This is a genomic window from Agromyces sp. NPDC058104 (assembly GCF_042884835.1).
In the GTDB taxonomy this organism is placed as follows: domain Bacteria; phylum Actinomycetota; class Actinomycetes; order Actinomycetales; family Microbacteriaceae; genus Agromyces.
Window position 1 is genome coordinate 334,189 of record NZ_JBHVTD010000002.1, and the last position, 57,312, is coordinate 391,500.

General features: G+C 71.6%; 51 protein-coding genes (2 of these 51 cut by a window edge). 35 read left to right on the forward strand and 16 right to left on the reverse strand.

What is annotated here, in order from left to right; all coding sequences use genetic code 11:
- From ACFVTH_RS09520 to ACFVTH_RS09540, 5 genes are all read right to left on the reverse strand, one after another.
- Window positions 1-203, reverse strand: the start of a protein-coding gene (locus ACFVTH_RS09520) for a GbsR/MarR family transcriptional regulator (protein WP_387089691.1). Its footprint begins 334 nt before the window's first position; the window shows 203 of its 537 coding nt (coding positions 1-203); it begins with the start codon at window positions 201-203; its stop codon lies beyond the left edge, outside the window.
- A gap of 27 nt (window positions 204-230) precedes the next feature.
- Window positions 231-1,853, reverse strand: coding sequence for an ABC transporter permease (locus ACFVTH_RS09525; RefSeq protein ID WP_387089693.1), 1,623 nt, complete (start codon window positions 1,851-1,853; stop codon window positions 231-233).
- Complete coding sequence (locus ACFVTH_RS09530; protein ID WP_387089695.1) at window positions 1,850-2,803, reverse strand: ATP-binding cassette domain-containing protein; 954 nt, start codon at window positions 2,801-2,803, stop codon at window positions 1,850-1,852. The genes ACFVTH_RS09525 and ACFVTH_RS09530 overlap by 4 nt, the downstream gene beginning before the upstream one ends.
- A gap of 97 nt (window positions 2,804-2,900) precedes the next feature.
- The gene (locus ACFVTH_RS09535; protein WP_387089698.1) at window positions 2,901-3,569 is read right to left on the reverse strand and encodes a potassium channel family protein; all 669 of its coding nucleotides are present in this window, start codon (window positions 3,567-3,569) and stop codon (window positions 2,901-2,903) included.
- Complete coding sequence (locus ACFVTH_RS09540) at window positions 3,562-5,004, reverse strand: TrkH family potassium uptake protein (RefSeq protein WP_387089700.1); 1,443 nt, start codon at window positions 5,002-5,004, stop codon at window positions 3,562-3,564. The genes ACFVTH_RS09535 and ACFVTH_RS09540 overlap by 8 nt, the downstream gene beginning before the upstream one ends.
- A gap of 73 nt (window positions 5,005-5,077) precedes the next feature.
- On the opposite strand from ACFVTH_RS09540, the gene ACFVTH_RS09545 reads away from it, so the two are divergent.
- The gene (locus ACFVTH_RS09545) at window positions 5,078-5,494 is read left to right on the forward strand and encodes an ArsR/SmtB family transcription factor (protein WP_387089703.1); all 417 of its coding nucleotides are present in this window, start codon (window positions 5,078-5,080) and stop codon (window positions 5,492-5,494) included.
- 5 nt (window positions 5,495-5,499) lie between these two features.
- Here the strand turns inward: ACFVTH_RS09545 and ACFVTH_RS09550 are convergent, their stop codons facing one another.
- Window positions 5,500-5,982: a DUF1772 domain-containing protein gene (locus ACFVTH_RS09550; RefSeq protein ID WP_387089706.1), complete on the reverse strand. Its 483-nt coding sequence runs from the start codon at window positions 5,980-5,982 to the stop codon at window positions 5,500-5,502.
- A 180-nt stretch (window positions 5,983-6,162) separates the two neighbouring features.
- Complete coding sequence (locus ACFVTH_RS09555; RefSeq protein ID WP_387089709.1) at window positions 6,163-6,672, reverse strand: GNAT family N-acetyltransferase; 510 nt, start codon at window positions 6,670-6,672, stop codon at window positions 6,163-6,165.
- Window positions 6,673-6,830: 158 nt separating this feature from the next.
- On the opposite strand from ACFVTH_RS09555, the gene ACFVTH_RS09560 reads away from it, so the two are divergent.
- From ACFVTH_RS09560 to ACFVTH_RS09585, 6 genes are all read left to right on the forward strand, one after another.
- Window positions 6,831-6,929, forward strand: coding sequence for a 30S ribosomal protein bS22 (locus ACFVTH_RS09560; RefSeq protein ID WP_003792170.1), 99 nt, complete (start codon window positions 6,831-6,833; stop codon window positions 6,927-6,929).
- 117 nt (window positions 6,930-7,046) lie between these two features.
- A complete protein-coding gene (locus ACFVTH_RS09565) occupies window positions 7,047-7,316 on the forward strand; it encodes a glutaredoxin family protein (RefSeq protein WP_387089712.1) in 270 nt (89 codons plus the stop codon).
- 67 nt (window positions 7,317-7,383) lie between these two features.
- Window positions 7,384-8,916 carry an FAD-dependent oxidoreductase gene (locus ACFVTH_RS09570; RefSeq protein ID WP_387089715.1) on the forward strand — a complete coding sequence of 511 codons (1,533 nt, stop codon included), beginning with the start codon at window positions 7,384-7,386 and terminating at the stop codon, window positions 8,914-8,916.
- Window positions 8,917-9,032: 116 nt separating this feature from the next.
- A complete protein-coding gene (locus ACFVTH_RS09575) occupies window positions 9,033-11,375 on the forward strand; it encodes an arylsulfatase (protein WP_387089718.1) in 2,343 nt (780 codons plus the stop codon).
- Between the two features lie 75 nt (window positions 11,376-11,450).
- Complete coding sequence (locus ACFVTH_RS09580; protein WP_387089721.1) at window positions 11,451-12,374, forward strand: HAD family hydrolase; 924 nt, start codon at window positions 11,451-11,453, stop codon at window positions 12,372-12,374.
- Between the two features lie 4 nt (window positions 12,375-12,378).
- Window positions 12,379-14,025 carry a SulP family inorganic anion transporter gene (locus ACFVTH_RS09585; RefSeq protein ID WP_387089724.1) on the forward strand — a complete coding sequence of 549 codons (1,647 nt, stop codon included), beginning with the start codon at window positions 12,379-12,381 and terminating at the stop codon, window positions 14,023-14,025.
- A 118-nt stretch (window positions 14,026-14,143) separates the two neighbouring features.
- On the opposite strand, the gene ACFVTH_RS09590 is transcribed toward ACFVTH_RS09585, so the two are convergent.
- From ACFVTH_RS09590 to aspS, 3 genes are read right to left on the reverse strand one after another with little or no spacing between them, the layout of a single operon-like run.
- Entirely contained in the window at window positions 14,144-15,070 is a 927-nt protein-coding gene (locus ACFVTH_RS09590; protein ID WP_387089727.1) for a formylglycine-generating enzyme family protein, read from the reverse strand.
- Window positions 15,071-15,079: 9 nt separating this feature from the next.
- Window positions 15,080-16,792, reverse strand: coding sequence for a SulP family inorganic anion transporter (locus ACFVTH_RS09595; protein WP_387089730.1), 1,713 nt, complete (start codon window positions 16,790-16,792; stop codon window positions 15,080-15,082).
- A gap of 54 nt (window positions 16,793-16,846) precedes the next feature.
- Window positions 16,847-18,196, reverse strand: a complete 1,350-nt coding sequence (gene aspS / locus ACFVTH_RS09600) for an aspartate--tRNA(Asn) ligase (protein ID WP_387089733.1) — start codon at window positions 18,194-18,196, stop codon at window positions 16,847-16,849.
- Between the two features lie 91 nt (window positions 18,197-18,287).
- On the opposite strand from aspS, the gene ACFVTH_RS09605 reads away from it, so the two are divergent.
- From ACFVTH_RS09605 to pulA, 8 genes are all read left to right on the forward strand, one after another.
- Window positions 18,288-18,953 carry a histidine phosphatase family protein gene (locus tag ACFVTH_RS09605; RefSeq protein WP_387089736.1) on the forward strand — a complete coding sequence of 222 codons (666 nt, stop codon included), beginning with the start codon at window positions 18,288-18,290 and terminating at the stop codon, window positions 18,951-18,953.
- Complete coding sequence (locus tag ACFVTH_RS09610; protein WP_387089739.1) at window positions 18,950-19,543, forward strand: TlpA family protein disulfide reductase; 594 nt, start codon at window positions 18,950-18,952, stop codon at window positions 19,541-19,543. Before ACFVTH_RS09605 ends, ACFVTH_RS09610 begins: the two co-directional genes overlap by 4 nt.
- Before the next feature lies 1 nt (window position 19,544).
- A complete protein-coding gene (locus tag ACFVTH_RS09615) occupies window positions 19,545-20,300 on the forward strand; it encodes a cytochrome c biogenesis CcdA family protein (protein ID WP_386938827.1) in 756 nt (251 codons plus the stop codon).
- A complete protein-coding gene (locus tag ACFVTH_RS09620) occupies window positions 20,284-21,978 on the forward strand; it encodes a cytochrome c biogenesis protein ResB (protein ID WP_387089743.1) in 1,695 nt (564 codons plus the stop codon). Before ACFVTH_RS09615 ends, ACFVTH_RS09620 begins: the two co-directional genes overlap by 17 nt.
- 80 nt (window positions 21,979-22,058) lie before the next feature.
- Complete coding sequence (ccsB, locus tag ACFVTH_RS09625) at window positions 22,059-23,090, forward strand: c-type cytochrome biogenesis protein CcsB (protein ID WP_387091836.1); 1,032 nt, start codon at window positions 22,059-22,061, stop codon at window positions 23,088-23,090.
- 329 nt (window positions 23,091-23,419) lie between these two features.
- Window positions 23,420-26,002: an ATP-binding protein gene (locus ACFVTH_RS09630; RefSeq protein ID WP_387089746.1), complete on the forward strand. Its 2,583-nt coding sequence runs from the start codon at window positions 23,420-23,422 to the stop codon at window positions 26,000-26,002.
- Window positions 26,003-26,119: 117 nt separating this feature from the next.
- Complete coding sequence (locus tag ACFVTH_RS09635; RefSeq protein WP_387089749.1) at window positions 26,120-26,353, forward strand: hypothetical protein; 234 nt, start codon at window positions 26,120-26,122, stop codon at window positions 26,351-26,353.
- A 177-nt stretch (window positions 26,354-26,530) separates the two neighbouring features.
- A complete protein-coding gene (pulA, locus tag ACFVTH_RS09640; protein ID WP_387089752.1) occupies window positions 26,531-32,623 on the forward strand; it encodes a pullulanase-type alpha-1,6-glucosidase in 6,093 nt (2,030 codons plus the stop codon).
- Between the two features lie 185 nt (window positions 32,624-32,808).
- Here pulA and ACFVTH_RS09645 read toward each other — a convergent pair whose 3' ends face one another.
- Window positions 32,809-33,234 carry a hypothetical protein gene (locus ACFVTH_RS09645; RefSeq protein ID WP_387089755.1) on the reverse strand — a complete coding sequence of 142 codons (426 nt, stop codon included), beginning with the start codon at window positions 33,232-33,234 and terminating at the stop codon, window positions 32,809-32,811.
- A 170-nt stretch (window positions 33,235-33,404) separates the two neighbouring features.
- On the reverse strand, window positions 33,405-34,619 hold the full coding sequence (locus tag ACFVTH_RS09650; protein WP_387089758.1) for an MFS transporter: 1,215 nt from the start codon (window positions 34,617-34,619) through the stop codon (window positions 33,405-33,407).
- Between the two features lie 57 nt (window positions 34,620-34,676).
- Here ACFVTH_RS09650 and ACFVTH_RS09655 point away from each other — a divergent pair, with 57 nt between their 5' ends.
- A complete protein-coding gene (locus tag ACFVTH_RS09655) occupies window positions 34,677-35,039 on the forward strand; it encodes a MerR family transcriptional regulator (protein WP_387089761.1) in 363 nt (120 codons plus the stop codon).
- Between the two features lie 44 nt (window positions 35,040-35,083).
- Complete coding sequence (locus ACFVTH_RS09660) at window positions 35,084-35,359, forward strand: hypothetical protein (RefSeq protein WP_387089764.1); 276 nt, start codon at window positions 35,084-35,086, stop codon at window positions 35,357-35,359.
- A 30-nt stretch (window positions 35,360-35,389) separates the two neighbouring features.
- On the opposite strand, the gene ACFVTH_RS09665 is transcribed toward ACFVTH_RS09660, so the two are convergent.
- On the reverse strand, window positions 35,390-36,397 hold the full coding sequence (locus tag ACFVTH_RS09665) for an o-succinylbenzoate synthase (protein WP_387089767.1): 1,008 nt from the start codon (window positions 36,395-36,397) through the stop codon (window positions 35,390-35,392).
- Window positions 36,398-36,456: 59 nt separating this feature from the next.
- Between ACFVTH_RS09665 and ACFVTH_RS09670 the strand changes: the two genes are divergently transcribed.
- Genes ACFVTH_RS09670 through ACFVTH_RS09680 form a run of 3 tightly spaced genes read left to right on the forward strand, consistent with a single transcriptional unit; the run spans window position 36,457 to window position 38,812 of the window.
- Window positions 36,457-36,657: a hypothetical protein gene (locus ACFVTH_RS09670; RefSeq protein ID WP_387089770.1), complete on the forward strand. Its 201-nt coding sequence runs from the start codon at window positions 36,457-36,459 to the stop codon at window positions 36,655-36,657.
- A gap of 9 nt (window positions 36,658-36,666) precedes the next feature.
- Window positions 36,667-37,584 carry a 1,4-dihydroxy-2-naphthoyl-CoA synthase gene (locus ACFVTH_RS09675; protein WP_386938805.1) on the forward strand — a complete coding sequence of 306 codons (918 nt, stop codon included), beginning with the start codon at window positions 36,667-36,669 and terminating at the stop codon, window positions 37,582-37,584.
- 43 nt (window positions 37,585-37,627) lie between these two features.
- Window positions 37,628-38,812: an AMP-binding protein gene (locus ACFVTH_RS09680; RefSeq protein ID WP_387089774.1), complete on the forward strand. Its 1,185-nt coding sequence runs from the start codon at window positions 37,628-37,630 to the stop codon at window positions 38,810-38,812.
- Here ACFVTH_RS09680 and ACFVTH_RS09685 read toward each other — a convergent pair.
- Window positions 38,809-39,267, reverse strand: a complete 459-nt coding sequence (locus tag ACFVTH_RS09685; protein WP_387089777.1) for a hypothetical protein — start codon at window positions 39,265-39,267, stop codon at window positions 38,809-38,811. The genes ACFVTH_RS09680 and ACFVTH_RS09685 overlap by 4 nt on opposite strands.
- A gap of 264 nt (window positions 39,268-39,531) precedes the next feature.
- Here ACFVTH_RS09685 and ACFVTH_RS09690 point away from each other — a divergent pair, with 264 nt between their 5' ends.
- Window positions 39,532-40,515 (forward strand): 1,4-dihydroxy-2-naphthoate polyprenyltransferase, encoded by a 984-nt coding sequence (locus ACFVTH_RS09690; RefSeq protein WP_387091840.1) that lies wholly within the window; start codon window positions 39,532-39,534, stop codon window positions 40,513-40,515.
- Window positions 40,516-40,568: 53 nt separating this feature from the next.
- On the opposite strand, the gene ACFVTH_RS09695 is transcribed toward ACFVTH_RS09690, so the two are convergent.
- Complete coding sequence (locus ACFVTH_RS09695; protein ID WP_387089780.1) at window positions 40,569-40,865, reverse strand: DUF4229 domain-containing protein; 297 nt, start codon at window positions 40,863-40,865, stop codon at window positions 40,569-40,571.
- A gap of 72 nt (window positions 40,866-40,937) precedes the next feature.
- On the opposite strand from ACFVTH_RS09695, the gene ACFVTH_RS09700 reads away from it, so the two are divergent.
- The 7 genes from ACFVTH_RS09700 (at window position 40,938) to ACFVTH_RS09730 (ending at window position 49,274) form a co-directional block, all read left to right on the forward strand.
- Window positions 40,938-41,375, forward strand: coding sequence for a PLD nuclease N-terminal domain-containing protein (locus tag ACFVTH_RS09700; RefSeq protein WP_387089783.1), 438 nt, complete (start codon window positions 40,938-40,940; stop codon window positions 41,373-41,375).
- Between the two features lie 4 nt (window positions 41,376-41,379).
- Window positions 41,380-43,422: a 2-succinyl-5-enolpyruvyl-6-hydroxy-3-cyclohexene-1-carboxylic-acid synthase gene (gene menD / locus ACFVTH_RS09705; RefSeq protein ID WP_387089786.1), complete on the forward strand. Its 2,043-nt coding sequence runs from the start codon at window positions 41,380-41,382 to the stop codon at window positions 43,420-43,422.
- A gap of 272 nt (window positions 43,423-43,694) precedes the next feature.
- Window positions 43,695-44,552 carry a polyphosphate kinase 2 family protein gene (locus tag ACFVTH_RS09710; protein ID WP_387089789.1) on the forward strand — a complete coding sequence of 286 codons (858 nt, stop codon included), beginning with the start codon at window positions 43,695-43,697 and terminating at the stop codon, window positions 44,550-44,552.
- A 44-nt stretch (window positions 44,553-44,596) separates the two neighbouring features.
- Complete coding sequence (locus ACFVTH_RS09715) at window positions 44,597-45,841, forward strand: isochorismate synthase MenF (protein ID WP_387089791.1); 1,245 nt, start codon at window positions 44,597-44,599, stop codon at window positions 45,839-45,841.
- Window positions 45,842-45,901: 60 nt separating this feature from the next.
- The gene (locus ACFVTH_RS09720) at window positions 45,902-46,624 is read left to right on the forward strand and encodes a class I SAM-dependent methyltransferase (protein ID WP_387089794.1); all 723 of its coding nucleotides are present in this window, start codon (window positions 45,902-45,904) and stop codon (window positions 46,622-46,624) included.
- Window positions 46,625-46,711: 87 nt separating this feature from the next.
- The gene (locus tag ACFVTH_RS09725; protein ID WP_387089798.1) at window positions 46,712-47,839 is read left to right on the forward strand and encodes a polyprenyl synthetase family protein; all 1,128 of its coding nucleotides are present in this window, start codon (window positions 46,712-46,714) and stop codon (window positions 47,837-47,839) included.
- 52 nt (window positions 47,840-47,891) lie between these two features.
- Entirely contained in the window at window positions 47,892-49,274 is a 1,383-nt protein-coding gene (locus ACFVTH_RS09730; RefSeq protein WP_387089801.1) for an FAD-dependent oxidoreductase, read from the forward strand.
- 72 nt (window positions 49,275-49,346) lie between these two features.
- Here the strand turns inward: ACFVTH_RS09730 and ACFVTH_RS09735 are convergent, their stop codons facing one another.
- A complete protein-coding gene (locus ACFVTH_RS09735) occupies window positions 49,347-51,758 on the reverse strand; it encodes a hypothetical protein (protein ID WP_387089804.1) in 2,412 nt (803 codons plus the stop codon).
- A 182-nt stretch (window positions 51,759-51,940) separates the two neighbouring features.
- Between ACFVTH_RS09735 and ACFVTH_RS09740 the strand changes: the two genes are divergently transcribed.
- The 7 genes from ACFVTH_RS09740 to ACFVTH_RS09770 form a co-directional block, all read left to right on the forward strand.
- Window positions 51,941-52,600 (forward strand): prepilin peptidase, encoded by a 660-nt coding sequence (locus ACFVTH_RS09740; RefSeq protein WP_387089806.1) that lies wholly within the window; start codon window positions 51,941-51,943, stop codon window positions 52,598-52,600.
- Window positions 52,601-52,961: 361 nt separating this feature from the next.
- Window positions 52,962-53,180, forward strand: a complete 219-nt coding sequence (locus ACFVTH_RS09745; protein WP_387089809.1) for a Flp family type IVb pilin — start codon at window positions 52,962-52,964, stop codon at window positions 53,178-53,180.
- Window positions 53,181-53,277: 97 nt separating this feature from the next.
- Window positions 53,278-53,688 (forward strand): TadE/TadG family type IV pilus assembly protein, encoded by a 411-nt coding sequence (locus ACFVTH_RS09750; protein ID WP_387089812.1) that lies wholly within the window; start codon window positions 53,278-53,280, stop codon window positions 53,686-53,688.
- Window positions 53,685-54,722, forward strand: a complete 1,038-nt coding sequence (locus ACFVTH_RS09755) for a pilus assembly protein TadG-related protein (RefSeq protein WP_387089815.1) — start codon at window positions 53,685-53,687, stop codon at window positions 54,720-54,722. Before ACFVTH_RS09750 ends, ACFVTH_RS09755 begins: the two co-directional genes overlap by 4 nt.
- 30 nt (window positions 54,723-54,752) lie before the next feature.
- Entirely contained in the window at window positions 54,753-55,511 is a 759-nt protein-coding gene (locus ACFVTH_RS09760; protein ID WP_387089818.1) for a Flp pilus assembly protein CpaB, read from the forward strand.
- Window positions 55,508-56,869, forward strand: a complete 1,362-nt coding sequence (locus tag ACFVTH_RS09765; protein WP_387089821.1) for a CpaE family protein — start codon at window positions 55,508-55,510, stop codon at window positions 56,867-56,869. Before ACFVTH_RS09760 ends, ACFVTH_RS09765 begins: the two co-directional genes overlap by 4 nt.
- Window positions 56,856-57,312, forward strand: partial view of an ATPase, T2SS/T4P/T4SS family gene (locus ACFVTH_RS09770; RefSeq protein WP_387089824.1) — the 5' end (the start) only. Its footprint extends 1,064 nt past the window's final position; 457 of the gene's 1,521 nt are visible here — the first part of the coding sequence; the start codon lies at window positions 56,856-56,858; the stop codon falls past the right edge of the window. Before ACFVTH_RS09765 ends, ACFVTH_RS09770 begins: the two co-directional genes overlap by 14 nt.

Below are 57,312 nucleotides of genomic sequence, written 5' to 3' on the forward strand. Positions count from 1 at the left end.
GAGCGGAGGTAGCGCACCGCACCCGAGATCGCGGCGGCGCTCACGCCGAGCGACTCGCCGAGGTCGGCGGCGGTGAGCCCGCCGTCGTCGGCGACGAGGAGCGCCATCAGCACGCGGGCCGGCATCTTCGGGAAGCCTGCGGCGGTGAGCACGGCCGCCGATTGCTCGACCGCCGTGCTCAGTGCCTGCTCGTCGCGTGCCATCCGTCGATCCTCTCAGAGTCGCCCGGTTCAGCCGCCCGTGGCGAGCTCGCGTCGGCGCATCGCCACGAGGGCGAGTGCCGCGGCGGTGAGTCCGATCGCGATCATCCAGAACCCGCCCGACGAGTCGACGTCGCCGCCCGTCGGCACGGGGGAGTGCGTGAACGGCGAGAGGTCGAGCATCCAGTCGGGTGCGCCGAGCAGCGGCCCGAAGATGCCGAGGATCGCGGCGACGCCGACCACCGTCCAGCCGAGCGGGATCGTCCACCGCGGCAGGTAGGCGAACACGAGGAGCGTCAGCCCGAGGAAGACGAGCGAGACGGGCAGCTGGGCGAGCGCGGCCTGGGAGATGAGCGGCACGAGCTCGTCGGCCTGCTCCGACGTGGCGGCGCCCGCGAGACCCGCGAGCAGGGCCGCGCCCAGCACGACCGCGATCACGATGATGCCGACGAACCAGTACTCGAGCAGCCACCGCGTGCGCGGAACGGGAGTCGCCAGCACGACCTCGGCGGTGCCGTGCGCCTCCTCCTGTCGCGCCCGGATGCCCACCTGCACGGCGCAGCACGCGGCGAGCACGCCGATGATGCCGTAGAACGTCGCGATGAACGCCTGCTCGAGCGTGGCCCCGCCGCCGAGCGCGGCCTGCAGCGTCTCCGCGACCTGGGGGGTGTCGCCGCCGATCTGATCGACGAGGTCCGAGAGCGAGCTCGCGAGGAGTCCGGCGACAGCGCCGCCGACGGCCCAGGCGATCAGCGTCGACACGTTGAGCCGCCAGGCGAGTCCGAACGAACTCGACAGCACCGCGCCGGCCCCGGCGCGCCCCTTGCGGCCGGGCAGCAGGCTCGCCCCCTGGTCGCGCACCGACTGCAGGGCGAACACGATCGCGACGATCACCGCCGAGACGGCGAGGGAGAGCCAGAGCGGCGAGAGTTCGGGATCGCCGAACGGGCTCATCGCCTGCCCCCAGCCGATCGGCGAGAGCCAGCTCACCCAGGACGGAGTGACATGCAGCAGGTCGGACGAGGGCGTGCCCGTGGCATCCCCGATGCCTCGGAGGAGGTAGGCGCCGATGACCACCGCGACCCCTGCGCCGTTCGCACCCCGCGAGGTGCGGAACAGCTGCGCCGTGAACAGCCCGATCGCGACGAAGGCGACCCCGCTCGCGGCGATGGCGACGCCCGTCAACCACGACCCGGTCGGGTCGAGCCCGCCGGCGAGGAAGCCGAGCGCGACGAGCGTGCCGAGCCCGAGGTTGGCGAGCACGCCGTGCACGAGCGTCGCGACCGTCGGTGCGACGCGCCCGGCCGGCGTGGCCGCCACGAGCTCGGCGCGGCCCTGCTCCTCCTCGGCGCGCGTGTGCCGGGTCACGAGGAAGGTGCTCATGAGCCCGCCCATGAGCGCCAGCCAGGCGAACAGGGCGAAGAAGGTGACGGCGCCGAGGTCCGTGCCGTCGGGTGTTCCGCGGAACACGAGGATGGTGCGGGTCGCGGTCGCGAGCTGCAGCAGTTGGGCGCGGTCGGCCTCGTCGCCGTAGGTGTCGGCCACCGCCGCGGTCGACGAGAAGGCGAGCAGGCCGGTGCCGACGAGCCACAGGACGAGCTGCCAGCGGTCGCGGCGCAGCCGCTGCCGGAGCAGCGTGCCGAGCGTGCTCATGCCGGCGCCCCCTCCGAGACCTCCGCGCGCGTGCCGAGCTCGTCGCCGTAGTGGCGGAGGAACAGCTCCTCGAGCGAGGGCGGCGACACGGTCAGCCCGTGCACGTCGAGGCGAGCGAGGTCGGGCAGCACGGATGCCACGCGGTCGCTGTCGACCGTGAAGCTGACCCGTCCGTGGTCGATGAGGAGGTCGTGCGCGTCGGGGATGCCGTCGACCTCGGCGGCGAGTGCGATCGGGTCGACGCCGTCGGCGGAGAACGCGATCTCGGTGCGGGTGAGGTGGCGGAGCTCTGCGAGGGTCCCCGACTCGACGGTCTTCCCGGCGCGGATGATGCTCACCCGGTCGCAGAGCTCCTCGACCTCGGAGAGGATGTGGCTCGAGAGGAGCACGGTGGCGCCGTCGGCGGCGACGCGGGCGATCTCGCGATTGAACACCTGTTCCATGAGCGGGTCGAGGCCGCTCGTCGGCTCGTCGAGGATGTAGAGCTCTGCGGGCGTCGCGAAGGCCGCGATGAGGGCGACCTTCTGCCGGTTGCCCTTCGAGTACGCCCGGCCCTTCTTGCGCGGATCGAAGTCGAACGCCTCGAGCAGGCGCTGCTTGCGTGCGGCGTAGGCGGCCTTGTCGGAGGTGCCGCCGCGCAGGCGCGCGAGCAGGTCGATCGCCTCGCCGCCGGTCAGGTTCGGCCAGAGGCTGACGTCGCCGGGCACGTACGCGACGCGGCGGTGGAGCTCGCCGGCGCGCTTCCACGGGTCCTGCCCGAAGAGGGTCGCCGAGCCGCCCGAGGCGCGGGCGAGGCCGAGCACGATGCGGATGGTGGTGGACTTGCCCGCGCCGTTCGGGCCGAGGAAGCCGTGCACCTCGCCGGCGCCGACCTCGAGGTCGAGGCCGTCGAGCGCGACGGTGCGGCCGAATCGCTTCTCGAGGCCGCTGGCGCTGATCACTGTCGTCATGAGCGCGATGCTACGCCGGATTCACAAATTTGTGAATCTTCCTAACGGAATCCTTACAGGGCCGGACGAACGCCGGCCCCGAAGGACTCCCGCAGGCCTACTCGAGCGCCGCGAACTTCTCGATGTCTCCCTCGGTGCCCGACACGATGATGAGGTCGTGGTTCGAGACCACCGTGTTCTCGGTCGCGTACGTGAACGGCTTGCCGGGACTCTTCACGCCCACGACCGTCACGCGGTGCTTCGAGCGCACGCCCGACTCGGTGAGGTTCTTGCCGCGGATCGGCTTCGGCGGGTACATCTTCACGAGCGCGAAGTCGTCGTCGAACTCGATGAAGTCGAGCATGCGCCCCGACACCAGGTGCGCGGTGCGCTCGCCCGCCTCCCGCTCGGGGTAGATGACGTGGTTCGCGCCGATGCGCTGCAGGATCTTGCCGTGCGACGCCGAGATCGCCTTCGCCCAGATCTGCGGGATCCTGAGGTCGACGAGGTTCGCGGTGATGAGCACGGATGCCTCGATCGACGACCCGACGGCGCAGACCGCGATCGAGAAGTCCTGGGCGCCGATCTGCTTGAGCGCGTCCATGTTCTTGGCGTCGGCGACCACCGCATGGGTCACCCGCTCCGACCACTTCTGCACGAGGGCCTCGTCGGTGTCGACCGCGAGCACCTCGCGGCCGAGGCGGTCGAGCTGTCCCGCGGTGGCGGCGCCGAACCGGCCGAGGCCGATCACGAGCACCGGGGCGTCGTGCCTGATCTTGTCAACCAACGATGGGCCTCTCTTCCGGTCGTTTGAACAGCTGGCGGCGCTGGCTCGCGGCGAGCGCCGCAGCGAGGGTGACGGTGCCGACTCGGCCCATGAACATGGTGGCCGCCATGACGTAGACGCCCTCGGGCGGCAGCTCGGCGGTGAGCCCGGTCGACAGCCCGCACGTGGCGAACGCCGAGATCACGTCGAACAGCACGTTCTCGAACGGCGCCTTCGTGATCTGCAGGATGGCGATCGAGGCGCCGGCGACGATCGTCGCGCCCCAGAGCACGACGCTCACCGACAGGCGCAGCATGTCGCGCGGGATGCGGCGGCCGAACGCCTCCATCGAGGGCGCGCCCCGCGCTTCGGCGAAGGCGGCCAGGAACAGCACGGCGAGCGTCGTCACCTTGATGCCTCCGGCGGTCGACGCGGAGCCGCCGCCGATGAACATGAGCATGCTGCTGACGAGCTGGCTCGAACCGTAGAGGTCGTGCATGTCGATCGTCGCGAAGCCGCCCGAACGCGTCATCGCCGACATGAAGAAGGACTGGAAGATCGTGGGCCCGGCGTCGAGGTGCCCGTAGGTCTTCGGGTTGGCGTGCTCGAGCAGCAGGAACATGGCGGCGCCCGCGACGAAGAGGATCACCGTCGTCGTGAGCGTCAACTTGACGTGCACGCTCCACTTGCGCGGCTGCTTCCAGGCGCGCGCGAGCGCGAAGATCACCGGGAAGCCGAGGCTGCCGAGGAACACGCCGACCATCAGCAGCGACTGCATCCAGTAGTCGTGCTCGAAGGGCAGGAGCCCGCCCGGGTTCGGCGAGAAGCCGGTGTTGGTGAAGGCCATCGCCGAGTAGTAGAGGCTGTACCAGATCGAGTGCCCGACGTCGTATCCCGCAGCGAGCATGCTCGGCATCAGGCCGACCGCGATCGCGGCCTCGATGACCAACGCGCTGATCGCGACGGTGAACAGCAGCCCGCCGACCTCGCCGAGGCGGACCGCCTGCCGCTCGGCCACCGGGCCGACGTGGATGCGCGACGGGTTCGTGTCGCTCGCCGCCATGAGCTTCGCACGCAGTCCGAGCCGGCGCGAGATCACGAAGCCGAGGGTCGTCGCGAGCGTGAGCACGCCGACGCCGCCGATGTTCACGCCGAGGTAGACGAGGCCGTGCCCGAAGGGCGACCAGTACGTCGCCATGTCGACGGTCGCGAGGCCGGTGACGCAGATGACCGAGACGGCCGTGAACAGCGCGTCGTGGAGCGGGGTGACCCGGCCGTCGGCGCTGGCGATCGGCAGGGAGAAGAGCAGCGTGAACACCATGATGAGGGCGGCGAACACGAGGATCGCGAACCGCGACGGCGAGCTCTTGACGAGTGCGTCCACGGCGTCACGGAGCCGCCCGAGCCAGGACCGCCGATCGACTCGACCGAGGCGGGCCACCCGCTGTGCGCGCATCGACCCCCCTCATGTGCCGTCACCGAACGCGTGAGTCATGGTACTCCCCGCTGCGAGTGGCTACCCTTGGGGCATGGCTGACATCTTCGATGTGGTGGCGGACGCGACCAGACGCGACATCCTCGCCGTGCTGCTCGAACGCGAGTCGGCGGTGCCCCAGTCGGGCGGCGAGATCAGCGTCTCCGAGATCGTCGCGGCCCTGGGCACCAGTCAGCCCACCGTCTCCAAGCACCTGAAGGTGCTGCGCGAGTCGGGTCTCGTGACCGTCCGCGAAGAGGGCCAGCACCGGTACTACCGGCTCGACCGCGCGCCGCTCGAGACGCTCGAAGACTGGCTGATCCCCTTCATGTCGTCGGATGCCGCGGCCGACGCCGCGATGCTCGCCGGTGCCGAGGCGCACGAGGCCTCGTTGAACGACGACCAGCGCGCCTTCGCCTCCGCGATCGGCAAGGTCTTCGCCGACGTCACTCAGGTCGTCAAGCGCAAGTAGCCCGCTCAGCCGAGCAGGGCGACGACGAGGGCCGCGCACGAGGCGGCCGACGCGAGCCAGCGGACGTGGTTCCACGCCGTCCAGCCCGGGCGGAACTCGCGCCACGCCGTGCCGAGCGCACCTGCATCGGCCTCGGGAGCGGACGCCAGCCGGTTGTTCCGGGGCACGTTCGCACCGCCGGTGACGCCGACCACGCCGACGAGGTAGACCACGGCCGAGCCGACGATCCACCACGCGCCGGCCGGGTACGCGCCGAAGAACGACATGGTCGCGACGGCGATCAGCAGCAGCGCAGTGCCGAAGATCGCGAGCATGAGCGGCGCGCGCACCGCGGTCACGTTGATCTCGCGCATCGCCCGCGCGGCGTCGGCCGGGGCGAGGCGGTCGAGCCCCTGCATCACGAACCCCGAGAAGGCGAAGAAGACCCCCGAGACGAGACCGGTCGCGACGATGCCGAGGACGAGGAGGACGATGCCGAGCGTGCTCATTGCGCCAGTCTGGCGGAACACCGGGGCGCGTGGGGTGGACGTCGCACCTCATTCATCGATCCGTCGATCTTCGCCCATGCTTCCAACGTGAAGGGCGAAGATCGACGGATCGAGCCCGGATGGCCGGGGGTGCGGCGCCGGGGGTGCGGGCCGCGGCGCGGGGCGGAGCGGCTCGCCCGGTCAGCGCAGGGGCTTGATCATCTCGAGCTCGAGGCCTCCCGGGGCGAGATCGTAGGGGCGGTTGCGCCCGGTGAACGTGAAGCCGAGCTTCTCGTAGAACCTGATCGCCCGCGCGTTCGTCTCGTGGACCTCGAGGCGCAGCGTGTCGCCGTGCCCGAGCGCCCAGTTCTCGACCGCCTCGAGCAGCCTCCGCGAGACGCCTGCGGCATCGCCGCGGTACTCGGGTGCGACGTAGACGCCCACGAGCATCGGCCCGGTCGTGGCATCCGGGATGTAGCCGGCCATCGTGCCCACCCACCGATCCCCGTCGACCGCGACCTTCACGGCCTGGTCGGCGCGCTCGCCGCGGGCGCCGCGCAGGCGCCATCCCTCCTCGTCGACGTCGAGCGCGTGCTCGAGCGTCTCGCCGTACGCGATCGGGAAGTCGCGCAGCATCTCGAGGCGCAGTGCGCGCACCGCCTGCCAGTCGCCGGCGGTCGTCGAGCGGATCACGAATTCGGGGCTGTGCATCCCTCGACGCTAGCGGGTGGCCGGGTCGCGTGACGCCGGGCACCCGGGCCGTCGGATGCGCGAACGAGAACGCTCTGCGAATCCGCTAGACTACTCCGAGGCATTCTGCCTTTCGGCTGCGGCACGCGCGGCCGGCACGATCTTTCTGTGAGGTTCTGATGGGTTCCGTCATCAAGAAGCGTCGCAAGCGCATGGCGAAGAAGAAGCACCGCAAGCTTCTTCGCAAGACGCGCCACCAGCGTCGCAACAAGAAGTAGTCGCTCGCGACTGCAGCTGAGCGTCGGGCCCCACCGGGGTTCGGCGCTTTTCGCTGTCCTCGGGTCTCGTGACGCTCCTGCGTCGCTCCTCGACCACCGGCTGCGTACGATCGGAGCATGGCCCGAGACATCCAGCTCACCCTCATCGGCAAGCCCGGCTGCCACCTCTGCGACGACGCGAGAGAGGTCGTGCAGGCGGTCGTCGCCGAGTTCGAGCAGGATGCCGCGCGGCGGATCTCGCTCGACGAGCAGTCGATCGTCGACGACGAGGCGCTGCGTGCGCGCTACGCCGAGGAGATCCCGGTGCTCCTCATCGACGGTGAGGTGCACACGTACTGGCGGGTCGATCCGGTGCGGCTGAAGACCGCGCTCTGCGCGAAGGGCTGACCGCGAGGCCGGTCGCCCGGCTGTCAACCCGCTTGCCGGGCGGGACCCTCCCGCCTTGACTCGGGGCATGATCTCGATCTGGAGCGTCGAATCGCACGCGCCGGTCGCCGTCGGCTCCGACCGCCTGCCCGGCGGCCGCTTCGACGCGATCATCATCGGCGCCGGCATCACCGGACTCGTCACGGGCGTGATCCTCGCGCGCGAGGGCTGCTCGGTCGCGCTCGTCGAGGCGCGCAGGGTCGCCGCGCTCGCCTCGGGCGGCAACACCGGCAAGGCGACCGTGCTGCACGGCGCGAGACTCAGCACCATCAGGCGGGCGCACTCGGCGAACGTGACGCGCGCCTACGTCGAGGCCAACCTCGACGGGCAGCGATGGATCGCCGACTTCGCCCGCGAGCACCAGGTGCCGTTCGCCGTCGAGCCCGCGGTGAGCTACGCGCAGGATGCGTGGGGCCTGCGACGGATCGACGCCGAGTTCGCCGCCGCCCGCGAGGCGGGCCTGCCGGTCGAGCGGGTCGAGGCCCTGCCGGTGCCGTTCCCGTTCGCGGGCGGGGTGTCGCTCGCCGGCCAGCTCGCGCTCGACCCGGTGGTGCTCGCCGACGCGCTCGCCGAGGAGTTCGCCCGGCTCGGCGGAACGCTCATCACCGGAGTGCGCGCGCGGGGCGTGCGAGCCGGCCGTCCGGCGACGGTCTCGACCGACCACGGCCCGATCCGGGGCGACGCGGTCGTCGTCGCCACCGCGGCGCCGATGCTCCGCCGCGGCCTCTACTTCGCGAAGACGCGGCACTCGCGGTCGTACCTCGCGGCGTTCCGGGTCCCCGAGGCTCCTCCCGTGGCGGGACTCTTCCTCTCGGTCGACGCGCCGACGCGCTCGATCAGGACGACGCCCGACGTCGCGACCGGCGGCCCGCCGCTCCTCCTCGTGGGCGGCGGCGGCCACCCCGTCGGCAGGGTCGCGTCGACGCGCGTCGAGGCCCAGCGCATCGTCGCCTGGACGAACGAGTACTTCGACGCCGCCTCGCCCGTGGCGGCCTGGTCGGCGCAGGACTACGAGTCGCTCAACCTCGTGCCCTTCGTCGGCCGGATGCCACGTGGCCGCCGCCGCATCTGGATCGCGACCGGATACGCCAAGTGGGGTCTCACGAACGGTGCGGCCGCGGGGCTCCGCATCAGCGCCGAGATCCTCGGCGAGTCGTGGCGCGAGCACCGCCCGTGGGTGCGGGTGCTCGGCACGCGGACCACCGCACCGTCGGACCTCGCCCGTGGCATCGTCGAGAACGCGGCGGTCGGCCGCGAGCTCGTGTCCGGGTGGGCGGATGCGCTGGGCCGCGCCGCGCCGACGGCGCGCCCCGCCGAGGGCGAGGGCGTCGTGGTGCACCGCGGCGGGGTTCCGTACGGCGTCTCGACGGTCGGCGGGCGCACGACGGCCGTCTGCGCGGTGTGCCCGCACACCGGGGGAGTGGTGCGCTGGAACGACGCCGAGTCGAGCTGGGACTGCCCGTTGCACGGCTCGCGGTTCGAGGCATCCGGCCGCTTGATCGAAGGGCCGGCGACGCGCGACCTGCGCGCGGGCTCGCGCCGCGACGTCGCCGACCGGTGAGCGCTCCTCATCATGTGGAGTTCGCCGTGAATCGGTAGCGCCCGCCGCCGGCCCGTGGCTAGGGTGACGAACGGGGGGCACGGGTCTGCCCTCGCTCGTTGGAAGGGGACAACGCCGTGGCGCGTGAATTCAAGGGCAGGATCGAACTCGACGTTCGCGACTCGCAGGGGGACTGGGACGCGTTCCTCCCCGAGAAGGCGCCGGAGGGAGCGCCGAACGTGCTCGTCGTGCTCTACGACGACACCGGCATGGCCGCCTGGTCGCCGTACGGCGGCGGCATCGAGATGCCGACGATGGAACGGCTCGCGGAGAACGGCCTCACCTACTCGCAATGGCACACGACGGCGCTGTGCTCGCCGACACGCTCGACGTTCCTCACGGGGCGCAATCACCACCTCAACGGCTTCGCGACGATCTCGGAGTCGTCGACGGGCTTCCCGGGGTACAACTCCCACATCCCGCCGTCGAACGTGACGATGGCGCACCTGCTGCGGGATGCCGGATGGTCGACGTTCTGGGTCGGCAAGAACCACAACGTGCCGATCGACGAGTGGACCGCGGGTGCCTCGAAGAAGAACTGGCCGCTCGCGCAGGGCTACGACCGGTTCTACGGCTTCATCGGCGGCGAGACGAACAACTGGTACCCGTCGCTCGCGGAGGACAACCGGTACATCGACCAGCCGTACCTCCCCGAGGACGGCTACCACCTGTCGAAGGACCTCGCCGACCAGGCGCTCAAGATGATCCGCGACGTCAAGCAGACGGAGCCCGACAAGCCCTGGTACCTGTGGTTCTGCCCCGGCGCGAACCACGCGCCGCACCACGCGCCCGAGGAGTACATCGCCAAGTACAAGGGCAAGTTCGACGACGGTTACGAGGCGTACCGCGAGTGGGTGCTGCCCCGCATGATCGAACGCGGCATCCTGCCCGCCGGCACCGCGCTCACCGAGCTCAACCCGATGCCCGACGGCACCTTCTCGCAGAGCGACGAGGTGCTGCCGTGGGCGTCGCTGAGCGACGAGCAGAAGGCGATGTTCAGCCGCATGGCCGAGGTGTACGCCGGGTTCAGCGAGTACACCGACGCGCAGGTCGGCCGCATCATCGACTACCTCGAGGAGTCGGGCCAGCTCGACAACACCATCGTCATCTACTGCGCCGACAACGGTGCCTCGGGCGAGGGCTCGCCGAACGGCTCGGTCAACGAGGGCAAGATCTTCGGCGGCTACCCCGACTCCCTCGAAGAGAACCTCAAGCTCGTCGACAAGCTCGGCTCGCCCGACACGTACAACCACTACCCGACGGGGTGGGCGTCGGCGTTCTCGACGCCGTACAAGATGTTCAAGCGCTACACGTACCAGGGCGGCGTGGCCGACCCGCTGGTGATCTCGTGGCCGAAGGGCATCGCCGCGCGCGGCGAGGTGCGCCACCAGTACCACCACTCGACCGACATCGTGCCGACGATCCTCGAGGCCTGCGGGGTCCCGTTCCCCGACACGTACAACGGCGTCGAGCAGACCCCCCTCTCGGGCGTCTCGATGGTGCCGTCGTTCGACGCCGCGCCCGATGCGCCGACGAACAAGCAGACGCAGTACTACGAGATGTTCGGGCAGCGCGGCATCTGGCACGAGGGCTGGAAGGCCGTCACCGTGCACGGCCCGGTCAGCGGCACGGGCGACTTCCCCGGCGACGTGTGGGAGCTCTACCACACCGAGGAGGACCGCTCCGAGTCGAAGAACCTCGCCGCCGAGCACCCCGAGAAGCTCGAGCAGCTCAAGGCGCTCTGGATGGAGGAGGCGAAGAAGAACAACGTCCTCCCGCTGAACGACCTGCAGATCATCGGCAACCCGAAGGACTTCGAGACCTTCGTGCACATGGAGTTCCACCAGCCGGCGCCGGCGTCGGGGCAGTTCGTCTACTATCCGGGCACGAGCGAGATCCCCGAGCGCAGCGCGGCGAACGTGCACGGCGTCTCGTACAAGATCGCCGCCGAGATCGACTTCACCCCCGAGACCGAGGGCGTGGTCTTCGCGCACGGCTCGCGCTTCGGCGGGCACGCGCTCGTCGTGAAGGACGGGCAGGTCCACTACGTGTACAACTTCCTCGGCATCCCGCCCGAGGATCGCGTCTCGGCGCCGGCCCCGACCTCGGGCAGGCACATCATCGGCGTCGAGTTCGTCAAGGAGGGCATGGGCGAGTACCGCGAGGCCACCGGCCCCGTGAAGCTCTCCATCGACGAGCAGCAGGTCGGTGAGCAGCCGATCCGCACCGTGCTCGGCCACTTCTCGCTCTGCGGCGAGGGGCTCACCATCGGCCGCGACAGCGCCGACCCCGTTTCGTCGCTGTACGGCTACGGCTTCGACTTCACGGGCGGCGAGATCGCGCGCGTCGTGTTCGACATCGCCGACGACGCGTACCTCGACCTCGAGGCGCACCTCGCGGCGGCGTACGCACGCGACTGATCGCCCCGCTGCCACAATGGCGGAACGGGGGTGCGGATGCCTCGCGCCCCCGTTCCGCGTTTCGAGAGGATCGCCATGCCGAACGAACTGCCCTCGTGGGCCGACACCTCCACGCGTCGTGCGATCGAAGTCTTCGTCGAGAAGGTCTCGACCGGTCCCGACGCGGTGCCCGAGGCCGAGCGCATCGCGGTCTTCGACAACGACGGCACCCTGTGGAGCGAGAAGCCCATGCCGACGCAGCTGCACTACCTCGTCGAGCAGTGGAAGGTGCAAGCCGAGGCCGACCCGACGCTCGCCGAGCACCAGCCCTACCGGGCGGTCGTGAGCGGCGACCTCGCCTGGCTCGGCGGCGCGGTCGAGAAGCACTACCAGGGCGACGACACCGACCTGAAGACGCTCATCGGCGCGATCGTGGGCGCGACCGCGGGCACGAGCATCGAGGACTACGCCGCCTCGGTCGAGGCGTTCTTCGCGACGGCGACGCATCCGACCCTCGGCACCCCCTACTCGCACACCGTCTACACGCCCATGGTCGAGCTGCTGCGCTACCTCGAGGCCCACGGCTTCACCGTGTACATCGTGTCCGGCGGCGAGCGCGACTTCATGCGGCCGATGACGCAGCAGAACTACGGGATCCCGCCCGAGCGGGTCGTCGGCTCGGCCTTCGGCCTGTCGTACGACCCCGAGACGCACGACGTGCGCTACGCCGCAGGACTCGACGTCTTCGACGACGGCCCCGAGAAGCCCGTTCGCATCTGGAGCCGCATCGGCCGCCGCCCGATCTTCGCCGGCGGCAACTCGAACGGCGACCAGGCGATGCTCGACTTCGCACGCAAGGGCGGCGGGTTCGCGCTCGTCGTGCACCACGACGACGACACCGGTCGCGGCGACACCCCGTACGACAAGGGCGCCGAGAAGGTGCTGGCCGAGGCATCCGTGAACGGGTACACGGTCGTGAGCGTGAAGCGCGACTGGACCCGCGTCTTCCCGGAGGCCTGACCCGGTGGCCAGGGTCGTGACGCCGGCCGCTCGCCGGTTGCGCCTCTTCCCGACGCTCGCGGGCTATCAACGCGGATGGCTCGGGGCCGACCTCATCGCCGGGCTCTCCGCCGGGGCGGTCGTGATCCCGCAGGCGATGGCGTACGCGACCATCGCGAACCTGCCCGTGCAGCTCGGCCTCTACACCTGCATGGTGCCCATGCTCGTCTACGCGATGCTCGGCGGCTCGCGCGCGATGAGCGTGTCGACGACGTCGACGATCGCGACGCTCACGGCGACGACGCTCGTCTCCGCCGGCGTCGCCGCGGGTTCGGACGACCCGGTGCCCGACCTCATCGCGCTGACCTTCATGGTCGGGGTGATCCTGCTCATCGCGCGGGCGGCGAGGCTCGGCTCGCTCGTCGAGAACATCTCGCAGGCGACGATCGTCGGCATCCAGATCGGCGTCGGGGCGACCGTCGCGGTCGGGCAGTTGCCGAAGCTGCTCGGCGAGACCTCGAACGCCTCGGGCGAGGGGTTCTTCAGCTCGCTCGTCGCCGCCGTCGAGGCACTGCCGTCGGCGCACGCCACGACGGTGCTGCTGTCGGTCGCGTCGATCACGGCGATGCTCCTCATGAAGGCGTTCCTGAAGAAGGTGCCCGCGCCGCTCGTCGTCGTCGCCGCGGGCATCCTGCTCGTGGCGTTCACCGGTATCGAGGAGCAGGGCGTCGAGCTCATCGCGCCCGTGCCGCAGGGGTTCCCGCCGTTCGAGCTGCCGACGTTCGCGAACATCGTGCCCATGCTGCCCGGCGCGTGCGCGATCGCGATCATGGCGTTCCTCGAGTCGGCGGCGGTCGCCCGGGGCATCCGCAAGCCCGGCGAGCCGCGAGTCGACAGCAATCAGGAGCTCTTCGGGACCGGCGCCGCGAACACCGTCGGCTCGTTCTTCCAGGTGCTGCCCGCGGCGGGCGGCTTCTCGCAGAGCGCGGTGAACCAGGGCGCCGGCGCGCGCACGCAGCTCTCGTCGATCGTCACGGTCGCGCTCGCCGTGCTCGTCGCGCTGTTCCTCGGCCCGGTGCTGAGCCTGCTTCCGCAGGCGACGCTCGCCTCGCTCGTCTTCGTCGCCGTGGTCGGGCTCATCGACATCGGCGCGCTCGCGAGATTCTGGCGCATCAGCCACAACGACTTCTGGATCGCGGTCGCCACCGCGATCGTCGGCCTCACCGCGGGGCTGCTGCTCGCGGTCGCCGTCGGCATCATCGCGACCATGGTCGTGATCCTGCGCGAGCTCAACCGGGTGCGCCTCGATGTCGGGCAGCCTCGCGACGACGGGGCGGACGGGGCGGTGCTGCCGCTGCGCCTGCTCGGGCCGATGTACACCGCCAACGTGCTCGCCTACGAGAACGCCGTGCTCGACGCAGTGCGCGCCAACGCGGGCACGACCGCGGTGGCGCTCGAGCTGAGCCGGCTCGACGTCGTGTCGGTGACGATCCTCGATGCGCTCGCCGAGCTCGACCGCGAGCTCGCCGACCAGGGCGTCGAGCTGCGCCTCGCGGCGGTGCCCGAGGCGGGTGCGGCGATGTCGCGGCGCGGGCGCTGGTTCAGGGGGCTCGAGGAGGCGGGCCGGGTCTACCCGACCCTCGAGGACGCGGTCGACGCGACGGTCGACTGATCACCCGCGCACTTTTCAGGACGAGCGGGGCGATGCACCGCGTATTCGGGGTATCGGAGCGCTCGTCCTGAATTGCGCTCGCGTCCGTCGCCAGGCCTGCGCTGGTGCTGGGCTGGGCTCAGCCGACGCTGCGCGCGCAGCGGAAGCCGATGTGCGTCGTGGCGGTGTCGTCGGCCTGCGGCGAGCGCGCCGACGGGCGGTAGCGCAGGCAGTACTCGGGCGAGCAGAGGTGCGAGCCGCCCTTGAGCACGCGCCGCGGAATACGCGAGCCGGGCTCGGCGGACGCCGCGGCGAGGAGGTTCGGCCGGGCGCCCGCGTCGACCGCGTCGGCCTCGGAGCCGGGCACGAGGTGGCGGGGGGTGTAGTAGTCGGTCGTCCACTCCCACACGTTGCCGGTGACGTCGAAGAGTCCGTAGCTGTTCGCCGGGAAGCTCATCACGGGCGAGGTGCCCGCGAAGCCGACCGAGGTCTCGTACGGGAAGTGCCCCAGCCAGCGGTTCACCATGACCTGCCCGTCGGGCGTCTCCTCGTCGCCCCAGGCGAAGCGCGCCCCCTCGAGGCCGCCGCGTGCGGCGTACTCGAGCTCGGCCTCGGTGGGCAGGCGGCGGCCGGCCCATCCGGCGTAGGCGGAGGCATCCTCGAAGCTGACCTGCACCACCGGGTGGGCGGGACGGTCGACGAGGGCGTCGGGGCCACCGGCGCCGAAGGGATGCCGCCAGCTCGCGCCGGCGCCCCAGCGCCACCACTGGCGCCAGTCGCGCAGGTCGACGGGCCCGGCGGTCGGGGTGAAGACGAGGCCGCCCGGCACGAGTTCGGCAGGGTCGGCACCCGGGAAGTCGGCGGGGTCGAGGGGGCGCTCGGCGACCGTCACGTAGCCCGTCGCCTCGACGAAGGCGGCGAACTGCGCGTTCGTCACGGGGTGCCGTTCGAGCTCGAACGCCCCGACGGTGCGCTCGTGCACGGGCGTCTCGTCGGCGTAGAACTCGTCGGAGCCCATGCGGAACGTGCCGCCCTCGATACGGATGAGCGGAGTGACGTCGACCATGTCTCGAGCCTACGGCGTCGGGTCGGCCGGGCCGGGCGACGGCGGGCCGGGCCTCGTGCCGAGCGCCGCGAGCGCTTCGCGGTTGCTCTGGTGGACGGGCTCGCCGTGCAGCAGCCCGAGACGCTCCATGCGGTCGCGCGTCTCGTGACGAAGCCGGCTGTACCTCACGTCGATGCCGTGCTCGACCAGCCACGAACGCAGCCGCTCGAACGCCTCGGCGCCCGTGATGTCGACGTCGCTCACGGCCTCCATGTCGAAGACGACGTGCTGCACGGGCTCCTCCGCCGATGCGACCGCGCGCTGCACCGCGTCCTGGAAGACCGTGCCGTTCGCGAAGAAGAGCGGGGCCGCGAGCCGCACGACGATCACGCCGGGTGCCGTCGTGCGGCCCGGCGGCAGGCCCTCGGCCGACGAGGCGCCGTACTCGTCGAGCGACAGCACGTCGATGTCGGGGGTCGCCGCACGTCGGGCGAGGTTCACGAGCGCGAGTACGAACGCGATCGTGATGCCGGCGATCGACCCGAACGCCACGGTGACGCCGAAGCAGACCGCGGCGATGAGGAACTCGGCACGGTCGCGCCGCCAGAGGCTCGCGAAGTCGGGGATGCCGAGCAGCGACAGCACGGCGACGGCGAGCACCGCGCCGATCGCCGGGCCCGGCACGTCCTCGAGCAGGGCGGTGCCGAAGATGAGCAGCAGCGTGGCGCCGACGGCGGCGACGATCGCCGGGAACTGCGTGCGCGATCCCGCCTGGTCGAGCGCGGCCGTGCGCGCCGTCGACGAGCCCATCGCGAAGCTGCCGGAGGTGCCCGACGCGACGTTCGCCAGGCCGAAGGCGAACAGGTCGCGGTTCGCGTCGATGCGGTAGCCGCGCAGGTCGGCGTAGGCCCGCGACACGAGCAGGCCCTCGCCCGCCCCGACGAGGAAGAGCGCGACCGCCGACGGCGCCACGGCCGCCCAGTCGGCCCAGTCGATGACCGGCCACGCGAGCGGCGGCAGGCCGCCCTCGACGTGCCCGAGGGTCGCGACGCCCTGCTCGGCGAGCCCGCCCCACGTCGTCGCGAGCGTTGCGAGCACGAGCACGACGAGCGCCCACGGCACGGTCGGGGCGAACCGCCGTCCGAGCAGCAGCACCACGAGGCATCCGGCCGCGATCACCGCCGACCACGCGTTCGTCGACGGCAGCCCCGTGACGAGGGCGACGAGCTTCTCGAAGAACTCGCCGCCGGCCGGCAACGGGATCCCGAGCATCTTCGCGACCTGGCCGACGAGGATGTCGAGCGCGAGGCCCGCGAGCAGGCCGACGAGGATCGGCTTCGAGAGGAAGTCGGCGAGGAACCCGAGCCGGAACACCGCGGCGAGCAGGAACAGCCCGCCGCAGAGCACCGTCTGGGCGAGCACGAGCGAGAGATAGTCGGCGCTGCCGGCGATCGCGAGGCCGCCGATCGACGAGGCGATCAGGGCCGCCGCCGCGGCGTCGGGCGAGGCGACCAGCTGGCGCGACGAGACGGTGAGCGCCCACACGACGAGCGGCAGCACGAGGGCGTAGAGCCCGACCGCGGGCGAGAGTCCGACGATCTGCGCGTAGCCGATGTTGAGCGGCACGGCGATCGCGAGCAGGGTCACCCCGGCGCCCGCCTCGCGCAGCAGGTTGTGCCGCGTCAGCCCCGCGAAGGGGCGGGGGAACCAGTGGCCGAGCGTGGTGGTGAGTCGTCGAGCCATGCGGCACCCCCTTCGCGTGGCTTCACGCTATCGGGGATGCCGCCGCCCGGCCGCTTACGGCGTCAGGCGCGTCGGACCGCGGAAGAGGTAGGTCGTCTCGCGGATCGAGTGCTCCTCGAGCATGAGCATCAGCACGCGCGCGAGGCCCATGCCGAAGCCGCCGTGCGGGGGAACGCCGTAGCGGAAGAAGTCGAGGTAGAACTCGAGCTCCTCGGGGTCCATGCCCTTGTCGCGGGCCTGCTCGATCAGCACGTCGATGCGGTGCTCGCGCTGCGCGCCCGTCGAGATCTCGACGCCGTTGTAGATGAGGTCGTACGAGTTCGTGAGGCTCGGGTCGCCCTCGTGGCGCATGTGGTAGAACGGCCGGATGCTCGACGCGTAGTCGGTGAGGAACACGAAGTCGTGGCCGTAGGTCTCCTTGACGTACGCCGAGATCTGGCGCTCGCCCTCGGGGTCCATGTCGGCGTCGGCGCGGGGGATGACGTAGCCGTGGTCGGCGACGATCTGCTTCGCCTCGGCGAGCGGGATGCGCGGGAACGGCCGGCTCGGCACCTGCAGCTCGATGCCGAAGAGCTCCTGGATCTCGGCGCCGTGCTTGTCGACGACGGCCTGGAAGCCGGCGACGAGCAGCTCCTCGTGGAGGTCCATGACGTCCTCGTGCGAGTCGATCCAGCTGATCTCGGTGTCGACCGAGGTGAACTCGGTCGCGTGGCGCGAGGTGAACGAGGGGTCGGCGCGGAACGCCGGGCCGACCTCGAAGATGCCGCCGAAGCCGGCGGCCTGGGCCATCTGCTTGAAGAACTGGGGGCTCTGCGCGAGGTACGCCTTGCCCTCGAAGTAGTCGACCTCGAAGAGCTCGGCGCGCGACTCGGAGGCCGACGCCATGAGTTTCGGGGTCTGGATCTCGATGAGCCCCTTCTCGACCCAGACGCCGCGCAGCGCGTGCAGGAACGTCGTCTGGATGCGGAAGATGAGGTTCTGCTTCGGGTGGCGCAGGTCGAGGAAGCGCCAGTCCATGCGCTTGTCCAGGCTCGAGTCGGCCGCGATGGGCGTCTCGGGGTTCGCCGCGGTGACGACGTCGAGCGTCGCGAGCTTGACCTCGATGCCGCCGAGCTTGACCCGCTCGTCGTGCTTCAGCTCACCCGTGACGGTGATGAACGAGCCGTGGGCGAGGGCCGAGATCGCCTCGGTCGTCGCCAGGCGGGCGGATGCCTCGGCGTCGCCCTGCTGGCCCTCGTCGAGCTCGCGCGTGGCGGGGTTCACGAGCTGCACGGCCCCGGTCTCATCGCGCAGGATGACGAACTGCACCTTCTTCTGATCGCGAACCGTCTCGACCCATCCGGACACGGTGACGGGGCCGTCGGGGAGCGCGGCGAGGTTCTTGACGAGGGTGCGGTTGTTCACGATCGTCCATCCTACCTGCGGGGGTTACGGGCGACTTTCCGCGCCGGATACTCGGCGGATTCAAAGGATCCGGCTCTCTAGACTGGAACCCGTGCCGGCCGAGCAGATCCATCTCGTGCGCCATGGCGAGGTGTTCAACCCCCAGGGCGTGCTCTACGGGCGTCTCCCGGGCTACGGGCTCAGCGATCTCGGCCGCCTGATGGCGAAGGCCGCGGCCGACGAGCTCGCTGTGCGCGGCCGCCCGGTCTCGGCGCTCATCACCTCGCCGCTGCAGCGCACGCAGCAGTCGGGCGAGCCCATCGCGAAGGCCTTCGGCCTCGAGCCGGCGCTCGACGAGCGCGTGATCGAGCCCGAGAACCGCTTCGAGGGCAAGCGCATGCGCGGTCCGGGCGGAGCGCTCCGCGACATCCGCAACTGGGGCCTGCTCGTGAACCCGTGGGAGCCGAGCTGGGGCGAGCCCTTCGGCTCGATCGCCGCCCGCATGATGGCCGCCATCCAGGACGCGTGGAACGCGGCCGACGGTGGCGATGTCGTCATCGTCAGCCACCAGCTCCCGATCTGGATGGTCCACCGCCACCTCGCAGGCGAGCGGCTCTCGCACGACCCGCGGCGACGTCGCTGCGCGCTGTCGAGCATCACGACCCTCGAGATGCAGGGCGTCGCCGGCAGCGCAGCCGGCCACCGCTTCGTCGAGGTCGGCTACACGGATCCCGCGGCGGGGCTCGCCGCACAGGCGACCGACGTAGGAGCGGTGTGAAGAAGAAGGCACTCGTCGCGGCGCTCGCCGTGGCCTCGATGCTCACCCTCGCGGGGTGCGCGAACGACCCGCTCGCCGACCAGTTCCGCGAGGGCAGCGGCAAGAACTACATCGCGGGCGACGGCACGATCTCGGTCTACCCCGCGGGCGAGCGGGGCGAGCCGATCGAGTTCGCGGGCGAGACCGTCGAGGGCGGCGACTACGACTCCGCGGATGCCTCGGGGCAGGTGCAGGTCGTCAACTTCTGGTACGCGGGCTGCGCCCCGTGCCGCGTCGAGGCGCCCATCCTCGAGGACGTGTATTCCGAGGTCGACCCCGACGAGGTGAGCTTCGTCGGCGTCAACGTGCGCGACCAGGCCGGCACCGCGGCATCCTTCGAGAGCGACTACGGCGTCACCTACCCCTCGATCCTCGACGTGAACGAGGGCGAGGTGCAGCTCGCCTTCGCCGGGCGCGTGCCGCCCGCGGCCGTGCCGACGACCATCGTGCTCGACCAGGAGGGGCGCGTCGCGGCCCGCGTGCTCGGCCAGCTCGAAGAGGCCTCGATCCTGTCGTCGATCATCGACGACCTTCTCGCCGAGCAGGCGTAGCGTGGGCGGCGTCGGCGAGGTCGTGCTCAGCGGGCAGCTGCTCGCGGCGGTGCCGATCGCACTCGCGGCGGGCCTCATCTCGTTCCTCTCGCCGTGCGTGCTGCCGCTCGTGCCCGGGTACCTCGGCTTCCTCGGCGGGTTCACGGATGCCTCGGCCGACGCCGCGGAGGAGCGCCGCAACCGTCGCCGGCTGCTCCTCGGGGTGCTGCTCTTCGTCGCCGGGTTCACGGTCGTGTTCGTCGCCTTCAACCTCGTCGCCGGGGTGGCAGGCGCGTGGCTCATGCAGTACACCGACGTCATCATCCGCGTCGCGGGCGTACTACTCATCGTCATGGGGCTCGTCTTCGTGGGCCAGTTCAGCTTCATGCAGCGCACGTTCAAGCCGAGCTGGCGGCCCGCGACCGGCCTCGCAGGGGCGCCGCTGCTCGGCGTCGTGTTCGGCATCGGCTGGACCCCGTGCATCGGCCCGACCCTCGCGGTCGTGCTCACGCTCAGCGCCGACTCGGCCTCGGCGTGGCGGGGCGTGCTGCTCGGCCTCGTCTACTGCATCGGCCTCGGCATCCCCTTCCTCCTCGTCGCGGCCGGCTTCGGCTGGGTGACGGGTTCCCTCGCCTTCCTCCGCAAGCACATCCGCGTCGTGAATCTGGTGGGCGGCGCGCTGCTCATCGTCATCGGCGTGCTGATGGTGTCGGGGATCTGGTCCATCTGGATGTACGAACTGCAGGCGGTGATCACGGGCTTTGACCTCCCGATCTGACCCCGGTGCGCCCTCGCGCCCGGCCGACCACATCGACTCGGCCGAGCCCGCCGAGACCTCCGTCAACCAGCCCAAGCTGGGATTCGTCGGCTGGCTGCGCTTCGCGTGGCGGCAGCTGACGAGCATGCGCACCGCGCTGCTGCTGCTCCTGCTGCTCGCGATCGCGGCCGTGCCCGGCTCGCTCGTGCCGCAGCGCTCGAGCGACCCCAACGGCGTCACCCAGTACTTCGAGGACAACCCGACGCTGGCGCCGATTCTCGACGGCTTCCAGATGTTCGACGTCTACACCTCGGCGTGGTTCTCGGCGGTGTACCTGCTGCTGTTCGTGTCGCTCATCGGCTGCATCATCCCGCGCACGAAGCACCACTTCGAGGCGCTGCGCGCCCGGCCGCCGCGCACCCCTGCCCGTCTCGCGCGGCTCGCGGGCTACACCGAGCGCACTGCGCCCGAGGGCATCGACGCCGAGACGGCGATCGACGCCGCAGCGACCCAGCTGCGCCAGGCGGGGTACCGCGTCGAGCGGTACGAGCAGCGCGGCGTGCTCTCGGTCTCGGCCGAGCGCGGCTACCTGCGCGAGACCGGCAACCTCGTGTTCCACACGGCGCTGCTCGGCGTGCTCGTCGCGGTCGGCTTCGGCGGCGGATTCGGATTCTCGGGCCAGCGGGTGATCGTCGAGGGCCAGAGCTTCGTCAACACGCTCGCCGCCTTCGACTCGTTCAACCCGGGGCGCTTCTTCGACGACACCCGGCTGCAGCCGTACTCGCTCTCGCTCGAGGAGCTCGACGCGGTCTACGAGACCGAGAATCGCAAGGCCTTCGGCCAGCCCATCGACTTCACGGCGCACGTGACCGTCGAGGGCAAGGGCGAGGAGCCGGTCGAGCGCACGGTCAAGGTGAACGAGCCGCTCTACACCCACGGCACCGATGTCTACCTGCTCGGCAACGGCTACGCCCCGACGATCACGGTCCGCAACGCCGACGGTGACATCGTCTTCACCGACTCGGTGCCGTTCCTCCCGCAGGACGCGAACCTCACCTCGATCGGCGTGGTGAAGGTGCCCGACGGCATGGACGAGCAGCTCGGCATGGTCGGCTTCTTCTACCCGACGCAGGAGACGCTCGACACGGGCGCCTACGCCTCGACCTACCCCGACCTCGTCTACCCTGTGCTGACGCTCAACGTGTACCAGGGCGACCTCGGCATCAACGAGGGCAAGCCCACCTCGGTGTACACGCTCGACCCGTCGACGATGGAGCAGCTCACGGGCGGCGACACCGGCGTCGACTCGATCGAGCTCATGCCGGGCGAGACGACCGAGCTGCCGAACGGGCTCGGCACGGTCACGTTCGAGAACGCCGACCCCGACGCCGCCGAGGGCGACTACTCGAACAGCGTTCCGCGCTTCGCGAGCTTCGACATCCACCACGACCCGACGCAGATCTGGGTGCTGGTCTTCGCGGCGCTCATCCTCGGCGGACTGCTCGTCTCGCTCTTCGTGCCGCGCCGCCGCCTGTGGGTGAAGGCGATCGCGAAGCCCGACGGCCGAGTCGTGCTCGAGTACGCCGGCCTGGCCCGCGGCGAGGACCCGACGCTCGAGGACGCCGTGGCCGCGTTCGCCGACAAGCACGCCGGACCGGCGCCCGCCGCCGGCGACGCCGATGCCGGCGACGCGAAGTAACCCCCAGACCAACCCCGCATTCGACGTAAGGTAGAACGGTGCAGCTCGACGAGATCTCCATCCTCTGCGTGTACTCGGCCATGGTCGTGTACGCGATCGCGTTCATCGCGTTCTCGATCGACCTCGCCAGGCGCTCGGCAGCGGCCACGGCCGCGGCGGATGCCTCGACCGAGCTGACGGCGGAGACGCCCGAGCCGGTCGGGGTGCTCCAGGCCGCGGCAGCGGCGAAGGCGAGTGCGGCGGCCGGCGCCGCCGAGGGCGGTGCGGACGCGGGCCCCGCGCGCCCGGCGAAGATCAAGCTCGGCGCCGCGGGCGGCCCGGGCGCCGGGGCATCCCTCGCCTACGGGCGTTCGCCCGCGCTGCGCGTGGGCGTCGCGATGACGGTGCTCGCCTGGCTGCTGCATCTCTCGGGCACGGTGCTGCGCGGCCTCGCCGCGGGCCGCGTGCCGTGGGCCAACATGTACGAGTTCGCCCTCACCGGCACGCTCATCATCACGACGGTGTTCCTCGTCGTGCTCCTCGTCGCGAAGCAGGACCTGCGGTTCCTCGGCACCTTCGTCACGGGCCTCGTGCTCGTGCTCCTCGGCATCGCGACGATCAACTTCTACGTGAGCCCCGTTCCGCTGCCGCCAGCGCTCCAGTCGATCTGGCTCGTGATCCACGTCTTCGTCGCGAGCGCCTCGGTCGGCTTCTTCGCGCTCGGCTTCGCGCTCTCGGTCGTGCAGCTCATGCAGGCCCGCCGCGAGGCGATGATCGCCTCGGCGAAGGCCGTGAAGGCGAGCTTCCTCGCGACCCTGCCCGACGCGGTCTCGCTCGAGAACCTCGCCTACCGGGTCAACATCATCGGCTTCATCATGTGGACCTTCACGCTGATGGCGGGCGCGATCTGGGCCGAGAAGGCCTGGGGCCGCTACTGGGGCTGGGACACCAAGGAGGTGTGGACCTTCATCATCTGGGTGGTCTACGCCGGGTACATCCACGCGCGTGCGACGCGCGGCTGGCGCGGCTCGCGCTCGGCCTGGCTCGCGATCATCGGCTTCTCGACGGTGCTCTTCAACTTCACCGTGGTGAACCTCTTCTTCAAGGGCCTGCACGCCTACTCGGGTCTCTGAGCCGGGGTTCGACGCGCTCGGCTGCGCAGGATCTGCTCCCGGGGGGAGTCACTCTCGCGGACTACGTCACTGAGTCGCTCCTGGCATCGCTGATGCCGGGGGCGACTCAGTGACGTAGTCGGGTGTGGCGGGGTCGGGTGCCGGTGATGCCGGGAGCGACTCAGTGACGTAGCGACGCGGACTCGACCCTCCCCGGCGGAGCACGGAGCACGGAGCACGGGGCACGGGGCACGGAGCACGGGGCAGTTGCGTGAGCGGCCGAGTGTGCGCTCGTGCGGCCCGTGCGCGCGAGGGTTGCGGCACCGGCGTGCGGCGGGCACGATCGCTGCATGGGCGGGGATCTGCTCGAGCGGGATCGCGAGCTCGACGAGTTGCGCGTCGCGGCGAACGACGCGTCGATGGGCCGCGGGCGCGTGGTGCTGCTGCACGGCGAGGCGGGCATCGGCAAGAGCACGCTCGTGAACGCGCTGCGGGCGGACCCGCCTGCCGGAGTTCGGGTGCTGCTCGGATCGTGCGACGCGATGTCGACGCCGCGCCCCCTGGGGCCGCTCCGGGACCTCGAGTCGTCGGTCGGCCCCCGGCTCGGCGAGGCCCTGCGTGCCGGAGAGCGCGAGGAGATCTTCGCGGCGCTCCGCGACGAGCTCTCGGACGGGACGGGGACGGTGCTCGTCGTCGAGGACGCGCACTGGGCCGACGAGGCCACGCTCGACGCGCTGCGGTTCCTCGCACGCCGCATCGACGAGCTGCCGGCGGCCCTCGTCGTCACCTACCGCGACGAGTTCGAGCGGGACCATCCGCTCGGGCGACTGCTCGGCGACCTCGGCCACGGCGACCGGGTCGGACGGCTCGCCCCCGACCGCCTCAGCTCCGACGCCGTCGGCGCGCTCATCGCCGGCAGCGGCCTCGACGCCGAGCGGGTGTTCGCGACGACCGGAGGCAACCCGTACTTCGTGCGCGAGGTCATCGCCTCGGCCGACGAGTCGGGCGTGCCGCAGACCGTCGTCGACGCCGTCACGGGCCGCCTGCGGCGGCTCGACGCGCAGACGCAGGAGCACGTCGAGCAGCTGGCGGTCGTGCCCTCGGCTGTCGACGCGAAGCTGCTCGCACGGCTCGTCCCGGGCTCGGCGGGCGCGCTGCGCGCGGCGGAGGAGGGCGGCCTGCTCGACGTGCGCCCCGAGGGCGTGCGGTTCCGCCACGAGCTGACCCGGCGGGCGGTCGTGGACGGTCTGCCGGCTTCGCGCCGCATCGAGCTCGAGCGCGCGGTGCTCGCCGCACTGCTCGAGTCGGGCGCAGCCGACCCCGCGCGACTCGTGCACCACGCCGGTGCCGCGGGCGACGTCGACTCGATCGTCGAGTGGGCGCCGCGCGCCGCGCGAGATGCCGCGGCATCCGGCGCGCATCGGCAGGCGGCCGCGCACTACGCGGCGGCGCTCGCCCACCCCGACCGGTATGCGGCGGCCGAACTGGTCGAGCTGACCGAGGAGTTCGCCATCGAGTCGTACACGATCGGGGCGGCGAGTGCGGCGGTCGACGCCCAGCGACGCACCGTCGCCATGCGTCGCGAGCTGGGCGACGCCCGCCGGCTCGGCGCGAGCCTGCGCTGGCTCTCGCGTTTCGACTGGTTCGACGGCCACCGCGCCGACGCCGAAGCCGCGGCCCGCGAGGCATCGGCGGTGCTCGCGGATGCGGGCGATCCGAGCCTCCATGCGATGGCGCTGAGCAACGAGGCGCAGCTCGCGCTGCTCGCCCACGACACCCGGAGGGCGCTCGACCTCGCCGCCGGGGCGATCGCCATCTCGCGCGAGACCGGCGATCGCCGCGTGCTCTCGCACGCGCTCAACAACCACGGCACCGGTCTGCTGTTCATCGGCCGCGAGGAGGGCGTCGACGAGCTGCTCGAAGCCGCCGAGGCCGGACTGTCGATCGACGACATCGAAGACGCCGCTCGTGCGTTCGTGAACCTCGTCTGGGCGCTCCTCGACCAGTACCGGCTCGCGGAAGCCGAGCGGCACCTCTCGCGCGCGCTCGAGCTGACCGAGCGTTCGGAGTTCATCGGCTTCGCGACCTACCAGCGCATGGAGCAGGCCCGGCTCGACCTGGCCCGGGCCCGCTGGGACGACGCGCTCGCGCTCGTCGAGTCGCCGCCCGGCATGCCGCACGCCCGCTGCGTCGCGCTCACCGTCGCGGGCACGGTCGCGGCGCGGCGGGGCGACGACGGGGCCGACGAGATCCTCGACGACGCCCACCGCCTCGCCGTCGAGCTCGGCGAACTGCAGCGCCGGGGACCGGTGGCGGCCGCCCGGGCCGAGGCGGCGCTGCTGCGCGGCGACCTCGAGGCCGCGCGCGCCATCGCGCGAGTCGAGTTCGACGAGGCCGATCGCCGCGAGGCGCGGGCGCTGCGCGCCGAACTGGCGTACCTGCTGCGGCGCGCAGGCGGCGAGGTCGAGGTGGCGGGCGACGACCCGCATCCGTTCTCGATGCAGGCCCGCGGCGACTGGCGCGGCGCGGCCGAGGCGTGGCGCGAGGCCGGCGCGCCCTACCACGAGGCATCCGCGCTCGCCGAGAGCCCCGACCCGGCCGACCTGGTGGAGGCGCTCGCGATCCTCGACCGCATCGGGGCCGCACCGCTGGCCCGCCGGGTCAGGGCCGAGCTCCGCGACCGCGGCGTCCGCAGCGTTCCCCGCGGGCCGTCGAGCGTCACCCGTCGCAATCCCGAGGGCCTCACCGACCGGCAGCTCGACGTGCTGCGGCTGCTCGCCGAGGGGCTCACGAACGCCGAGATCGCCGAGCGGCTCGTCGTCTCGGTGCGCACGGTCGACAGCCACGTCGCCGCCGTGCTCGCGAAGCTCGGGGTCGCCTCGCGGCAGGACGCCGTGCGCATCGCCGACGAGCGCGAGCTGCTGGCCGACTGATCTCGGTAGTGCGGGCCGCCGATCTCGGTAGCGGCCGCCGATTCGCCGGAGGGCGCCCCGCGGTGGGATGGAATCACGGCCCGCGGAGGCGGGAACCGTCACCGACAGGGGACCATCATGAACACCGCACTCGCCGGATCCGTCACCACGACGCTCCGCCCGACCCCACGCTCGACGCTGCTCGGCCGGCTGACCCGCCGGTTCGCCGAAGCGACCCGCACCGTGCTGAGCCGTGGCGCGGCGCAGGCTCTCGACCGCGAGGAGCAGGCCCGGCTCCACCGGCTGCGCCACGAGGCGCGTCGACTGCGCGAGGAGCAGTTCCGCACCGGGGCGTTCGCCCGGCTGCTCTGACGGCGACACCCGAAGCCAGGAGTGACAGCGATTGCACTTCCATCCCGTCCGTCGATCACGATCGCACGTCATCATTGATCATCGAGACTGCAAACGCTTGCATTAACCGAGCCCGCGCTGCTACGTTCGCGAGCAGTGTCGGTGGCACGGAGTCGTGCCGGGAATCGGGAGTCGAAGATGACGCAACGCTCACTCGTACGCAGGTGGCTCGCCGCCGCAGTGACCGGGGGGCTCGCCGTGACGGCGCTGAGCTTCGCACCCGGTCTCGGGCTCGCCGCTGCGGCGGCCGAGGAGCGCAGCTTCGCGCTCGTCGGCGACCTGCAGACCGAGCTCGGCTGCGCCGAGGACTGGGCGCCCGCCTGCGCCGAGACCGAGCTCGAGCCGACGGCGACCGCGGGCGTCTACGCGGCCGAGTTCACGGTTCCCGAGGGGGCGTGGCAGTACAAGGTCGCCGTGAACGACTCGTGGGACGAGGCGTACGGGCTGAACGGCGGGGGAGACAACATCCCGCTGACCGTCGCCGGCGACACCCGGGTGCGGGTCGTCTTCGACGACACCCTCAGGAAGGTCGGCCTCGAGCTCACCGCCGGCGCGATGGCCGGCGGCTACGACGAGGCATCCGATGCGGCGCTCGTCGCCGAGCCGGTGCGCCAGCCCGGCAGCGACGAGACCTTCTACTTCGTGATGACCGACCGCTTCGCGAACGGCGACCCCTCGAACGACGAGGGCGGGCTCACCGGCGACCGCCTCGCGACCGGCTTCGATCCCGCCGACAAGGGCTTCTACCAGGGCGGCGACCTCGCGGGCCTCCGCGAGCAGCTCGACTACATCGAGGGGCTCGGCACGACCGCGATCTGGCTCACGCCGAGCTTCAAGAACCGCCCCGTGCAGGGCGAGGGCGCGAACGCGAGCGCCGGCTACCACGGCTATTGGGTCACCGACTTCACCCAGATCGACCCGCACCTCGGCACGAACGCCGAGCTCGAGGCGCTCATCGACGACGCGCACGATCGCGACATCAAGGTGTACTTCGACATCATCACGAACCACACCGCCGACGTCATCGACTACGAGGAGCAGCAGTACGCCTACGTCGACCAGAAGACGAGCCCGTACCTCACCGCCGACGGCACCGCGTTCGACCCGGCGAAGTACGCCGGCGCCGAGGCATCCGCTGACTTCCCGGCGCTCGACGCGGCGACGAGCTTCCCGTACACGCCGACGATCGCCCCCGCCGACGCCGACCTCAAGATGCCGGCCTGGCTCAACGACCCGACGCTGTACCACAACCGCGGCGACTCGACGTGGGAGGGCGAGTCGGTCACGTACGGCGACTTCGTCGGCCTCGACGACCTCATGACCGAGCACCCGACCGTCGTGAACGGCTTCGTCGACGTGTACCAGCAGTGGGTCGACCTCGGCATCGACGGCTTCCGCATCGACACCGCCAAGCACGTGAACTTCGAGTTCTGGGAGCAGTGGGCGACCGAGGTGCTCGACTACGCGCACGAGGCCGGCAAGGAGGACTTCTTCATGTTCGGCGAGGTCTACGACGCCGACCCGGCCAAGCTCAGCCCCTACGTGCGCAAGACCGACATGAACTCGGTGCTCGACTTCACCTTCCAGTCGCAGGCGGTGAGCTTCGCCGCCGGCAACTCGGCGAAGAACCTCCAGTCGCTCTTCGCGGGCGACGACTACTACACGACGCCCGACTCCTCGGCGACGGCGCTGCCGACCTTCCTCGGCAACCACGACATGGGCCGCGTCGGCTACTTCCTGCAGTCGACGGGCGCCCCGCTCGAGCGCGACGAGCTCGCCCACGAGCTGCTCTTCCTCACCCGTGGCCAGCCCGTCGTCTACTACGGCGACGAGCAGGGCTTCGCCGGCACCGGCGGCGACAAGGACGCCCGGCAGTCGCTCTTCGCGAGCCAGGTGACCGAGTACCAGGACCAGGAGCTCGTCACGGGCGAGCAGGCCGGCAGCGTCGACCGCTTCGGCACGGATGCCCCGCTCTACGAGCACATCGCCGCACTCTCGGCGCTGCGCCAGGCGCACCCGGCGCTCGCGACCGGCGCGCAGATCGAGCGCTACGTCGACAACGGCGCGGGCGTGTACGCGTTCAGCCGGGTCGACCGCGCCGAGCAGGTCGAGTACCTGGTCGCCGCGAACAACGCCGCCGAGGCCCGTACCGTCGAGGTGCCGACGCTCACGAAGGGCGCCTCGTTCGAGGTGCTCTACGAGGGCGGCGCCGGCGGTGCAGCCGTCACCGCCGACGCCGACGGCGTGGCCTCGATCACCGTTCCGGCGCTCGGCACCGTCGTGCTGCGCGCCGACCGCGAGGTGAGCGCACCCGACGCGGCCGGCGCCATCTCGATCTCGGTGCCCGCGGCCGGGGCCGGCGTGACGGGGGTGACCCCGGTCGCCGCCGACGTCGACGACGCCACCTGGCAGGAGACGAGCTTCGCCTGGCGCGTCGCCGGGGCGACGGGCGACGACGCGTGGCACGCGCTCGGCACGGCCGAAGACACGAGCCCGCGCGTCTTCCACGACACGGCGGGCCTCGCGAAGGGCACGCTCCTCGAGTACCGCGCCGTCTCGACCGACGCCGCGGGCCATCGCTCGGCGGTGTCGAGCTACGCGTCCGTCGGCAACGCCGTGAACCTCGCCGAGGGCGGCGGGGAGCCCGAGCAGCCGATCGACCTCGTCACGGTGCCCGGCTCGCACAACAGCGAGATGGGCTGCGCGGGCGACTGGACGCCCGGCTGCGAGGCGGCGAAGCTCACGCTGCGCGCCGACGGCATCTACGCCGGCACCTTCGACGTGCCCGCGGGCGACTACGAGTACAAGGTCGCGCTCAACGGCAGCTGGGACGTCAACTACGGCGCGAACGGCGAGCAGAACGGCGGCAACATCACCTACTCGACCGACGGCTCGAAGCCGGTGACGTTCTACTGGAACCCCGTCACGAAGGTCGTCTCCTCGTCGGCCGAGGGTCCGGTCGTGACGCTGCCCGGCAGCTTCCAGCAGGAGATCGGCTGCGCCGGCGACTGGGCGCCCGACTGCCTCGCCTCGCTCATGCAGGACGGCGACAAGGACGGCGTGTACACCTTCTCGACCTCGGAGATCCCCGACGGGGCGTACGAGGTGAAGGTCGCGCACGGCCTCGACTGGAGCGAGAACTACGGCGTCGGCGGCGCCCCCGGCGGAGCGAACTACACGTTCACGGCGACCGGCGGCAAGCTCGTCGAGTTCCGCTACACGCTCGCGACGCACGTGCTCGAGATCGTCGTGACCGACCCGCCGCTCGCGGGCAGCGGGCAGTCGCAGGCGCACTGGGTCGACGAGCAGACGATCGCCTGGCCCGCCGCGCTGCTCGGCGGCGCGAAGGCCGAGGATGCCGCGTGGTCGCTCGAGCACGCGCCCGACGCGGGCCTCGGGGTGACCGACGGCGAGGTCACGGGCGGCGGCGACGCCGTCGAGCTCGAACTCGACCCGGCCGGCCTCTCCGACGCGCAGCTCGAGAAGTTCCCGGCGCTCGAGGGCTCCCTCGCACTGCGCGTCGTCGACGCCGACCGCGCCGAGGTCGCGGCGCTGCTCACCGAGCAGCTCGCGGTCGCGCAGCGCACGGGCGGATCGGGCGACGGCGAGCTCACGGCCTTTACCGGCGTGCAGCTGCCCGGCGTGCTCGACGAGCTCTACGCCGACGCCGTGGCATCCGCGCCGCTCGGAACCGACTGGAACGGCGACGAGGCGACCGTCACCCTGTGGGCGCCCACCGCCCGCGACGTCGCGCTCGAGCGCTGGAGCGCCGGCGCGGCCGGCGACCCCGAGCGTCTCGCCGCGGCGCGCGACGACGCGAGCGGCACCTGGTCGGTCGACGGCCTCGTCGCGGGCGACGAGGTTCGCTGGTCGGTCGAGGTGTACGCCCCGTCGACCGGGAAGATCGAGCGCAACTCGGTCACCGACCCGTACTCCGTGGCCCTCACGACGAATTCGGCGCGCACGGTCGTCGTCGACCTCGACGACCCGGCCCTCGCCCCCGAGCAGTGGGCGGAGACGCCCGCCCCCGTGGTCGAGCGCCCCGTCGACCGCGCGATCTACGAGCTGCACGTGCGCGACTTCTCGATCAGCGACGAGACCGTGCCCGAGGCCGAGCGCGGCACCTACCGGGCGTTCACGCGCGACTCGGCGGGAACGAAGCAGCTGCGCGAGCTCGCCGCGGCGGGCATCAACACCGTGCACCTGCTGCCGACCTTCGACCTCGCGACCGTCGAGGAGGAGCGCGCGAAGCTGGCCGTGCCCGACTGCGACCTCGCGAGCTTCGGCCCGGCTTCGGCCGAGCAGCAGGCGTGCCTCGCGAAGATCCGCGACCTCGACGGCTTCAACTGGGGCTACGACCCGTTCCACTACCAGGCGCCCGAGGGCTCGTACGCCGTCGACCCCGACGGCGGTGCGCGCGTCGCCGAGTTCCGCGAGATGGTGGGCGCGCTGCACGCCGACGGCCTGCAGGTCGTGCTCGACGAGGTGTACAACCACACCGCCGAGGCGGGCCAGGGGCAGAAGTCGGTGCTCGACCGCATCGTGCCGGGCTACTACCAGCGGCTCAACGCGGTCGGCGCCGTCGAGACCTCGACGTGCTGCCAGAACGTGGCGACCGAGCACGAGGTCGCGCAGCAGCTCATGGTCGACTCGGTCGTGCTGTGGGCGAAGGAGTACAAGGTCGACGGGTTCCGCTTCGACCTGATGGGACACCACTCGAAGGAGAACATGCTCGCCGTGCGCGCCGCGCTCGACGAGCTCACCCTCGAGGCCGACGGGGTCGACGGCAAGGCCGTCTACCTCTACGGCGAGGGCTGGAACTTCGGCGAGGTCGCGAACAACGCCCTGTTCGAGCAGGCCACGCAGGGCCAGCTCGGCGGCACGGGCATCGGCACCTTCAACGACCGGCTGCGCGACGCCGTGCACGGCGGCAGCCCGGTGGATGCCTCGTCGACGTTCCAGCAGGGCTTCGGCACGGGCCTCGGCACCGACCCGAACGGCCGGCCCGGCACGCCGACGCAGGCCGACCAGCTCGCCGACCTCGCGCACCAGACCGACCTCGTGAAGCTCGGCCTCGCGGGCAACCTCCGCGGGTACGAACTGACGGACGCCACGGGCGCGACCGTGCGCGGCGACCAGCTCGACTACCGGGGTTCCCCGGCCGGCTACGCCGACCAGCCCGACGAGGTGATCAACTACGTCGACGCGCACGACAACGAGACGCTCTACGACCTCTCGGTGTTCAAGCTGCCGCAGGGCACCTCGATGGCCGACCGCGTGCGCATGAACACGCTGTCGCTCGCGACGGTCACGCTGTCGCAGTCGCCCTCGTTCTGGCACGCCGGCACCGAGCTGCTGCGGTCGAAGTCGCTCGACCGCAACAGCTACAACTCGGGCGACTGGTTCAACCGGGTCGATTGGACGGGCCAGGAGTCGACCTTCGGCTCGGGGCTGCCGGGCGAGGCCGACAACGGGGCGAAGTGGCCGGTCATGGCGCCGCTCCTCGCCGACCCCGCGCTGAAGCCGACCGCGGCCGACATCGCGGCGGCCGAGGCATCCGCCCTCGACCTGCTGCGGGTGCGCTCGTCGGTCGATCTGCTGCAGCTCGGCTCGGCCGAGCTCATCGACCAGAAGGTCACCTTCCCGAACAGCGGACCCGACGCGACGCCGGGCGTGATCGTCATGCAGGTCGACGACCTCGTGGGCGACGACGTCGACCCCGAGCTCGACGGTGCGCTGGTCGTGTTCAACGCCTCGCCCTCGGCGGTCAGCGAGACCGTCGCCGGGCTCGCCGGCCGCGACTTCGCGCTCGCCGAGGCCCAGGCGTCGGGCGCGGACCCCGTCGTGAAGCAGACCGCCTGGGATGCCTCGACGGGAACCGTCACGGTGCCGGCCCGCAGCGTCGCCGTGCTGGTCGACGAGCAGCCGCCGCCCGCGGTCGCGACCCTCGCCCTCGGTGCGCCCGACAAGCTCCTCGCGAAGGCGGGCTCGGCCGTGAAGTACGTCGCGAAGGTCGTCGCGCTCGACGGCTCGACCCCGACGGGCGCCTTCGCCGTCTACGAGGGCGGCACGAAGCTCGCCGAGGTCTCACTGGCCGCGAAGGACAAGGGCCGCGTGAACCTGAAGCTGCCGAAGCTCGGCCGCGGCGTGCACCTCGTGCACGCCGTGTTCACCGGCGACGAGGGCTACGCCGACACGCAGACGGTGCCGGTCCCGATCGTGCTCTGGTAGTTCCGCACCGGCACTCGATCGTCGCGGACGGTCGTTCCCCGAGAGGGTGCGCGACCGTCCGCGACGATCCGGGCCGGCGACGGCCGGTCGGCGCACTCCGACACTGAGTCGCCGGGCGGGTCAGTGTCGGAGTGCTGCGGGCAGAGCACCCGGCTCGTCGGCGTTCGCCGGGACCGGGCCGATCGTCAGACCGGGAACGGGAGCTCGACGCCGCACGTCGTGAAGCTGGAGACGATGTCGTCCCCGTGCGCGGCGAAGATCTCGTCGATGCCCTTGCCGTCGGCGGCCTTGACGTCGCGGTTCGGGTTGTTCGAGCCGAGCGTGCCGTCCTGCCCGTTCGCGCCCTTCACCTTGATCGTGAACGAGCTCGGCGCGCCGGTCTCGGCGTAGGCGTCGAGCACGCACTCCGCGTCCTCCGCGGGGAGGCCGAAGGTGAGCTCCTCGACGTGCACGGTGAACCACGACTGCGAGTTCGATGCCCCGGCGTTGCCCTGCTCGGAGCGGTTCGGGTTGAAGCACTCGTGCGCGTAGGCGCCGGCGCCGGTGGCGAGCACGCCCGCCGCTGCGAGCGCGACGCCCGCGGTGATGTTGGTCCAGGTCCGCTTGGACATGTGGTTCCCTTCGGGTGGGTACGAGGCGCGCGCCCGGGCGGCGCGCACGAACCCCACCGTCGCGCGGTCGCGCGGGTGCGGCATCCGTGCTCGCCCTGACGTGGGGCGCCGAGGCCCCGCGCGCCGACCCCCAGTGCGGGGGAGGAGCACTCGGGCGGCCTTCGCCCAGCTCAGGCGAGCCGGGCGAACGCCGCCCGCGACGTCGACGCGATGAGCGCCGCCACGACGACGAGCGCGAGCGCGACCCACGGCAGGGCCGAGACGCCGGTCGCCTCGAGCACGATTCCGCCGACGAACGCCCCGGCGGCGATCGAGCCGTTCCAGGTGGCGACGACCATCGACTGGGCGACGTCGGCGGCGCTGCCCGCGATGCGCGCGGGCGCCGCTTGCAGCAGGGTCGGGGCGCCGCCGTACGCGACGCCCCAGAGCGCGACCGCGGCGAAGACGATCACGGGTTGCACGGCGAAGAGGCCGAGTGCGAGCATGGCGGCGCCGAGCGCCGCCGCGGCGATCAGCACCATCGCACGGAGGTGTCGATCGACGAGCGCTCCCGAGACCAGCACGCCGGCGACGGCGAACACGCCGAACACGAGCAGCACGAGGTCGAGGTGCTCGTCGAGCCCCGACGGTACGACGAGCGGCGCGATGTACGTGTACGCGACGTTGTGCGCGAGCACGAAGGCCGCGGTCGTGGCGAGCACCGCAGCGAGGCCCGGCAGACGCAGCACCGTGCCGAGCCCGGGTCGAGACCCCGCGCGCTCGCCGGGGAACGCGGGCAGCGCGAGCGCCGCCCACACCGCGAGCACGATCGCGAGCCCCGCGAGTACCGCGAACGCCGCGCGCCAGCCGAGCAGCGAACCGAGCGTCGTCGCGATCGGCAGCCCGAAGGCGAACGCGAGCGGCGTGCCGACCATCGCGATCGAGAGGGCCCGGCCCGAGTGCTCGGGCCGGGCCATGCGCATGGCGTAGCCCGCCGCGATCGCCCAGAGCAGGCCCGCGAGCATGCCGCCGACCGTGCGCGCCACGAGGATCGTCGTGTAGTCGCCGGCGATGGCGGTGATCCCGCTGACGAGCCCGAAGCCGACCACGAGCGAGAGCAGGAGCCGCTTGCGGGGCACGCTCCGGGTCAGCGCGGTGAGCGGGATCGCGGTGACCGCGGTGGTCACGGCGTACGCGGCCACGAGCCATCCGACCTGCGCTTCGGAGACGCCGAGGTCTGCGCTCATCTGCGGTAGGAGCCCCGCCGGCAGGATCTCGGTGACGACGCCGACGAACACGATCGAGGCGAGGGCGAGCAGCCCGTTGAGCGGCAGCCGGGCCGTGGAGGAGGTCGCGGCCGAGGCGGCGGCGACGGCGGTGGTGGGCGCGGTGATCGGAGAAGCCATGTCGACAGTGTCGAACCTTGACACTAGTGTTAAGGTCAAGTCGACGGCAGGAGGGCCATGCGCATCGGTGAACTCGCGTCGCGCACGGGCGTCTCGACACGCCTGCTGCGCTACTACGAGGCGCAGGGCCTCATCTCCTCGCAGCGCGAGGCGAACGGGTATCGCGACTACGCCGAAGGTGTCGTCGAGCGGGTCGGTCGCGTGCGCGACCTCATCGACGCGGGCATCCCGACCGCGGTGATCCTCGACCTGCTTCCCTGCCTCGCGAGCGTCACCGACCCCGAGACCCCCGTCATCCAGCAGGCGCTCGCAGAGTCGCTCGCGGCGCGTCGGGCCCAGCTCGACGAGCGCATCGGATGCCTCGCCAAGAACCGCGACGCGATCACGGCGTACCTCGACCGGGCCGTCATCACGGGGTGAGCCGGCGCGACCCCGACCCGCTCCATCGAACGAAGGGAAACGACGTGATCGTCGAAGTCACGAGATTCAGGGCGAGCGATGCGACGGCGCTCCTGGCCGCCCGCCCCGCGATGCTGGCCGACTTCCGCGACGACCGCACCGGGTTCGTCGGGGCCCGACTCGTGCGTCTCGCCGATGACGAATGGCTCGACCTCGTCGAGTGGGAGCGGGCGGAGGACCTCGCCGCGTCCCGGGCGAAGGGCGCGAACCGCGAGGGGATCGCGGCCTTCTTCGCCGCGATCGACGCACTCGTCTCGTCGGAGGACGGGACGGCCGTCTGAGCTGATCGGCTCGGGACCTCGCGGCGCTCGCTACTCGACCTGAGCGGCGGCCGAGAGTACCGCGTGGCAGCGGCCGAGCCGCTCGATCCACCAGTCGACCCGCTCGGGGGGAGCGGCGTAGCGCTCGAGCAGCTCGGGGTCGGGCAGCACCCGGTGCACCCCGATCGACCCGCCCTCCGGCACGAGCGGTGCGCGCGTGACATCCGCCGCGAGCAGCGAGGCCGTGCCGAGCCCGCAGTCGAACTCGAGCGACGGCACCGCGGCCGCGAGGTGCGCACCCATCGCGAGGCCGACGCTCGTGTCCAGCGCGCTGGACACGACGACGGGCAGGCCGGCTTCCGCGACGATGCCGAGCGCGCGTCGGATGCCGCCGAGCGGCTGCGCCTTGATGACGAGCAGGTCGGCGGCGCCCGCCTCGGCGACGGCGAGCGGGTCGTCGGCGCGGCGAACGCTCTCGTCGGCCGCGATCGGGATGCCCATGTACTTCGTGCGACGGCGGATCTCGGCGAGCTCCTCGACCGTGGCGCACGGCTGCTCGACGTACTCGAGGTCGAACGGGGCGAGGGCGTGGATGGCGTGCTCGGCCTCGTCGATGTTCCAGCCGCCGTTGGCGTCGAGGCGCACGCGGCCCTCGGGGCCGAGGGCGTCGCGCACGGCGCGCACCCGTGCGACGTCCTGCGCGAGGGTCTGGTCGGAGCCGGCGACCTTCACCTTCGCCGTGCGGCAGCCCGGGAAGCGCGCGAGCACGGCGGCGACGCTGTCGGGGTCGACGGCGGGCACGGTCGCGTTCACGGGGATGCGGTCGCGCAGCGCGGCGGGCGGAGCGTTCCAGCCGAAGTCGATCGCGGCGGCCAGCCAGGCGGAGGCCTCGTCGTCGTCGTACTCGGCGAAGGGCGAGAACTCGGTCCAGCCCTGCGGGCCCTCGAAGAGCATCGCCTCGCGCACCTCGATGCCGCGGAAGCGGGTGACGAGCGGCAGCGCGACGACGCGGGCGGTGGCGAGCAGTTCGCTCGGCTCGGGCAGGGCGGCGGGCGTCATGGGCCCAGTCTCGCACCGCGGCGCTCGCCGCGGGGAGGGCGCGCGCCTAGGGTGGAGGGATGACTGGGGCGGGAATCGACGAGTTGGGGCTCACGGCGAGCGAGGTCGAGGCCGAGTCGACGGGCCGCAACGTCGCGATCGGGGTGGGCGGCATCCTCCTCGTGATCGCCGCGGGAATCCCCATCGTGTGGGCCCTGCTCGTCGGCGTGACCGCCGTCGTCCCCGTCGTGGCCGGCCTGCTCGGGAGCCACGCCGAATAGGCTTGGGGCATGAGTGCCGAGGTCTCCGAACTGTTCGATCCGAGCGAGTGGGCCGCGGCTCCCGCGGGTGCGTCGTTCACCGACATCACCTATCACCACTCGATCGACGGGCGCATCGCCCGCATCGCGTTCGACCGGCCCGAGGTGCGCAACGCGTTCCGCCCGCACACGGTCGACGAGCTCTACCGCGCCCTCGAGGACGCGCGCACGAATCCGCGCATCGGCGTCGTGCTGCTCACGGGCAACGGCCCGAGCGCGAAGGACGGCGGCTGGGCGTTCTGCTCCGGCGGCGACCAGCGCATCCGCGGACGCGACGGCTACAAGTACTCCGACGCCGAGACGGCCGTCGTCTCGGGCGAGGGGCAGGCGGCGGTCGGCCGCCTGCACATCCTCGAGGTGCAGCGGCTGATCCGCTTCATGCCGAAGGTCGTCATCGCGGTCGTCCCCGGATGGGCGGCCGGGGGCGGGCACTCGCTGCACGTCGTCTGCGACCTGACGATCGCGAGCCGCGAGCACGGTCGCTTCAAGCAGACCGACGCCGACGTCGGCTCGTTCGACGCCGGCTACGGCTCGGCCTACTTCGCCCGCCAGATCGGGCAGAAGTTCGCCCGCGAGGTGTTCTTCCTGGCCGAGGAGTACTCGGCCGACCGCGCTTACGAGATGGGCGCGGTGAACCGCGTCGTGCCGCACGCCGAGCTCGAGCGCGAGGCGATCGCGATGGCGCGCACCATCCTCACCAAGTCGCCGACCGCGATCCGCATGCTGAAGTTCGCGTTCAACGCGGTCGACGACGGCATGGTCGGGCAGCAGGTGTTCGCGGGCGAGGCGACGCGCCTCGCCTACGGCACCGACGAGGCGGTCGAGGGCCGCGACGCGTTCCTCGAGAAGCGCGACCCCGACTGGGGCCCCTACCCGTGGCACTTCTGATGCCGGTTACGGCGAACCGGCAGAGCCGGTGTCGGTGCCGCCGGTGAAACCGCTCATCAGGGTTCAGGCGGATGCCACGGAGCTCACCCGTGCGCTCGCCGCCGCGCTCGACGGCGGGCCGGCCGTCTGGCCGGTGCCCGAGGCGGGCGACGGGAGCGCAGCGGCGGCGGCCTCGGCGCGGGTCGGCTCCGAGGTCGACGACCGGATCGCGCTCGTCGTCGAGACGAGCGGCTCGACCGACGCCCCGAAGCGGGTGCTGCTCTCGGCCGACGCGCTCGTCGCGAGCGCCGATGCGACGCACGACGCCCTCGGCAGCGCGGGGCAGTGGCTGCTCGCGCTGCCGGGTCACTACATCGCCGGGGCCCAGGTGATCGTGCGGGGGCTCGTCGCCGGCACCGAGACCGTGGCGCTGCCGGCCGGCGCCTTCGACGCGGCGGCGTTCGCCGAGGCATCCGCCCGCATGCACGACCACGTGCCCCACTACACTTCGCTCGTGCCGACGCAGCTGGCGCGGCTGCTCGACGCGGCCGAGCGCGATGCCTTCGTCGGCGCCGCGCTGCGCTCGTTCGACGCGGTGCTCGTCGGCGGGCAGGCGCTCGCACCGGTGCTCGCCGAGCGCGCCGAGGCCGCGGGCGTGCGCGTCGTGCGCACCTACGGCTCGAGCGAGACCGCGGGCGGCTGCGTCTACGACGGGGTGCCGATCGGCGACACCCGCATCCGCTTCGTCGACGGGCGCATCGAGCTCAGTGGCTCGAGTCTCGCCGACGGCTACCTCGACGACCCCGAGCGCACCGCCGCGGCGTTCGTCGCCGAGCGCGGAACGCGCTGGTACCGCACGGGCGACCTCGGCGAGCTCGACGACGCCACCGGGCGGCTGCGGGTGCGAGGTCGCGCCGACGACGTCATGATCTCGGGCGGGGTGAAGGTGGTGCTCGGCGAGGTCGAGCGCGCGGTGCGCCGCCTCGAGGGCTTCGACGCGGCCGTCGTCGTCGCCGTGCCCGACCCCGAGTGGGGCGAGCGCGCCGCGGTCGTGGTCGCCGCGCCCGTCGGCGATGCGGCCTCCGCGCTGCGGGGTCTTCGCGAGACGACGGATGCCGCGGGCCTCGGCCCGGCCGCCCGGCCGGTGCGGCTCGTGGTCGCCGACCCCTGGCCCACCCTCGCCTCGGGCAAGCCCGACCGCCGGGCGCTCGCCGCGATCGCCGCGAGTCCGCCCGGGCCGCTCGGCTAGAGCGGTGCGGAGTTCGCGATCGCCCGCCGAAGGGCCGGCTTGTCGAAGAGCCGCAGACGAGTCGCCGACTCGACCTCGACCGGTCCGCGCAGCAGGATGCGTGCGAGGCGCTCGAGCTCGAACGCCTCGCCGCCGCCGCGGGCCAGATCGGTGGTCACCAGGAGCCGGATCGGCGCATCGGGATCGCCGTCGTCGCGGTGCATGAGGCGGGCGTCGGTCGCGTCCCGTTCGGCGAAGGTGCGCAGGAGCGCAGGTCGTCGCAGCGCGAGACGGTCCATGAGCGAGAGCTCGTCGAAGGTCACCTTGCCGGGCGCGCGAACAACGGCGCCGTACGCCGCGGTGAGGCCGGCGATCGCGTCGGCGATAACCGCCTTCTTCGTGGTGTCGAGCAGGTAGGCGAGGTCGGTCAACGCGCGATGGGTGTCGGCGTCCACCTTGATCGAGACGTCGGGCAAGCCGTTCCTCCGGTCGCGTCGCGCGACGTTGCGCCACCACCGTTCCTCGTCGGGCGGGGGAGTCTCTTCGGAGAAACGGTGGTGGAGCAGAGTCGCAGAGTGTTTCTGCGGGGAGATACTCCCGCCCGGCGCAGCGGTGTCTCGGCGCTGAGGCGATCAATGGGCATAGCGGGCGCGCGAGCGCGCCTGTGGAGGAGGAGTCGCGAGAGGGCTCCGAACCGCGCGAACTAGCATTGGGGTGTGGCACGCCCGAAACCCCAACGGATGAACCCCGCCGACGACCTCGCGAAGCGCTCGCGCACGCACGGACGATCGGGCAACCCCGCGAAGGCGACGAGCCCCCGTTCGGGCGGAGCGGCACCGGCCGGCACGGCGACCGCCGCCGACTGGATCTCGGGTGCGCGACTGCGCACGCTTCCGCTCGCGATCGCCCCCGTGGCGCTCGGCACGGGGGCCGGAGTCATCGCGATCGCCGAAGGCCCGTGGCATCCGGCTCGTGCGCTGCTCGCCCTCGTCGTCGCCCTCGCGCTGCAGATCGGGGTCAACTACTCGAACGACTACTCCGACGGGGTGCGCGGCACCGACGACCACCGGGTCGGGCCCGCGCGGCTCACCGCCTCGGGCGCCGTGAAGCCGCGGCACGTGCTCGTCGTCGCGCTCTCGTTCTTCGCGCTCGCCGCGCTCGCCGGCCTCGCGCTCGTCGTCATCACGCAGCAGTGGTGGCTCATCGCGGTCGGCGCCGCGGCCATCGTCGCGGCCTGGTTCTACACCGGCGGCAAGCGCCCGTACGGGTACGCCGGCCTCGGCGAGGTCTTCGTCTTCATCTTCTTCGGCCTCGTCGCGACGGCGGGCTCGGCCTTCGTGCAGGCGCTCACCGTGAACCTCGAGGCCTGGCTCGGCGGCGTCGGCGTCGGCCTGCTCGCCTGCGCGGTGCTCATGGCGAACAACCTGCGCGACGTCGAGCAGGACCGGGTGGCCGGCAAGCGCACCCTCGCCGTGCTGATCGGGCCGCTCGCGGGGCGCATCCTGTTCGTGCTGTTCGCGCTCGTGCCGTTCGGCATCGCCGTGTTCTTCGCGTTCTTCTACCCGACGGCGTGGCTCGTGCTCTTCGCGCTCCTGGCCGCACTGCCGGCCTGCATCATCGTGCTCACCGCGAAGACCGCGCGCGAGCTGATCCTCGCGCTGCAGCTCACAAGCGTGACGGCGCTGCTCTACGGCGTCGGGCTGGGGCTCGCCTTCGCCTTCTGACGAAGGGCGCGGCAGCTGCCGCGCGGCGCGCGGACGAGGCGCCGACCCGGCGTCTACTCCGCGGCGGGCTTCTCCGCGGCGGTCGGCTCGACCGCGGCGATCGCCGCGTCCTCCGCCTCGTCGTCCTCGCGGACGAGCGGCTTCTCGCGGTGGCGTGCGGCGTAGATCTCGCTCGACATCGACTCGCGCGGGCGGCGCAGGAACAGCAGCGACGCGCTGAAGCCGAACACGGCGGCGACGAGCGCGGCGATCCATGGGGTGACCCCGGCGATCAGGAGGACGGCGAGCGGCACGGCGAAGAGGAGGACTCGAATCGCCGTGTACCAGATCCAGACGGGCACGGATTTCACCCTGACAGTGTAGGCGGGGTCTCTGGGGGCGGCTCCCAGCCAGCAGTGACCCTGCGAGCCTAGACTGGCACCATGGCCCGGCTGCTCTTCGGACTCGGCGTCGCCGTCGTGATCTTCACGGTCTACGCGGTCGTCGACTGCGCACTGCTCGACCGGCTGCGCATCCGAGGGTTGAAGCGCGGCTGGTGGATCGTCGTGATCCTCTTCGTCCCCGTCATCGGCGGCCTGCTCTGGTTCTTCGTCGGCCGCGGCGGCTCGCTCAACCGCCCCGCCGGTCGCAACCGCACCGTCGCCCCCGACGACGACACCGAGTTCCTGCGACGCCTGGGCGACGACGCCGTGCAGGCCGATCGCATCCGCCGGCTCGAAGAGGAGCTCGCCGAGCTCGACGGCGAGACGGATGCCTCGGCCGGCGGCCCCGGCGCGGGCCGCAAGGCCGAGCCCGGCAAGCGACCCGACAACCCCGACGCCCCCGGCGAGACCGGGCCGTCTCCCCGCCCGAATGCCTGAGCCGGTGCCGACGGCGCCCAACGGCCCGGCGGTGCCGAGCGCGCCGACTTCGCCGAACGGTCGGCCGGCCCCGTCGTCCGCGTTCGCGGTCGCCCTGCTCGAGGAGTTCGTGCGCGCCGGCGTGCTCGACGTCGTCGTCGCGCCCGGTTCGCGCTCGCAGGCGATCGCCCTCGCCGCGGCGGAGTTCGAGAAGCAGGGTCTCGTGCGCCTCCACGTGCGCCTCGACGAGCGCGGTGCGGGCTTCCTCGCCCTGGGGCTCGCGGTCGAGTCGGGCCGACCGGCGGTCGTCGTGACGACCTCGGGCACGGCCGTCGCGAACCTGCACCCGGCGGTGCTCGAAGCGCACCACTCGGGTGTGCCCCTCGTGCTCCTCACCGCCGATCGCCCGGCGGAGCTCCGTGGCATCCGCTCGAACCAGACCACCATGCAGCCCGGCATCTTCGCGGGCGCCGTGCGCCTCGAACGCGACGTCACCGCACCCGAGGGCGCCGAGGGCGAGCCGGCCGCCGCGGCGGGGCTCGCCCGTGAGGTGGTCGCGGCCGCCCTCGGTCGCGACGCCGACGGCGCCCTTGTCGCCCACCCCGGCCCCGGGCCGGTGCACCTCAACCTGCAGCTGCGCGAGCCGTTGTCGTCGCCGGTCGACGTGTCGATGCCCGACCGCGACGCCGTCGCCCGCTCACGCACCGAGAGCGCCGAGCACGCCGCGAGCGCCGAGCGCACCGAGCACGCCGAGACGATGACCGCGACCGTCGCCGCCACGACCTCCGGCGCCCTGATCGCCCGCGGACCGCGCACCCTCGTCGTCGCCGGGGCCGGCGCCGGAGCCGAGGCCGAGGCGTTCGCCCGCGACGGCGACTGGCCGCTCGCGGCCGAGGTCACGAGCGGCGCCCACTTCGGGCCCAACCTCGTCGTCGCCTACCGCGAGCTGCTGCGCGAGCCCGACTTCGGCGATGCGGTCGAGCGGGTCGTGGTGTTCGGGCATCCGACCCTCTCGCGCGAAGTGCCGGCGCTCGTGCAGCGCGACGACGTCGAGACGATCGTCGTCGCCCCCTCGGGCATCGAGTGGTTCAACCCCGGCCGGCGGGTGCGCCGCTTCGAGCGGGCCGTGCACGCCGAGCCCGTCACCCCGGCCGCGCCGCAGACCGCCGAGGAGCGCGCCTGGGTGCGCCGCTGGGTGCACGCGAGCCGCATCATCGTCGAATCGGGCCTGCCGCCCGCCGCGCCCGCCGTCGCCGAGGGCATCGACGAGACCGGGCACGTCGGCGACCTCGAGCTGCACCGCGAGTTCATGCGCGCACAGCTCGCGGCCGCCCGCGCGCCGATCACGCGCCGCATGCTCGTCGACGCCATCTGGGGAGCCACGTGGCCCCACGACCGGCTGGTGTTCGGGGCATCCCGCCTCATTCGCGACGCCGACCGCGCCGTGCCCGGCCGACGCATCGCCGCGCACGCGAACCGCGGCCTCGCCGGCATCGACGGCACGGTCGCCACCGCGCTCGGCATCGCGATCGCCAGCCAGACGGATGCCCCTGCGCTCGCGCGACCCGTCGACCCCGCCGAGGCCGGGCCGGGTGAGACGCCCGCCGACGCGGTGCCGAGCGAGGCGTTCGCCGCGCTCGCCGCCCCCACCGGTGCCGATTTCGCGACCGAGCTCGCGCACGCCGAGGCCGTCGAGCGGGCCGTCGCGGCGCGCCCGGCGTCGGCGGTCGCCTCCGCCGGCGTGACCCGCGCGCTCATCGGCGACCTGACCCTGCTGCACGACGTCGGCTCGCTGCTGCTCGGCGAGGGCGAGACCCGGCCGCGGTTGCTCGTCATCGTCGGCAACGACGGCGGCGGCACCATCTTCGACGCGCTCGAGGTCGCCGCTACCGCCCCGGCCGACGCCTTCGACCGGGTGCAGTTCACCCCGCAGCACGTCGACCTCGCCGCGCTCGCCGCGGCGTACGGCTGGGCGTACTCGCGGGCGACGACCCGCGGCGAGCTCGACGAGGCGCTCGGCACGCGCATCGACGGCCCGACGATCCTCGAGGTGCCGCTGCCGCGCTGACCCGGGTGGTCCAGGCCACCCCTTGGGGGTGTCCTTCCCGGGCGTTACGTCACTGAGTCGCGGGTGGCATCAGCGATGTCGGGGGTGACTCAGTGACGTCGGCGCGCGGCGCGAGGCCCTGCCGGGCGCCTCCGGGCGAGTCGCGCGGCGCGAGGCCCTGCCGGGCGCCTCCGGGCGAGGCGCGCGGCGCGAGGCCTTGCCCGGGCGCACTCGGGCTCGGCAGGATGTGAGGAGCACCGCGGCGCCGCGCCGCCGCAGAGGGGGAACACCACATGAGTCGCGAATCGTTCTGGACCGCCGATCCCTCCGAGCTCCTCCGCGTCGGCGACGGGTTCAAGCTGGCCGAGGTCGACCCCGCGTCGCACCCGGGCTTCGACGGCGAGAAGCGCGACGCCAAGGCGGCGCTCGCCGAAGGCGCCGACATCCTCGCCGAGCTGCAGGAGCAGCTCTTCGCGGGCAGCCGCATGGGCGGGGACAAGCGGCGCGTCCTGCTCGTGCTGCAGGCGATGGACACCGCGGGCAAGGGCGGCATCGTGAAGCACGTGATGGGCGCGGTCGACCCGCAGGGCGTGCAGCTCGCGGCGTTCAAGAAGCCCACGGAGGAGGAGCTCGGCCACGACTTCCTCTGGCGCATCAGCAAGGAGACGCCCGGCCCCGGCATGATCGGCGTCTTCGACCGCTCGCACTACGAAGACGTGCTGATCGGGCGCGTGCGCGAGCTCGCCCCGCCCGAGGAGATCGAGCGGCGCTACGACGCGATCAACGAGTTCGAGCGCGGGCTCGTCGCGAGCGGCACCACGATCATCAAGGTCATGCTGCACGTCTCGCCCGAGGAGCAGCGGGAGCGCCTGCAGGAACGGCTCGACCGGCCCGACAAGCACTGGAAGTTCAACCCGGGCGACATCGACGAGCGACTGCTCGCGCCCGCGTACGGCCAGGCGTACCAGCTCGTGTTCGAGCGCACGACGACGGCGGATGCCCCGTGGTTCGTCGTGCCCGCCGACCACAAGTGGTACGCGCGGCTCGCGGTGCAGCACCTGCTCATCGACGCCCTCGAGGCGATGGAGCTCAGCTGGCCGCTGGCCGACTACGACGTGGCCGAGCAGCGGGCGCGCCTCGCCGCCAGCTGAGCGGCTCGACCCGCCGGCTCGGGCACGAGGCTTAGGCTTGAGAGGTGAGTCAGACGCACGCCCCGGCGCGCCTCGTCGTCAGGACGGTGGCCGTCGATGAGACCGAACCGCTGATTCCGCGCACCGACCCGCGTCACCCGCTCGTCTGGATGCGCCGCGGCGAGGGCATCGTCGGACTCGGCGAGGTGCTGCGCATCGAGTCGTCGGGACCGTCGCGCATCGACGACGCCGCCTCGGCGTGGACCTCGATCGCCGCCGGCGCCGACATCGACGACCGCGTCGGACTGCCCGGCACCGGGCTCGTCGCGTTCGGCGCGTTCGCGTTCGCCGACGAGTCCGAGGCGACGAGCGTGCTCATCGTGCCCGAGCTCGTGATCGGCCGCCGCGACGGCCGGGCCTGGGTGACGCGCATCGGCTTCGAGACCCCCGCCGAGGTGACCATTCCCGAGCCGGCGCCGAAGCGGCAGGTGCCGCGGGTGGCGTTCGCGCCGGGCTCGCTGCCGCCCGAGGCCTACGAGTCGGCCGTCGCCGAGGCGGTGCGCCGCATCGATGCGGGCGAGTTCGAGAAGGCCGTGCTCGCCCGGCAGCTCGTCGGCACGCTGAGCGACGACGCGGGCCTGCGGGCGACCATCAACCGCCTCGCCGAGGACTACCCCGACACGTGGGTGTTCGCCGTCGACGGGCTCATCGGCGCGAGCCCCGAGACGCTCGTGCGGGTCGACCACGGCACCGTCTCGGCGCGCGTGCTGGCCGGCACGGCGCCGCGGGGCGCGGGCGAGGCTTCCGACCGCGATCACGCCGCCGCCCTCGCGGCGAGCGAGAAGAACCTCGCCGAGCACGCGCTCGCCGTGGCGAGCGCCGTGCAGCGGCTCGAGCCGCACACGACCCGGCTCGACACGAGCCCCGAGCCGTTCACGCTGCAGCTGCCGAACCTGTGGCACCTCGCGACCGACCTCAAGGGCACCCTCGGCGACGGCTCGAACTCGCTCGACCTCGTCAAGGCCGTGCACCCGACGGCGGCCGTCGCGGGCACGCCGCGCAAGGTCGCGCTGCGCGCGATCCTCGAGCTCGAGGGCTTCGACCGCGGGCGCTACGCCGGCCCCGTCGGGTGGGTCGACGGCGACGGCGACGGCGAGTGGGCGATCGCGCTGCGCTGCGCGCAGGTCGACCCCGACGGCACCGTCACCGCATATGCCGGGTGCGGCATCGTGCACGACTCGGTGCCGGCCGACGAGCTCGCCGAGACCGACATGAAGTTCCGTCCGATCGTCGAGGCGTTCGGCGGGTAGGCGCCCTCCGGGCGGCTCGTACCCAGCCGGCCGGCGGGGGAGCCCCGGTAGAATCGGAGGATGACCCGCGCAGACCTCGGCAAGGACCCCCGCGAGGTGTCGGCGATGTTCGATCGCGTCGCCGCCGCGTACGACCGCACCAACAACGTGCTCTCGGTCGGCAACGCCCCGCTGTGGCGCGTCGCGACCACGCGCGCGGTCGACCCGAAGCCGGGCGAGCGCATCCTCGACGTCGCCGCCGGCACCGGCACCTCGAGCGCGAGCCTCGCGAAGTCGGGCGCCTCGGTCGTCGCCGCCGACTTCTCGCCCGGCATGATCGAGGTCGGTCGCCGCAGGCAGGCGCACGTGCCCAACCTGGTCTTCGTCGAGGCCGACGCCACGAAGCTCCCCTTCGACGACGACTCCTTCGACGCCGTCACCATCTCGTTCGGCCTGCGCAACGTGAACGAGCCCAAGCAGGCCATCGCCGAGTTCTTCCGCGTGACGAAGCCCGGCGGCCGGCTCGTGATCTGCGAGTTCTCGACCCCGCCGACGCCGTTCGTGCAGTTCGGCTACGGCGTGTACCAGCGCTACGTGATGCCGCCGCTCGTGAAGCTCTCGAGCTCGAACGACACGGCCTACGAGTACCTCAACGAGTCGATCAACGCGTGGCCGAAGCAGCCCGAGCTCGCCGCGTGGATCCGCGAGGCCGGCTACGCCGACGTCGCGTGGCGCAACCTCACGATGGGCGTCGTCGCGCTGCACCGCGGGCGCAAGCCGCTCGCCGCCTCGCCGGTCGAGTAGGCCCGACCGCCGACAGGGCGAACCACGCGACATCCGTTCGCCGTCGCTGACACGGGCGCGCATGCGCGCACGGGTAGGCTGGGAGACGTGAATCCGAGCCACCCGGTCGCCCGTCGCGGCTCCGCGCTCGCCGCCAACCTGGGTCTGAGCGAGCGCGTCTTCGCGTCCGCGGCAGACAAGGCGATGGCGCGGGCGATCGACGCCGGCATCGAACGCGTCGAGTCCGGCCTCGTCCGCGAGGTGCAGTTCGCCGACTCCATCGCCGACGTCTCGACGCGCTACCTGCTCGAGGCCGGGGGCAAGCGGGTGCGCCCGATGCTGACGCTGCTCACCGCGCAGCTCGGCGCGGGCGCGACCGACGACGTGATCACCGCCGCAGAGGCCATCGAGATCACGCACCTCGGCTCGCTGTACCACGACGACGTCATGGACGACTCCGACCGTCGCCGTGGGGTGCCCGCCGCGCACGCGGTGTGGGGCAACTCGGTCGCCATCCTCACGGGCGACCTGCTCTTCGCGCGCGCGAGCCAGCTCATGGCGAGCCTCGGCGAGCGGGCGATCCGCATGCAGGCCGACACCTTCGAGCGCCTCGTGCTCGGCCAGCTGCACGAGACGGTCGGCCCGACCGACGCCGACGACCCGATCGAGCACTACATCCAGGTGCTCGCCGACAAGACCGGCTCGCTCATCGCGGCGGCCGCGCAGTCGGGCGTCGTGTTCTCGGGCGCCGACCCCGCCTACGAGGCGCCCATCGTCGAGTTCGGCGAGAAGATCGGCGTCGCGTTCCAGCTCATCGACGACGTGATCGACCTGTCGCCCCAGCCCGAAGAGACGGGCAAGGTGCCCGGCACCGACCTGCGTGCGGGCGTCGTCACGCTGCCGCTCCTGCGTCTCGCCGAGCTGGCGAAGACCGACGAGGCATCCGCCGACCTGCTCGCGCGCATCGAGCGCGACGTGATCACCGTGTCGGCGGCGACCGCCGACCTCGGCGACCCGCTCGACACGAACACGCTCGCCTCGCGCATCGTGCCGTCGCGCGCGACGGTCGACGCGATCGTGGCCGAGTTGCGCGAGCACGAGGCCACGAAGGCGACGCTCGCCGAGGCGCACCGCTGGGCCGCCGAGGCGGTCGCGGCGCTCGCCCCGCTGCCCGAAGGAAGTGTGAAGAAGGCGCTCACGCGTTTCGCCGAGACGATCGTCGAGCGGCAGAGCTGACGGCGGCGCCGACCGCGCCCGCCGTCTCCGAGTTTCGAATGCGAGGAGAGTTGTGACGAGGAACAAGCTGCGACTGGCGATCGTCGGGGCGGGCCCCGCCGGAATCTACGCCGCCGACATCCTGCTGAAGGCCGAGCGCAACTTCGACGTGTCGATCGACCTGTTCGACCACCTCCCCGCGCCCTACGGCCTCGTGCGCTACGGCGTCGCCCCCGATCACCCGCGCATCAAGGGCATCATCACGGCGCTCCGCGAGGTGCTCGACCGCGGCGACATCCGCATCTTCGGCAACGTGCGCTTCGGCGACGACATCACGCTCGACGACCTGAAGAAGCACTACAACGCGGTCATCTTCGCGACCGGCGCGGTGAAGGATGCCTCGCTGAACATCCCGGGCATCGAGCTCGAGGGCTCGTACGGGGCCGCCGAGTTCGTGAGCTGGTTCGACGGGCACCCCGACTTCCCGCGCACGTGGCCGCTCGAGGCCAAGGAGGTCGCGGTCATCGGCAACGGCAATGTCGCGCTGGATGTCTCGCGCATCCTCGCGAAGCACGTCGAAGACCTCATGCCGACCGAGATCCCCGCGAACGTCGCGGCCGGCCTCGCGGCCTCGCCCGTGACCGACGTGCACGTGTTCGGCCGTCGCGGCCCGACCTCGGTGAAGTTCACGCCGCTCGAGCTGCGCGAGCTCGGCGAGCTGCGCGACGTCGACATGATCGTCTACGACGAGGACTTCGACTACGACGACGCGGCCCGCGCGGCCGTGTCGGGCAACAAGCAGGTCTTCGTCATCGACAAGGTGCTGAACCAGTGGCGGCAGCGCGAGGTCGGCCAGGCATCGCGCCGGCTGCACCTGCACTTCTTCGCGAAGCCGCTCGAGATCGTCGATGACGGCAACGCGCACGTGGGCGGCATCCGCTGGGAGCGCACCGAGTCCGACGGCGCCGGCGGGGTCGTCGGCACCGGCGAGATCCGCGAGCTGCCGATCCAGGCCGTGTACCGCGCGGTCGGGTACTTCGGTTCGCCGCTGCCCGGCATCCCCTTCGACAAGAAGTTCGGCGTGATCCCGAACCACGAGGGCCAGGTGCTCATGCGCGACAAGGAGACGGGCGAGGCTCGCCAGATGTACGGCGTCTACGCGACCGGCTGGATCAAGCGGGGCCCGGTCGGCCTCATCGGCCACACCAAGTCGGATGCGATGGAGACGATCAAGCACGTCATCAACGACCTCGGCAACTGGTGGCGCCCCGAGTCGCCGTCGGAGGAGTCGGTCGTCGAGCTGCTCGAGTCGCGCGGCATCCGCTGGACCGACCTCGACGGCTGGCACCGCCTCGACGGGCACGAGCAGGAGCTCGGCCGGGCCGAGGGGCGTGTGCGCATCAAGGTCGTGCCCCGCGACGAGATGGTCGACATCTCGCGCGGCGAGGTCGCGTAGGGGCGTACGCCGCTCACCCGAATGACCTCGGGTGATCACCCGACCGTGCGGTCCAGTGGGCCGAACGCGCCGCTACCTGATCACGGCCGTCGTGGCGGCGGTGCGGGTCACTGTCGGATAGCCGGTCTTCGCTCCGGTGACTCTCACGGTGATGGGCTTGCCGCGCTGCGCGGAGGTGAGTCTGAGGGTGGAGGCCGTTGCGCCGCTGATCGCCGTGCCGTTCGCATACCACTGGTACGTGAACGTCGTGCTGGTCGTCCAGGTGCCGCGGACCGCGGTGAGGGTGTATCCGACCGCCCTGGTACCGGTGATCGTCGGTACTGCGGTCAGGGCGACTCTGAGGGTCGCAGCGGACGTGCGGGCGACGGTGGCGTGGCCCGAGACTGCGCCGGTCACCTTCAGGGTGATCGTCTTGTCGCGTTCAGCGGAGGTGAGCACGTAGGTCGACCCGGTCGCACCGGCGATCGCGACGCCGTTCGCGTACCACTGGTACGTGAAGGTGGTGCCGGCGGTCCAGGTGCCAGGTGAGGCGGTGAGCTTCGCTCCGACGTACGGGGTCCCGGTGATCCTGGGTACCGGAGCGAGCGCCACCTTGGGCGTCGCCGCGGAGCTGCGGACCGTCGTCGGATACCCGGCGGCGCTCCCGACTACGGCGACGCTGATCGATTGACCGACGAGCGCCGAGGGGATCGTGAAGGTCGACGTCGTTGCACCGGGAATGCCGAATCCGTTCGCGCGCCAGTGGTAGGTGAGTGTCGTGCCGGGCGTCCACGGTCCCGGAACGGCGGTCAGCTTCGCCCCGGCATAGGCGGTGCCGGAGATCTGCGGCGTCGAGCCGATGGCGACGTTCGGCGTGGTGGCCGACATGGCCGAGAACGAGTCGTAGCCGGCCTGGCTGCCGGTCACCATCACACTGAGCGACTTGCCTGCGATCGTGCTCGGCACCTTCCAGCTCGACGACGTCGCGCCGGGCACGGCGCTTCCATCGGCGTACCACTGATAGGTGAACACGGTCGATGGGCTCCAGGCGCCCGGAACCGCCGTCAGCGTTCGGTCGACCCATGCGGTGCCGTCGACCAGGCCGCCGATCGTCGGCTTCGCCCACTGCATCACCCGGGCCGTCTCCGCCGACGTTCGAGCCGACGCCAGGTGGCCGCTGAGGAAGCCCGTCGTGCGCACCGAGATGGACTTGCCGGCCATGCCCGCGTGCAGCGTGAGCGTTTCTGCGGTCGACCCGATGAGTTCGGCGCCGTCGGCGAGCCACTGGTGGCTGAACTTCGTGCCGATCGGCCATCCGTCAGTCGTGACCGAGAGTTTGGAGCCGACGACGGCCGAGCCGGAGATCGTCGGCATCGCCGACGGAGTCGATGGGATCGGGTTGAGCTCGGCTTCGAGATCGAATCGCTCGCCGCTGCCGAGCACGATGGGCGTGGCGCTGGCGAAGTCGGGCTGGTCCTTCCAGAACTCCCGGCGCAGGGGGTGCGGGCCCATGATCGCGAGCGCGTACGTGCCGGGCTCGAGGTACGTGATCTCGAACGCGCCGTCGACGCCGGTCCTGATCGTGCCGAGGATGGGCGCGGGCCCTCGGATCTGCAACGGGTAGAGGTTGATCTCTGCGTCCGCGATGAGGTTGCCGTCGGCGTCGCGAACGGTGCCGAAGATCGCGGCGGGCTTGTCGAGTTCGGCGTCGATGCCGTGCTTGACCTCGCCCGGCGCGAGATTCAGGTGATTCGTCGGCAGGCCGAGTCCCTGTGGGACGTCGTCCCAGGACTCTGGAATGACGGAGTTCCGCGATGCGCCGAAGCTGAAACCGTAGTCGACGAGGGGAGCGAGGGTGAGCGTGTACGAGCCCGTGGCGTCGGTGCGAGCGTAGGTGAACAGGTTCTGGTGCCCCCACGCGATGTCGATCCTGCTCACGACGGCCACGCCCGCGGTGACGAAGGCATCCTCGAGCGGTCCGTCGATCGTCGTGACCCGACCGGTGATGGTCGCGGCCGGTATCCTCGCGATGTCGATTCCGGCGACCGACTGCCCGGCGTCGACGTGGATCACGCTCGCCGAGCTGGGCATCGTCGCTCCGCCGTACCAGGTTGCGGCCTCGGACGGCCTGCCTTCGGGCTCGGAGCGGGGATCGTCGGCGGGGGCGAGTGCGTAATAGTCGCCGGGCGGGAGTTCGGAGACGACGTACGCCCCGTCGTCGAGCGATTCCGCGACGACGCCGACGAGCTCGAGCGTCTCGTCCGCGGAGAGCCGATAGATCTTCGGCACCTGTCCATGCGCGGGCTCGCCGGTCGAGTGCGTCACGACCCCGGAGATCGTGCCGTCGGCGATCGGCTCGGATGCTGGGGAAGTCGACTCCGCAGCCCTGGGATCCGCCCCGGTTGCGGCCTGTGCGGTCATCGGAAGGATGAAGACCAGGAGCGCCGTGACCGCGATGCTGACGATCGCTGTGAACGTGTTCGTCGCTGCGCGCGAGGTCGCCATCGAAGCCTCTCCACCTACACATCGAGCGACGGCGGAAGTGCCGTCACCCTCCCATAGAGATAGCAGCTTCGATGCGGGATCGACAGTCTGCCCTGCATGATCGTGATCGTCGCGGCGGGAGAGCGAGGCGGCCTGTGCACGGCGCCGCCGCCGTTCGCCTCGTCGGCGCTACGCTGCTCAGCATGCCGATGCTCGCACCGCTGACCGCGCTCACGCTCGCGGCGGTCGGCTTCGTGCTCGGATGGTGGCCGCTGGCCGCGTGGTCGGCGCATTCGATCAACGGCGAGCGGATGCCACGGCGCGCCACCCTGCGCCTCGCCGCCGCCGTGACGACCGCGGCGACCTTCGGCCTGCTCGGGCTGCGCTTCGGCCTCGACTGGCTGCTGCCTGCGCTGCTCGCGTTCGCCGCCTGCGCGACGGTGCTCTCGATCGTCGACCTCGTCGAGAAGCGGCTGCCGAACGCGGTGGTGTTCCCCGCCCTCGCCGCAGTCGCGGTGCTGCTGGTGCCGGCGACCTGGATCGCGGGGGAGTGGATGCGACTCGTCTGGGCCCTCGCCGGCGCCGCGGCGATGTTCGCCGTCTACTTCGTGCTCGCCCTCATCTCGCCGTCGTCGATGGGCATGGGCGACGTGAAGCTCGCCCTCGTGATCGGGCTGCTCGCCGGATGGTTCGGGCTGTCACCCTGGCTCGTCGCCCTGCTCGCCGCGTTCGTGATCGGCGGGCTCGCGTCGCTCGTCGCGCTCGCGCTCAAACGGGTGACGTTGCGGGGGTCGATCCCGTTCGGGCCGTCGATGCTCGCGGGCGCACTCGTGGCGGTGATGTTGGCGGGGCCGGTGGGCTGAGTCCCGCGTGCCTTCGGGGGAATCTCAGTGCGCTTGCCGGAATGCGAAGCTGACCGAGTCGCCCCGGTCGAGCAGTGAACGCGCACGTTCGGGGTACATGTGTACCCCGAACACAGGGTACGTATGTACCCCAATCATGTACCCCGAAAAACCCCCAAACTGGGGGGCAGGGTACGGACTCTTGCGCGGAAATCAGCCGATCCGCGCCAATCGTTGCGTTCCAGGCCGGATGCCTCCCCCAAAGTGGGGCATAGGTGACCTAGAACACGGTGGATACCTTCATGTCACCGCATGTACCCACATGCGGCACCAGCCATCCTTCGGGGTGGTGAAGTGTCCCTACCTACCCGAAGGATTCACCATGCTCAAGGCATTCACGCGAGCACGTGCGCACCTCGAGAGCCTGCGCTCCGAGGAAGAGGGTGCGACCGCCGTCGAGTACGGCCTCATCGTCGCCCTCATCGCCGTCGTGATCATCGCGGCCGTCACCCTCGTCGGCACCAACCTCGACGCGATCTTCGACGCGATCGCCGCGGCGCTCGGCGGCACCGGTGGCGGTGGCGGTGGCGCCGGCACCTGAGTCGCTGCTACAAAACAGTCGGCTTGGCCGCCGACTTCACGCTGGGGGACCGTCGATCGCGACGGTTCCCCAGCGGTACACGTTTCAGAGGTGAGAAGTGAACGAGCGCAAGCGTCGCAACGAGCGAGGAGCAGCGGCCGTCGAGTTCGCGCTCGTACTGCCGCTGCTGCTCCTCGTGCTGCTCGGCATCTTCGAGTTCGGCCGGCTCTTCAACATCCAGCTCGTTGTCTCGAACGCCGCCCGCGAGGCAGCTCGTGTGATGGCGATCGAGGATGACCCCGGCACAGCCAAGAGCGCCGGCGTCGCGGCGACGGCGGGTGTCCTGAACCCCTCGCTGTCGACTGCCGACGTCGCGATCGACCTCACCTCGTGCGAGGACAACCCGGGTGATCCGGTGACGGCCACCGTCAGCTACAGCACCTCGTTCATCGTTCCGGGATTCTGGGATCTGGTGACGGGCGACGACTTCGTGATCACGGGAACGGGGCAGATGATATGCGGCGGTTGATTCGGAAGCTGCGTCGTGAGCGCGGCGCCTCGGCCGTGCTCGTCGCGGTCATGCTCGTTCCGCTCATCGGAGCGGGCGCGATCGCCGTCGACGTCGGCGCGCTCGTCTCCGAGCGTGCTCAGTTGCAGAACGGTGTCGACGCTGCGGCGATGGCGCTCGCCGCAGCCTGCGCGAAGGACGAGACGACCTGCGCCAGCGGTGCGACGACGGAAGCGCAGGCGTATGTCGACGGCAACGCCACGCTGCCGTACGACCCCACCGCGAACGCCCCGAGCATCGACACCGCGGGAAACGTCGTGACCGTCACGGCCGACGCCGATGTCGAGCACTACCTCGCCAGCGTGATCGACGGGCCCGGCTCTGAGACGGTCTGGGCCTCGGGTTCCGCCGAGTGGGGGACCCCTGTCGCGGGAAACACGCTGCCCCTCGCGATCGGTGCCTGCGAGTTCGAGGAATTTCCGCCGATCGACCCCGATGCGACGCCCACCAAGGTGCTCATCGAGTACAACACCGAAGCGCGGCGAGGATGCGACCCGACCTTCTCGCCGGGGGGATTCGGCTGGCTCGATGCCGTCGACTGCGCCGCCGATATCGACCTCACGGCCGGGTCCATCTGGCACAAGGCCGACCGTGGCAACAACATGAGCAAGAGCGGCTGCGACGTCGGCAGTGGCGACCCCGAGACCGACCTCGCGCTGCGCCTCGACAGCACCGTGCTCATCCCGATCTACGACTCGTTCAAGAAGGTCAACACGTCGTGCTCCGAGGTCGACGACTCTCGCGGAGGCATCATCTGCTTCCACATCGAGAAGTTCGCCGCGTTCGTCCTCACCGGGTTCAAGTTGAGCGGTCCGAGCACCTATGTGGATGCCACCGCTCCACGTTGCACAGGAAGCTGCCGCGGTCTCCAGGGCTACTTCGTGAAGTACGTCTCGGTCGACGAGGCCTTCGAGCTCGGCGACGGCGACGGTGAAGGGCTCAGCGTCGTTCGAATGATCATCACCCCCGACGAGCTCGCAGGCCTGCTTGACTGACCCCGTCCGCCCTACCGAAAGCACGCAGCCATGAAGACCCGAATCATCGGGGCGATCGTCGCCCTCATCCTCGCGATCGTCGGCGCGTTCGCCCTCGTCATCTACGTTCGTGGCGCCGACGTGCGGGCGGCGCAGGGTGCCGAGCTCCAGAACGTCTACGTCGTGCAGGAGACGATTCCGAAGGGCACCGCGGGTGAGGTCGTCGGTGACTTCGCCAAGCTCGACACTGTTCCCGCGCGCAATCTCGTCGAGGGCGCGGTCACCGACCTCTCGGTGCTCGACGGACTCGTCGCGGATGCCGATCTGCTTCCCGGCGAGCAACTTGCCGAGGCGCGTTTCATCGACCCGCTCGAGCTCGCTGCTCGCGGCGAGGTGCCGGTGCCCGACGGCATGCAGGAGGTCACCATCACGGTGCCCGCGGATCGGATGGTCGGCGGCGCAGTGCAGCCTGGAAGCACCGTCGGCGTCGTCTACACGACGAGCACGGAGTCGGAGTTCGCCAACGAGGACAAGGCGATCACGCAGTTCATCTTCCACCGCATGCTGGTCACGAGGATCGTCGCGGGCGCCGACGTCGCGGTCAACGACGACGAGGACGAGAGCAACTCGCCGCAGATGGTCAACACGTTCCTCGTCACGATCGCGGCGACGACGCCGCAGGTCGAGAAGCTCGTCTACGGCGCGGAACAGCAGCTGGACGGAAACGGCGGCATCTGGCTGACGCTCGAGCCCGAGACTGCAGACCAGGGTGGCTCGACGCCCCGCTCCGGCGAGAACATCTTCGGGTGATCCCCGTGGCTACGCCGCCCTTCCTGCTGGTCAGCCGCTCGGCCGAGTACGAGACCCGACTCCGGTCGGTGCTCGGAGAGCGGCTGAGCGTGGTGCCAGGGGAGTTTCTGACCTTCGGCCCGGAAGCGGTCGTGACCCGCGTGCCCGAGCGACCGCGGATCGCGCTGCTCGGCCCGGTACTCAACTACGAGGAGACGAAGGGGCTCGTCGAGGCGCTCACCGCGAAGCATCCCTCGCTCGGCCTGATCGTCGTTCGCGAGCAGCGTTCCGACCTCGAAGACTGGGTCGACGAGCTCGCACTGCACGCGGTGCTGAACCCCGATGCGACCGACGAGACGACCCTCGCACTCCTCGATCGCCTGGCAGCCTGGCTCGTTGCGAACGGCCACGCGGAGGCGCACGACTTCGACGCACCGCCCGCGCTCGAGATCGATGACATGCCATTCATCGGTTTGGAGCCCGCCGACCTCGACCTGATCGCGGATGAACCCGCCACCGAAGCGGAGGAGCTCGTCGAGCCCGAGCCCGAGCCCGAGCCGGCGGCACCGGAGTGGGAGTTCCCGCCGATCGAGGCCGGAGTGCCGACGGAGGCGATCGCGGTCGTCGCTCCGAAGGGCGGCCAGGGCAAGACGACCATCGCGATCAACCTCGCGACAGGCCTCGCCGAGATCGCGCCGAACTCCGTGGTGCTCGTCGACGCCGACCTGCAGTTCGGCGACATCACCGCGGCGCTCGCACTCGAGCCCGAGCGCACCATCGTCGATGCGGTCGCCGACACCGCGGCCGACGAGCTCGTGCTGAAGACCACGCTCACCCACCACGACGACGGGTTCTTCGTCGTCGCGAGCGCGCCGTCGCCCGAGCTCGGCGACCAGGTCGCGCCGGCGGCGCTCGCCGAGCTGATCGACCGACTCCGCGCGACGTTCCGCTACGTCATCATCGACACGACGCCCGGCCTCGGCGAGCACACCCTCATCACCCTCGAGCACGTCACCGACGCCGTCTTCGTCACGAACATGGGCGTGCCGAGCCTGCGTGCGACTCGCACCGAGTTCGAGCTGCTCACCAAGATCGGGCTGATGCCCGGCAACCGGCACGTCGTGGTGAACCAGACCGACAAGAACAGCGGGCTCACCATCAAGGACGTCGAGAACATCATCGGCGCTCCGGTCGACATCGAGGTGCCCAAGTCGTCGGCGGTGCTGTTCGCGTCGAACAAGGGCGTGCCGCTCATCCACGACGACGTGCGCGACCCGGCGGCGAAGGCGATCCGTTCGATCGTGCTCCGCATCGCACCCGAGGCGTTCCCCAAGCGCAGCAAGATCCAGAGAAGGCGGCGTACCAATGAACCTGAATGAGCGTCTGAACGCGCTCCGCGCTGAGCGCGAGGCCGCCGATCCCTTTGCGCCGAGCGTCCCTCGCGTCCCAGCCGAGCCCGAGCCCGCTGAGAGTGCTGAGAACAGGCCCCCGGCAGTTGAGCCGGCCGAGCGGGCTGTCGATGACGGGCAGCAGCCGCTGTTCAAGTCGCCCGCTACGCCGAAGACGCCCCAGACGCGACCCGTGGGCTCGGTCGACCCGCTCGCCGCGGTCAAGGAGAAGGCCGCCGAGGAGCTCTTCGGGCGCATCGGCTCCCGACTCAACGACCCGGCGATGACGGAAGAGCAGCTGCACGTGCTCGCGCGTGCCGAGCTCGCCGAGATCGTGGCGGGCGAACAGCTCGCGCTCTCGACGGCCGAGCGCAATCGCCTCATCGACGACATCGGCGCTGATGTGCTCGGGTACGGCCCGCTCGAGCCGCTGT

Excerpts from the sequence above, each read along its gene's own strand:
- ACFVTH_RS09525 (WP_387089693.1), bottom strand. The coding sequence starts at position 1,853 with ATGAGCACGCTCGGCACGCTGCTCCGGCAGCGGCTGCGCCGCGACCGC.
- ACFVTH_RS09530 (WP_387089695.1), bottom strand. The coding sequence starts at position 2,803 with ATGACGACAGTGATCAGCGCCAGCGGCCTCGAGAAGCGATTCGGCCGC.
- ACFVTH_RS09540 (WP_387089700.1), bottom strand. The coding sequence starts at position 5,004 with ATGCGCGCACAGCGGGTGGCCCGCCTCGGTCGAGTCGATCGGCGGTCC.
- ACFVTH_RS09545 (WP_387089703.1), top strand. The coding sequence starts at position 5,078 with ATGGCTGACATCTTCGATGTGGTGGCGGACGCGACCAGACGCGACATC.
- ACFVTH_RS09550 (WP_387089706.1), bottom strand. The coding sequence starts at position 5,982 with ATGAGCACGCTCGGCATCGTCCTCCTCGTCCTCGGCATCGTCGCGACC.
- ACFVTH_RS09555 (WP_387089709.1), bottom strand. The coding sequence starts at position 6,672 with ATGCACAGCCCCGAATTCGTGATCCGCTCGACGACCGCCGGCGACTGG.
- ACFVTH_RS09560 (WP_003792170.1), top strand. The coding sequence starts at position 6,831 with ATGGGTTCCGTCATCAAGAAGCGTCGCAAGCGCATGGCGAAGAAGAAG.
- ACFVTH_RS09565 (WP_387089712.1), top strand. The coding sequence starts at position 7,047 with ATGGCCCGAGACATCCAGCTCACCCTCATCGGCAAGCCCGGCTGCCAC.
- ACFVTH_RS09570 (WP_387089715.1), top strand. The coding sequence starts at position 7,384 with ATGATCTCGATCTGGAGCGTCGAATCGCACGCGCCGGTCGCCGTCGGC.
- ACFVTH_RS09580 (WP_387089721.1), top strand. The coding sequence starts at position 11,451 with ATGCCGAACGAACTGCCCTCGTGGGCCGACACCTCCACGCGTCGTGCG.
- ACFVTH_RS09590 (WP_387089727.1), bottom strand. The coding sequence starts at position 15,070 with ATGGTCGACGTCACTCCGCTCATCCGTATCGAGGGCGGCACGTTCCGC.
- ACFVTH_RS09595 (WP_387089730.1), bottom strand. The coding sequence starts at position 16,792 with ATGGCTCGACGACTCACCACCACGCTCGGCCACTGGTTCCCCCGCCCC.
- ccsB (WP_387091836.1), top strand. The coding sequence starts at position 22,059 with ATGGTCGTGTACGCGATCGCGTTCATCGCGTTCTCGATCGACCTCGCC.
- ACFVTH_RS09630 (WP_387089746.1), top strand. The coding sequence starts at position 23,420 with ATGGGCGGGGATCTGCTCGAGCGGGATCGCGAGCTCGACGAGTTGCGC.
- ACFVTH_RS09635 (WP_387089749.1), top strand. The coding sequence starts at position 26,120 with ATGAACACCGCACTCGCCGGATCCGTCACCACGACGCTCCGCCCGACC.
- pulA (WP_387089752.1), top strand. The coding sequence starts at position 26,531 with ATGACGCAACGCTCACTCGTACGCAGGTGGCTCGCCGCCGCAGTGACC.
- ACFVTH_RS09645 (WP_387089755.1), bottom strand. The coding sequence starts at position 33,234 with ATGTCCAAGCGGACCTGGACCAACATCACCGCGGGCGTCGCGCTCGCA.
- ACFVTH_RS09650 (WP_387089758.1), bottom strand. The coding sequence starts at position 34,619 with ATGGCTTCTCCGATCACCGCGCCCACCACCGCCGTCGCCGCCGCCTCG.
- ACFVTH_RS09655 (WP_387089761.1), top strand. The coding sequence starts at position 34,677 with ATGCGCATCGGTGAACTCGCGTCGCGCACGGGCGTCTCGACACGCCTG.
- ACFVTH_RS09665 (WP_387089767.1), bottom strand. The coding sequence starts at position 36,397 with ATGACGCCCGCCGCCCTGCCCGAGCCGAGCGAACTGCTCGCCACCGCC.
- ACFVTH_RS09670 (WP_387089770.1), top strand. The coding sequence starts at position 36,457 with ATGACTGGGGCGGGAATCGACGAGTTGGGGCTCACGGCGAGCGAGGTC.
- ACFVTH_RS09675 (WP_386938805.1), top strand. The coding sequence starts at position 36,667 with ATGAGTGCCGAGGTCTCCGAACTGTTCGATCCGAGCGAGTGGGCCGCG.
- ACFVTH_RS09690 (WP_387091840.1), top strand. The coding sequence starts at position 39,532 with ATGAACCCCGCCGACGACCTCGCGAAGCGCTCGCGCACGCACGGACGA.
- ACFVTH_RS09700 (WP_387089783.1), top strand. The coding sequence starts at position 40,938 with ATGGCCCGGCTGCTCTTCGGACTCGGCGTCGCCGTCGTGATCTTCACG.
- ACFVTH_RS09710 (WP_387089789.1), top strand. The coding sequence starts at position 43,695 with ATGAGTCGCGAATCGTTCTGGACCGCCGATCCCTCCGAGCTCCTCCGC.
- ACFVTH_RS09720 (WP_387089794.1), top strand. The coding sequence starts at position 45,902 with ATGACCCGCGCAGACCTCGGCAAGGACCCCCGCGAGGTGTCGGCGATG.
- ACFVTH_RS09735 (WP_387089804.1), bottom strand. The coding sequence starts at position 51,758 with ATGGCGACCTCGCGCGCAGCGACGAACACGTTCACAGCGATCGTCAGC.
- ACFVTH_RS09740 (WP_387089806.1), top strand. The coding sequence starts at position 51,941 with ATGCCGATGCTCGCACCGCTGACCGCGCTCACGCTCGCGGCGGTCGGC.
- ACFVTH_RS09745 (WP_387089809.1), top strand. The coding sequence starts at position 52,962 with ATGCTCAAGGCATTCACGCGAGCACGTGCGCACCTCGAGAGCCTGCGC.
- ACFVTH_RS09760 (WP_387089818.1), top strand. The coding sequence starts at position 54,753 with ATGAAGACCCGAATCATCGGGGCGATCGTCGCCCTCATCCTCGCGATC.